Origin of the sequence: Pseudomonas sp. 22082, assembly GCF_052046055.1 — a bacterium.
Taxonomy (GTDB): Bacteria; Pseudomonadota; Gammaproteobacteria; order Pseudomonadales; family Pseudomonadaceae; genus Aquipseudomonas; species Aquipseudomonas pharyngis.
In genome coordinates this window covers 1-48876 of record NZ_JBQEQB010000037.1, presented here as the reverse complement: position 1 = coordinate 48876, position 48876 = coordinate 1, and the positions used below count along the sequence as shown (strand labels likewise).

Sequence of the window (48876 nt, the reverse complement as noted above, 5' to 3'; positions counted from 1 at the left end):
GGAGCGGGCTTGCTCGCGAAGAGGCCGATCAGGACGCTAGAGAATTCTCTTGGGCAGATACGGCGGCAGATACAGCCCGATATAGGCATCGAACACTCGCATGCCTTCCTCGGCCATGCGCGGGGTGATCTGCCCGTGCTGCTGCACCGAGCGGGCGTAGACGCGGTCGCCCAGTTCCATGGCCAGTGCGAACACATCGACGTCATCCGGCAGTCGCGGCAGTTCGAAGTGATGATCGAACAGCTTGTGCATCAGGTCGCCGAGTTCGAGGTCGTGCTGGCGGTCGGCCTGGGTGACTTCGGTGAGGCCGTGCTGCGCGAGGATCAGTTGGCGGGCGGCGGCATCCTCGCCATAGATCTCCAGCATCCTCTCTTCGACCAGCCGCGACAGGTCGCGCCAGTCGCGCAGGGCATCGTGATCGATTGGCGCCTGCAGGCACGCGCGGAAGGCTGCGTGCACATCCGCCGTCAGCGCTTCGAGCAGCGCCGGGACGCTGGCGAAGAAGTGGTAGACCGACGAGGGCGGAATCTGCGCGCGCTCGGCTACGCTGTAGATCGACAGGCTCGCCACGCCCTCGGCGGCCAGCAGCGTGCGCGCGGCGTCGAGTATCGAATCGATCCGCGCCTGACTGCGGGCTCGGGGTTTGCGAACGGGGGCGGGACGCGTCATGAAAGTCTCCTGCGGGGCAGCGGGCATTGTACGAGCCGGCTCTTGTGTTGTCTTGTCGGCCGCTTTCGGGAGCAGGCCCCCTCCCACGGGGTATCTCCTGTGAGATGAAATTTTCTGTTCGCAGGAGATTCATTGTGGGAGCGGGCTTGCTCGCGAACCGCCGCAGGCGGCCATAAAAAAACGCCGCTGGCTGCGATAGCCGACGGCGTTCTTTTTGGCGCTGCAATCCGCTTAAACGGTATGCAGGTACCAGTTGTACTCGAGGTCGGAGATGGAGTGTTCGAACTCCTCCAGCTCGCTCTCTTTACAGGCGACGAAGATATCGATGTATTTCGGATCGATGTACTTGGCCATCACCTCGCTGTCGTCCAGCTCGCGCAGGGCATCGCGCAAGTTGTTCGGCAGGCTCTGCTCGTTCTGCTCGTAGCTGTTGCCTTCGGTGGGAGGCGGCGGCTCGATCTTGTTGGTCAGGCCGTGATGCACGCCCGCCAGCACCGAAGCCATCAGCAGGTACGGGTTGGCGTCGGCGCCGGCCACGCGGTGTTCCAGACGGACCGCGTCGGCGGAGCCGGTCGGTACGCGCAGGGCCACGGTGCGGTTGTCCAGGCCCCAGCTCGGCGAGTTCGGCACGTAGAACTGTGCGCCGAAACGACGGTAGGAGTTGACGTTCGGGCAGAGGAAAGCCATCTGCGCGGGCAGGGTCTCGAGCACACCGCCGATCGCGTGACGCAGCGCGGCGTTCTGCTCGGGATCCTCGCTGGCAAAAATGTTTTTGCCTTCTTTGTCGAGAACCGAAATGTGGACGTGCAGACCGTTGCCTGCCTGGCCCGGATACGGCTTGGCCATGAAGGTGGTGTCCATTTCATGGTCGTAGGCGATGTTCTTGATCAGACGCTTGAGCAGGACGGCGTAGTCGCATGCCTTGATCGGGTCGGCGACGTGGTGCAGGTTCACTTCGAACTGCGCCGGGGCACTTTCCTTGACGATGGCGTCGGCCGGGATGCCTTGCTCTTTGGCGCCTTCCAGAATGTCCTGGAGGCAGTCGACGTATTCGTCGAGGTCGTCGATCAGGTAGACCTGGGTCGAATGCGGGCGTTTGCCGGAGATCGGCGAGCGTGGCGGCTGAGGGCGGCCGTTCACGTTTTCCTGGTCGATCAGGTAGAACTCGAGTTCGAACGCGGCGCAGATGGTCAGGCCGAGCTCGTCAAACTTTGCGACAACTTGACGGAGCACTTCGCGCGGGTCGGCGAAGAAAGGGTCACCTTCGAGTTCGTGCATGGTCATCAACAGTTGCGCGGTCGGGCGCTTCTGCCATGGCTCGTTGCACAGGGTATCGGGGATTGGATAGCAGATACGGTCGGCGTCGCCGATGTCCAGGCCCAGGCCGGTGCTTTCCACCGTGGAGCCATTGATATCCAGAGCAAATAGAGAGGCCGGCAGGTTGATGCCTTTCTCGTAAACCTTGTGGAGGCTGGTGCGTTCGATGCGCTTGCCGCGCACCACACCATTCATATCCGCAATCAGAAGGTCAACGTACAGAACCTCAGGATGTTCCTTAAGGAACGCGTTCGCTTCGTTAAGCTGAACGGCACGCGGGGGTACCGACATGATGCAACACCTTTGTTGTTAAAAATATCAATCATTGATCTTTTCTGGTTTCAGTCAACCCGAACGGCCTGCCGAAGTCAAGCGAGGCCTTTTGTGCCCTGAAAAAGCGCCGCGAGGGCGTTTATGGGGCACTTTGGGGCATTTTTTTATCCGTGAAGGACGCGCCACCCGCAGGCTTGAGCAGGCCGTGTTGTATTTTTTACGGGGGTGTTGTGTAAAAAAATGAACAAGGCTAAGCTCCGATCAAACCCATAACAGCAATAATACCGGGGTGCTTCATGTCTCGCCTGCCGTTAATCGGCGTCACCGACTGCTCTTTGCAGTCCGGTCTGCATGCTTATCACATCAGTGGCGACACGTCCGTCCACAGCGCGGCCAGCAAGGCCTGCAACGTGTCAGCGATCTCCAGATCCATGGCAGATCGAGCGGCAGCGTCCGATATTCTGGACGTGTGCGAGGGCATCCTCTTTAGCGGTTCTCCTTTCAATATAGATCTCTTTCCCTCTCCCGGCCTGCACCGCGTCCGTCGTCGTGCCCGTGATTCTGCACGCCCGGGATGTGCACAGGAAATGCAACGCCAGCGTAAAGGGCAGGTAAGCTCCTCCTTCATTGTCTATGCGCGGTGCCGGGCGTAAGCCGGCACTGCGCGCAAGCAAGGCCCTTTAACGCGACGCCTGGTGCGTCAAACATTGCCTGACATCTGTCAGGAGACTCAGCCCAGAGGCATTTATGAGTAACAACCTCGACCAGCTCACCGATTGGTTGAAAGACCACAAGATCACAGAAGTCGAATGCATGATCGGCGACTTGACCGGCATTACCCGGGGCAAGATCTCGCCGACCAACAAGTTCATCGCCGAAAAAGGCATGCGCCTGCCAGAGAGCGTTCTGTTGCAGACCGTGACCGGCGACTACGTCGAAGACGACATCTATTACGAACTGCTCGACCCGGCCGACATCGACATGATCTGCCGCCCCGACCAGAACGCCGTGTACCTGGTGCCGTGGGCCATCGAGCCGACCGCCCAGGTGATCCATGACACCTACGACAAGCAAGGCAACCCGATCGAGCTGTCGCCGCGCAACGTGCTCAAGAAAGTCCTGAAGCTCTACGCCGACAAGGGCTGGCAGCCGATTGTGGCGCCGGAAATGGAGTTCTACCTGACCAAGCGCAGTGACGACCCCGACTATCCGCTGCAACCGCCGGTCGGTCGCTCCGGGCGGCCGGAAATCGGTCGCCAGTCGTTCTCCATCGAAGCGGCGAACGAATTCGATCCGCTGTTCGAAGACGTCTACGACTGGTGCGAATTGCAGGAGCTGGACCTCGACACGCTGATCCACGAGGACGGCACCGCGCAGATGGAAATCAACTTCCGTCACGGCGATGCCCTGTCGCTGGCCGACCAGATTCTGGTGTTCAAGCGCACCATGCGTGAGGCCGCGCTCAAGCACAACGTGGCCGCGACCTTCATGGCCAAGCCGATGACCGGTGAGCCGGGCAGTGCGATGCACCTGCACCAGAGCATCATCGACATCGAAACCGGCAAGAACGTGTTCTCCAACGAAGACGGAACCATGAGCCAGCTGTTCCTGCACCACATCGGTGGCCTGCAGAAACTGATCCCGGAATTGCTGCCGCTGTTCGCCCCGAACGTCAACTCGTTCCGCCGCTTCCTGCCGGACACCTCGGCGCCGGTGAACGTGGAGTGGGGCGAAGAAAACCGCACCGTGGGCCTGCGTGTCCCGGATGCCGGCCCGCAGAACCGTCGGGTGGAAAACCGCCTGCCGGGCGCCGACGCCAACCCGTACCTGGCGATTGCCGCGAGCCTGCTCTGCGGCTACATCGGCATGGTCGAAGGCATCAACCCGAGCGCGCCAGTGGTGGGCCGTGGTTACGAGCGCCGCAACCTGCGACTGCCGCTGACCATCGAGGACGCCCTGGAGCGCATGGAAAACAGCGCGACCATCGAGAAATACCTGGGCAAGACCTTCATCACCGGCTACGTCGCGGTCAAGCGGGCCGAGCATGAAAACTTCAAGCGCGTGATCAGTTCCTGGGAGCGTGAATACCTGCTCTTCGCCGTCTGATACGCCGGGCGCGGTGGCCAGCCGCCGCGCCTTCACCGATAACAAGGAGAATTGGCATGACCAGCAACAACCCGCAAACCCGTGAGTGGCAAGCCCTCAGCAGCGATCACCACTTGGCCCCGTTCAGCGACTTCAAGCAGCTGAAAGAGAAAGGCCCGCGGATCATCACCAATGCCAAGGGCGTGTACCTCTGGGACAGCGAAGGCAACAAGATTCTCGACGGCATGGCCGGCCTGTGGTGCGTGGCGATCGGCTACGGTCGCGATGAACTGGCTGACGCCGCCGCCAAGCAGATGCGCGAGCTGCCTTATTACAACCTGTTCTTCCAGACCGCCCACCCGCCGGCGCTGGAACTGGCCAAGGCCATCGCCGACGTGGCGCCGGAGGGTATGAACCACGTGTTCTTCACCGGCTCCGGTTCCGAAGGCAACGACACCATGCTGCGTATGGTTCGCCACTATTGGGCGATCAAGGGCCAGCCGAACAAGAAAGTCATCATCAGCCGCAAGAACGGCTATCACGGTTCCACCGTGGCCGGCGCGAGCCTGGGTGGCATGACTTATATGCACGAACAGGGCGACTTGCCGATCCCGGGCATCGTCCACATCGCGCAGCCGTACTGGTTTGCCGAAGGCGGCGACATGACCCCGGAAGAGTTCGGGATCTGGGCGGCCAATCAGCTGGAAGAGAAGATTCTGGAAGTCGGCGTGGACAACGTCGGTGCCTTTATTGCCGAGCCGATCCAGGGCGCCGGCGGCGTGATCATTCCGCCCGACACCTACTGGCCGCGCATCAAGGAAATCCTCGCCAAGTACGACATCCTGTTCGTGGCCGACGAAGTGATCTGCGGTTTCGGCCGTACCGGCCAATGGTTCGGCAGCGATTTCTACGACCTCAAGCCACACATGATGACCATCGCCAAAGGCCTGACGTCCGGCTACATCCCGATGGGTGGCCTGATCGTGCGTGACGAAGTGGTGGCGGTGCTCAACGAGGGTGGCGATTTCAACCACGGCTTCACCTACTCCGGTCACCCGGTGGCGGCGGCGGTGGGTCTGGAAAACATCCGGATTCTGCGCGAAGAGAAAATCATCGAACGCGCCCATGAAGAAACGGCACCGTATTTGCAGAAACGTCTGCGCGAACTGAACGATCACCCGTTGGTGGGTGAAGTGCGCGGAGTCGGTCTGCTGGGGGCCATCGAGCTGGTGCAGGACAAGGCCACTCGCAAGCGTTACGAAGGCAAGGGTGTGGGCATGATCTGCCGCCAGTTCTGCTTCGACAACGGGCTGATCATGCGTGCCGTGGGCGACACCATGATCATCGCGCCGCCGCTGGTGATCAGCAAGGCGGAGATCGACGAGCTGGTGACAAAGGCACGCAAGTGCCTGGACCTGACCCTGAGTGCGTTGCAGGGCTAAGTGCTAGGCTCTGAGCGATGGAGCTGTTGCGCTGTCGCTCGGAGCTGTCAGAAAGGCTGGTCTTTTCTTGAAAGACCGCCTCGGATCTTGCCAGACTAGCCGCGGTTCCAGTTGTCCGGGTTCGGCCGCTGAACAAAGTGGTTCAAAAAAGAAAAATTTGGAGCATTAACGCATGAAGGCATTAGGCAAAAAGCTCGCTGGCAAGACTCTGCTCGCCATGTCCCTGATGGGCGTGATGGCAGGTGCGGTTCAGGCGGACGACAAGGTGTTGCACGTTTACAACTGGTCCGACTACATCGCGCCGGACACGGTTGCCAATTTCGAAAAAGAGACGGGCATCAAGGTCGTCTATGACGTTTTCGACAGCAACGAAACCCTGGAAGCCAAGCTGCTGGCCGGCAAATCCGGTTACGACATCGTGGTGCCTTCCAACAACTTCCTGGCCAAGCAGATCAAGGCCGGTGTTTATCAGGAACTGGACAAGTCCAAGCTGACGAACTGGAAGAACCTCGACGAAGACCTGCTCAAGGCCGTTGGCGACGCCAGCGACCCGGGCAACAAACACGCGTTCCCGTACATGTGGGGTTCGATCGGCATCGGCTACAACCCGGCCAAGGTCAAGGCTGCGCTGGGCATCGACAAGATCGATTCCTGGGACATCGTGTTCAAGCCTGAAAACATCGAGAAGCTGAAAAGCTGCGGCGTGAGCTTCCTCGACGCGCCGACCGAAATGATTCCGGCGGCTCTGCACTATCTGGGCAAGCCGACCAACAGCAAGGACAAGGCTGACCTGAAAGCCGCCGAAGACCTGTTCCTCAAGATCCGTCCTTCGGTGGCTTACTTCCATTCCTCGAAGTACATCTCGGACCTGGCCAACGGCAACATCTGTGTAGCGGTCGGCTACTCGGGTGACCTGGAACAATCCAAGACCCGCGCCAAGGAAGCCGGTGACAAGGTCAAACTGGCCTACACCATTCCAAAAGAAGGTGCCGGTACTTTCTACGACATGGTCGCCATTCCAAAGGATGCCGAAAACGTCGAAGCCGCCTACAAGTTCATGAACTACCTGCTCGAGCCGAAAGTGATGGCCGAAATCACCAACGCCGTGCGTTTCCCGAACGGCAACAAGGCGGCCACCGCCCTGGTGGACAAGGAAATCACCAGCGATCCGAGCATTTACCCTTCGGCTGAAGTGAAGAAGCAGCTCTATGCGATCAGCGATCTGGACGCAGCGACCCTGCGCCTGATCACTCGCAGCTGGACCAAGATCAAATCGGGTAAATAAGCCGGTTTGAAGTAGCTATCGCTGGCCGCCGCCTTCACCCGGGCGGTCAGCGGTGCAATTAAATGACAGAAAGTTTTGCTGGAACGGTTTTTCGAAGGTAAGTTGCGCGCCGGTTTTGTTGCCGGGCAACCGTGACTGTCATGCAGCACGGGGCAACTTGGGCCCAACTAAATCAGAGGACCTCCACTTGCCTATTTTTTCTTCTTTGCGCAATGCCCTGCTGGCCGCTGCCGGCCTGACGTTCGCTGTCGGTGCCCACGCCGCCGGTACTGTGCATATTTATAACTGGTCGGATTACATCGGCGAGACCACCCTGGCCGATTTCCAGAAAGAAACCGGGATCAAACCGGTCTACGACGTGTTCGACTCCAACGAAACCCTGGAAGGCAAACTGCTCGCCGGGCGTACCGGTTACGACGTGGTCGTGCCGTCGAACCACTTCCTCGGCAAGCAGATCAAGGCGGGCGCTTTCCAGAAGCTCGACAAGGCGCAGCTGCCGAACTATTCCAACCTTGATCCGGTGCTGCTCAAGCGTCTGGAGCAGAACGATCCGGGCAACCTGTACGCCGTGCCGTACCTGTGGGGCACCAATGGCATCGGCTACAACGTCGATAAAGTGAAGGCCGTGCTGGGCGTCGACAAGATCGACTCCTGGAGCGTGCTGTTCGAGCCGGAGAACATCAAGAAGCTGCACAGCTGCGGCGTGGCGTTCCTCGATTCGGCCGATGAAATGATGCCGACCGTGCTCAACTACATGGGCCTGAACGCCAACAGCACCAATCCCAAGGATTACGAGAAGGCCACGGCCAAGTTGCTGGCGGTGCGTCCTTACGTGACCTACTTCCATTCCTCGAAATACATCGGTGACCTGGCCAACGGCGACATCTGCGTGGCCATCGGTTTCTCCGGCGACATCTTCCAGGCGAAGAATCGTGCCGAAGAAGCCAAGAAAGGCGTGAACATCGCCTACTCGATCCCGAAAGAGGGCGGCGCGCTGTGGTTCGACATGCTGGCGATTCCGAAGGATTCGGCCAACGTCAAAGAGGCCCACGCCTTCATCAACTATTTGCTGAAACCTGAGGTGATCGCCCAGGTCAGTGATTACGTCGGTTACGCCAACCCCAACCCGGGTTCGGACAAGCTGATGGAGCAGTCCATCCGCACCGATGAGTCGGTTTATCCACCGCAGGCGGTGCTCGACAAGACCTACGTGTCGATCGAGCTGCCACCGAACATTCAGCGTTTGATGACCCGCAGCTGGACCAAGGTCAAGTCGGGTAAATAGCGTCAACGTACCAACTATCCTGGGTTCGTCTTGCGTGGGCGGACTGCACTCTTTTTTTCTGGGAGTTTCGTAAATGGCAGTTGCCTCCGGCGCCTATAAGAAAGCCCTCGAGGGCGACCAGACACCGAAACAGGTGCTGGTCAAAATCGACCGGGTCACGAAGAAGTTCGACGAGACGGTTGCCGTGGACGATGTGTCCCTGGAAATCAAGAAGGGCGAAATCTTTGCCCTGCTCGGCGGTTCGGGATCGGGCAAATCCACTCTGCTGCGGATGCTGGCAGGGTTCGAACGGCCCACGGAGGGGCGCATTTTCCTCGACGGCGTCGACATCACCGACATGCCGCCGTACGAGCGACCGATCAACATGATGTTCCAGTCCTACGCCCTGTTCCCGCACATGACCGTGGCGCAGAACATCGCCTTCGGCCTGCAACAGGACAAGATTCCCAAGGCCGAGATCGACGCCCGCGTGGCCGAGATGCTCAAGCTGGTGCAGATGAGCCAGTACGCCAAGCGCAAGCCGCACCAGTTGTCCGGCGGCCAGCGGCAGCGTGTGGCGCTGGCCCGTTCGCTGGCCAAGCGGCCGAAGCTGCTGCTGCTCGACGAGCCGATGGGCGCACTGGATAAAAAACTGCGTTCGCAGATGCAGCTGGAGCTGGTGGAGATCATCGAGCGCGTCGGCGTGACCTGCGTGATGGTGACCCACGACCAGGAAGAGGCCATGACCATGGCCGAGCGCATTGCGATCATGCACCTGGGCTGGATCGCCCAGATCGGCAGCCCGATCGATATCTACGAAACCCCGACCAGCCGTCTGGTCTGCGAATTCATCGGTAACGTGAACATCTTCGAAGGCGAAGTCATCGACGACGCCGAAGGCCACGCGACCATCACCTGCAAGGACCTCGACCGGCAGATCTACGTCGGCCACGGCATCAGCACCTCGGTGCAGGACAAGTCCGTGACCTACGCGATCCGTCCGGAAAAACTGCTGGTCACCGCCGATCAGCCGACCTGCGAGTACAACTGGTCGAGCGGCAAGGTGCATGACATCGCCTACCTCGGCGGTCACTCGGTGTTCTACGTCGAATTGCCGAGCGGCAAGCTGGTGCAGTCGTTCGTGGCCAACGCCGAGCGCCGTGGTGCACGTCCGACCTGGGGCGATCAGGTCTACGTGTGGTGGGAAGACGACAGCGGCGTGGTACTTCGCTCATGAACATGCGCAAATTCAAACGCCGGCTCAATCGAATAATTCCCGGTGGCCGCCAGCTGGTCATCGGGGTTCCGTTCATCTGGCTGTTCCTGTTCTTCATGCTGCCGTTCTTCATCGTCCTGAAGATCAGCTTCGCCGAAGCGGACGTGGCCATCCCGCCGTACACCGAGATCTACACCTACGCCGAGCAGAAGCTGCAACTGCTGCTGAACCTGGGCAACTACGCGATGCTCGGCGACGACGAGCTGTACATCGCCGCCTACCTCGGCTCGCTGAAGATGGCGTTTTTCAGCACGTTGTTGTGCCTGTTGATCGGCTACCCCATGGCCTACGCCATCGCCAGCGCCCGAAAAGAGCTGCAAACGGTGCTGGTGCTGCTGATCATGATGCCCACCTGGACCGCGATCCTGATCCGCGTCTATGCGTGGATGGGCATTCTCAGCAACAACGGCCTGCTCAACGGCTTCCTGATGAGCATGGGTTTGATCGACGAGCCGCTGCAGATCCTCAACACCAACCTGGCGGTGTACATCGGCGTCGTCTACTCGTATCTGCCGTTCATGATCCTGCCGCTGTACGCCAACCTGGTGAAGCACGACACCAGCCTGCTAGAGGCCGCTTCCGACCTGGGTTCTAGTACCTTCAACAGCTTCTGGAAAATCACCGTACCGCTGTCCAAGAACGGCATCATCGCCGGCTGCATGCTGGTGTTCATCCCGGTGGTGGGCGAGTTCGTGATCCCGGAACTGCTGGGCGGTCCGGAAACCCTGATGATCGGTAAAGTGCTCTGGCAAGAGTTCTTCAACAACCGTGACTGGCCGGTGGCGTCCGCCCTGGCGGTGGTGATGCTGGCGATCCTGATCGTGCCGATCATCCTGTTCAACCGCAGTCAGGCCAAGGAAATGGAGGGTAAAGAATGAAGCGCTTCCGTTTCTCCAGCCTGATGCTGGTGCTCGGCCTGTTGTTCATCTACCTGCCGATGCTGATCCTGGTGATCTACTCGTTCAACGCCTCGAAACTGGTAACGGTGTGGGGCGGCTGGTCGGTGAAGTGGTACGTCGGCCTGCTCGACAACTCGCAGCTGATGGGCTCGGTGGTGCGCTCGCTGGAAATCGCCTGCTACACCGCGATTGCCGCCGTGGCGCTGGGGACGCTGGCAGCCTTCGTGCTGACCCGTATCACCCGCTTCAAGGGCCGCACGCTGTTCGGCGGCCTGGTCACCGCGCCATTGGTTATGCCTGAAGTGATTACCGGTCTGTCGCTGTTGCTGCTGTTCGTGGCGATGGCGCAGATGATCGGCTGGCCGCAGGAGCGCGGCATCGTCACCATCTGGATTGCGCACACCACGTTCTGTGCGGCGTATGTGGCGGTGGTGGTGTCGGCGCGTCTGCGTGAGCTGGACCTGTCGATCGAAGAAGCGGCGATGGACCTCGGTGCGCGTCCGTGGAAGGTGTTCTTTCTGATCACCATCCCGATGATCGCGCCGTCGCTGGCAGCGGGCGGCATGATGTCGTTCGCCCTGTCGCTGGATGACCTGGTATTGGCGAGCTTCGTCTCCGGTCCGGGTTCGACGACCCTGCCGATGGAAGTGTTCTCGGCGGTGCGTCTGGGCGTGAAGCCTGAGATCAACGCCGTGGCCAGCCTGATTCTCCTGGCGGTGTCGCTGGTGACCTTCCTGGTCTGGTTCTTCAGCCGCCGTGCCGAAGAAGCCCGCAAGAAAGCGATTCAGCAGGCCATCGAAGAAGGCGCTGCGGATTCGTGGAAGCAACCGGACGTGCGCCGGGCGCCGACGCCGGAAGCGGCTTAAGTCTGCGGACACAAAAAACCTCGCGACCGGAAACGGTCGCGAGGTTTTTTTATGCCGGTCAGGAAACCCAGGGCGACTGGCGAATCACCTCGACGAAGTTCATCGGCTTGAACCCCGGCACCTGATCCTTCAGCACATCGGTCTTCACATTGCCGAACGTGGTCTGCGGACGATGACGCAAGCCATCGGCGAACGCGCAGATGATGCACTCCTTGAAGCCTTCGCCCCGTGGATGCGCATGCACCACTGCTTCGCGCTGCACCGTGGTGAACGCCGCGTAGTCCATGCCCAGCACGTCCATCTCGACGCCCGCCGTCACCAGCGCCACGGTCGGACGCAGATGCTTCGGCACTCCCGGCGTGGTGTGCAGGGCGATCGACAGCCACACCTGCTCGATGTCGTCATCGCTCAACCCGTACGGTTTGAGAAACGCTGCGGCTGCGTTGGCACCATCGACTTCGAAGCGCTCGTCGTCGCTGCGGTGCCCTTCGACCAGGCCCAGGTCGTGGAACATCGCGCCGACGTACAGCAACTCCGGATCGTAGGCCAGTTGCTTGCGTTCGCCGCTCAAGGCACCGAACAGAAACACCCGGCGCGAGTGGTGGTAAAGCAGATCGGATTCGATGTCGCGAATGTATTCGGTGGTGGCCCGGGCGAGGGTGCTGTCGGGGATCCGGATACCGGCAATGGTCGTGGTCATGTTGAGCTTCCTCGTCGAAAACGCCGTCACGGCGCTGATGGAGAAAGTCTGTTCCCGGGGGGCAGACCGGACAATCGATCCATGGCTGCGATCCTTGCCATTGCACCTGCAAATCGTGCCAGCTCGCTTCTGCGGCGAGGATTGGCTAGGGTTGGCGCTGATCCGCCATTCCCCGGGAGTCGAGATTGCCATGAACAGAACCGTCGCCATCGTGGTGTTTCCCGGCGTGCAGGCGCTGGACGTCAGCGGGCCGATGGATGTGTTCGCCGAGGCCAACCGCTTCCTGGCGCCGGAGGATCACTACCGGCTCGACGTGATCGGCGTCGAGCGCGGGCCGATGGCGTGTTCCAACGGGCTGACCCTGAGTGCGAATCGGCACTTCAGCGACGTGCAGGACGCTTACGACCTACTGCTGGTGGCAGGCGGGCCGCAGTTGCCGTTCCTGGATTTCGGCGAGACGTTCGATGCCTGGCTGCGCGAGGCCTGTGGGCGGGCGCGGCGTTTTGGCTCGATCTGCAACGGCGCGTTCATGCTCGCCCGTGCAGGATTGCTGGACGGGCGCACGGTCACCACTCACTGGAATGACGCCGAGGCACTGGCGCAGTTGTGCCCGTCGAGCCGGGTCGAGGCTGATCGGTTGTACGTCGAGGACGGTCAGCTCTACACCTCGGCGGGGGTGACGGCGGGGATCGATCTGTCGCTGTACCTGCTGGCGCGTGATCACGGGGCCGAGGTGGCGCTGAGCGTGGCCAAGCGGCTGGTGGTGTTCACCCAGCGCTCCGGCGGGCAGTCGCAATTCAGTCCGTTCCTCACGCCCCATGCCGAGCCGACGTCGGCGGTGGCGATGGTGCAGCTGTATGTGCTGGCCAATCTCACCGGCGACCTGACCATCGCCGACCTGGCGAATGCCGCGAACATGAGTGCGCGGAATTTCTCTCGGGTGTTTGCCAGGGAGGCGAAAGTCACCCCGGCGGAGTTCGTCGAACGGGCGCGGGTGGATGCGGCGCGGGTGATGCTCGAAAGCACCACGGCGCCGCTGAAGACGGTGGCGTATCAGTGCGGGTTTCGCGATGCGCAACATATGCGCAGCGTGTTCAACCGGCGGCTGGGGGTGACGCCGCAGCAGTTTCGGCTGAATTTTGCGGCGATGGTTTGAGCGACACCTATTGCGCCGCTCGCGCCGGCAACAGCTTCAAGGTACTGCGCGTATTCGCCGTCACCTCTTCATCACTGAAGTGCGCCTGCACATACATCCCGTCCACATACGCCTCTGCCTGATCGTCATAGTGGCTGTCGAACGGCACGCCACTCTGGCCGACCGGGTTGATCGTCAGGCTGTGAGCGGGATCTGCGAAGTCCACCAGCCGCCGAGTCGACGGGCCGTAGGTCACCGGCCACGGCGCCGGGCCGATCTTCGCCGAGAGGTTGTTCGGCACTTCATGGGAGCCCGGTGCGGCGAACGGGCCGACGTTGAAAATGCGGTCCAGCGGCTTCTGCTGGCCCAGCGGATGACCATGGGTCAGGGTGTGGGCCTTGCCCCATTGCCAGCCGGAAGCGTTGTCGCCGAGGGTCGACTTCAGGTGCGCCATGCTCGCCTGCCACGCGGCGCGTACGGTGTCGACGCGGGTCTCCTTGTTCGGTGTGCTGCGGTTGTCCCACCACGGTGAATCGGCATTCGCCGCGAGCCGGGGCAGGGCTGCATCGATCACTCGGGTCGACAGCAGGGTTTCGAAGAAATCATTGCCCAACTCATCGCGCATTGCCGCGTCGGCGAGGTTGAACAGGAACTGGTTGAACACCGTCGCACTGACCGAATCCAGCGGATAGTCGCCTTGCCACTGGGCCAGTTGTTCGATCAGCTTCTGCTCGGCGGGATTGCCCGCTATCTCGCGCAGCACCGGCAGCAACGGCGCCAGCAGACGCGGGCCGTAACCGGTGGTGGTGCCCAGTTGCAGCTTCTGGTTGGCCTCGTTGTCCCACTTCACGTTCTTGTCGGCGAGCTGGCGGTTGAGCTGCTGGCCACGGTCGGCGAGGTTGTAGTAACCGGGGATCTCCATGCCGGTCGGCGACAGGGGCTGGAAGTTGGCCGAGACGATATAGCCCCGCGCCGGGTTCTCTTCCTGCGGGTTGGCGCTGAACGGGAAGTAGCCGTCCTTGTCCGCCTGATTGCTGCTGCCGTCGAGAATGAAGCCTGGTTTCACCCCGGCCGGACGCTTGGGCAGCAGCGCCGAGGCCCACCACGCGATATCGCCCTTGGCGTTGGCGTAGACGATGTTCAGTCCCGGTGCCTGCACCTTGGCCGCTGCGGCGCGGGCCTTGGCCAGAGTGTCGGCGCGGTTGAGCTGGTAGAAACCTTCAAGGATCGGATTCGGTGTTTCGAGAAACGCCCACCACATCGCAATCGGGGTTTTTCCGGCGGCGCTGCCGAGGGCGTCGTTGACGATCGGCCCGTGGGGCGACTGGCGCAGGGTGATGGTCGCCGGGGCCTGGCCTTTCACCGCGATCTGCTGCTCGGTCTTGACCATGTCGGTCCACTGGCCGCGATACCAGACCTGATCCGGGTTGTCCGGATTGACCTTCTCGGCGATCAGATCGAGGTCATCGTTCTGGAACATGGTCAGGCTCCAGCCGAAATCCAGGTTATGGCCGAGAAACGCGAACGGCACCAGCGCCTGATGATGGCCGTACAGTTCAAACCCCGGCGCCGATAACTGCGCTTCGTACCATACCGACGGCACCGAGAAGCGGATGTGCGGATCGCCCGCCAGTAAAGGCTTGGCGCTCTTGCTGTGACTGCCGGCGATCACCCAGGCGTTGCTGCCTTCGAATTGCGGCAGGCCGTTGTCGATCAGCGCCTGTTGGCTGACGCGGGCGAGGGTGTTCAGGTCTTTCCAGTCTTCGGCGGCGAGGGCCGGTGCGCTGCTGGCGTGGCCCTTGGCGAGCACGCCCTTGGGCTGCCAGTCGAGGTCGAAGACGTTGAGGTAATCGGCGCCCAGTTGATCGCGCACGTAGGTCAGCAGCGGTTCGGTGCGAAACGCGGCGGCAAAGCTGTAGGCCATGTAGCCGGCGACGCTGATGCTGTCCTCGGCGGTGAACGGCCGCTTGGGGATGCCCAGCACGTCGAACTCGATCGGCGTGGCATGCGAGTCCTGATATTGATTGATGCCGTCCAGATAGGCTTGCAGGGCCTTCCACGCCGGGGACTGCTTGTCGAGGCCGGCCACGTAACTGGCGGCGCGCTCGCGGATGCGCAGGCTGCGGAACAGCTTGTCGGTGTCGAGCAGTTTCGGCCCGAGCACTTCGGCCAGTTCGCCCCGGGCGAGACGGCGCATGGCTTCCATCTGAAACAGGCGATCCTGGGCGTGCACATAACCGAGGGCGCGATAGAGGTCGGTTTCGTTTTCAGCGCGGATGTGCGGCACACCGCGCTCGTCGTAACGCACAGTCACCGAACCTTGCAGGTTGCGCAATTCCACCTGGCCCTGACGCGTCGGTTGCTTGCTGTAGAGGTAGCCGCCGACCCCGATGGCGGGAATGACGATCAGCAACGCAAGTACGGTCAGGCCTTTTTTCATGAAAAATCTGCTCCCTGTCGTTCTATTTATATGAAGGCATTGATGGTGCTGATCTAGTTGAAGATCGCAACCGGGATTTCATAACACAGTATTTCTTGAATAGGAAGTTTCCTTCAGGTTTTCGGGAAGTGCACTACAAGTTTGTTGTTGCGGCGTTTAACAGGGCGGGCCTATAAAAGACCTCGAGAAAAAGCAGAGGGCAAAAACGAAGTTCGCGAATTCAATACATGGAATAACTGACATGGAGAAGTCGTATGAGTGATATTGAAAATTATCTTGGACCTCACAGGCAGACCGGGCCGGGCAGATATGAACTGGCTCCCATACCGGTTCGGGACAGGGCTCCGTCTCGATTGGGGCAGGGTGGGTTTTTCTCGGGAAGTTGGGGGTTGAATGAAGCACCGCATAGAGGGACGGGTCAAGGGTCTGGGAAACTTGATCCGTTAACTCCCTTTATCTGGAATGATTTGATGCAGGAGCAGCAGAATGCTCAGGCATATATTGATTTTGAGTATGCTGGAGTATTCAGCAATATTCTGGCGGCTTCAAATAATGAAGTGGAACAGGCCAGGCAAACAGCCAGTGCAGGACTTTCTCCGGCGCAAAAGGTCAAGGCCGATCAGGAAGTAACCATTCAGGTTATTCATTCAAAGTTGTCGGAGTATCGGGCTCATACCGAGACCGCTTACTCGTTGTATGGACATAATCCATTTTTCCTGATGAAGGATTTATCCTTCAAAAAGATACGCGACAGTCTGGCATCGCCCAATCCGGATGTGTCCGTCGCCTACGCCGCGATTGACAGGGCATACCGTTCGGCAATGGAGCTCCGGCGCCTTTCATGGGTGATGGCCATTATCGCCAATCAACTTCCGGAACTGGCCGCAAGAAGAAGCCAGGTTGAGGCGGCGACGCCAACCAAGAGGGACGCCCAGCAGATTCTTTCTGCCGAAAGGCTATCCGTGGTGAATCTGGAAACGAATATCCGCCTGCATTTTCTGCCGGTTTTTCTGGTTGAAAGAATCGCCGCTGCAGCGGGCTCAACCGGAGGCAGTCTCTCTCAAACACTCACAAATTATAAAATCGCAGCGGACAACATCCGTGCTGTCGAGCAGGCAGCCGTCCGGCCTTATGCAATCGCCAATCCGGCGATCAACGCCCCGTTGAGCAAACCTGAGCTCGAAGCGCTGAAGAACCTGGTGGACTTGCAGGCCACGACCGAACTGGGCAAGCGCTGGCAGGACTATCACGCGTCACTCCTGCACTCGGAAAGTGCCCGGCATATGGCAGCGGCGGCGGACGCATTTGCCGGTCTGATCGCCCGCGCCCAAGAGGCGGAGCGTCTGCAGGAGCAGATACGCATTGTCCGTGAGCAGGAAGCCCGGCATTTGCTGGAACAGGCACGTATTGCCGCCGAAGCAGAGGCAAGGCGCCTTGCCGAGGAACAAGCGCGCATAGCGGCAGAGGCCATTCGCAACGCCCATACCTTCCGCGCGCCAGGTGCCGCTTCGGCGACAGGGCCGTTGTTCATGACGTCAGCTGGAGTCGTGGCAGTTGCCGAGGCCGCTGCGGCCAGTCTGCAAGCTACCGTTCGCGGCGCCATCGCGGGCTTGGGCAGTCTTGCTGCGAGTGTCGGGGCTGGCGCGGTCGTCGGTGTTTCAGCGTTGGTCTACTCGTCGAAACTGGGCAACGGCGAATTGCCGGACCGTTACGCCTTCAGCACGCCGCTGTCGGACCTTGCGCCAGATTTCGCACCCGATCTGCACGCCATCGCGGCGGCTGGCGGTACGGTTGACGTGCCTTTCCGCGTCAGTTCAAAGACCGACGCGAACGGGCAGTCAGAGGTTTTTGTCGTCAAGACTGATGGGCGGAATATTCCGTCGGCGGTCAGGGTGGTGGCAGCCTCCTACGACGCCGAACGCAACGTCTACAGCGCGACCACCTCCGATGTTCCACCACGCACCCTGACGTGGACCCCGATCGTCAATCCGGGAAACAACTCCACTACCTCACCGGCCGGGCAGCCGGATGTGCCTGCCTATACTGGGGCGACGGTGGTCCCGGTAGAGGGACGCCTCGATTCGTTCCCGGGCGTTTTCGAAGCCGGATTCGATGACTATGTGCTGGTGTTCCCGCAGGACTCCGGGCTGCCACCGAACTACACGATGTTTCGGGATCGGCGGGAGGATCCGGGCGTCGCGTCAGGTGTGGGCCAGGCGGTATCGGGCAACTGGCTCGGGAGCGCATCGCAGGGCGAAGGCGCGCCGGTGCCGGCGCAGATTGCCGATCAGTTGCGAGGGCGGGAGTTCAGGAATTTTCGGGCGTTTCGGGAGGCGTTTTGGAAGGCGGTGGCTGGGGATCCGGAGTTGGCGGCTCAGTTTCAAAAACAGAGCCGTTCTACGATGGAGAAAGGAAAATCACCCTACGTTTCAAAAGTGGAGCGGGCAGGAGAAACAGTGAAATTTGAGTTGCATCACAAGATAAGAATCTCAAAAGGCGGTAGTGTTTATGGTCTTGAAAACATTCGGATAGTTACTCCTCGGCGTCATAAGGAAATTCATAAGACGGAGAGTCGGTATGAGTGATAAGTTGATTTCTGAGTATACGGAAAAAGAGTTTTTGGATTTCGTGGTTGAGATTTGTGATAGTGGGGCTAGAACGGAAGAGGAAGATGTTAAGTTGATTTTTGAGTTCGAGCGATTGACTGAACATCCAGATGGTTCGGATTTGATCTACTATCCACGGAACGATAGAGAGGATAGCCCGGAAGGTATTGTGAAAGAAGTCAAAGAGTGGCGGGTTGCCAATGGAAAGCCAGGGTTTAAAAATTGATTTATTAAATTAGTACGGTGCTCCTGGCATCATTTTGTCAGGAGTGCCATTTCTGAGGGCGAGGAAGTGTTAGATATTTCAGACTATACGGAAGCGGAGTTTTGAATTTTGTAATTTCAATTTGTGATGCTAGTGCTCGAACAGAGGAGGAAGATGTAAAGCTGGTATTGGAATTCAGGCGGTTAACAGAGCATCCGGACGGCTCGGATCTGATCTACTACCCCAGAGATGATAGGGATGACAGTCCTGAAGGGATTGTAAAGGAGGTTAAAGAATGGCGCGCTGCTAATAACAAGCCCGGATTCAGGACGGTTTAGTTTTCAACTCTCAATATGTCTCCGGCGTCTTTGGTTGATGCAGTTTCTATTGTCTGCCCGAAGCCGTTCACTCCCCACTAACCCACGGGCAGTAGCAACCAACCGCCAACGTATGAGTCGCATTGACCGGGCGATCATCACTCAACGCTTGCAGGATCGGTTCGATAAAACTGTTGCTGGAGTTGCACGTCAGGCCTTCGCTGTACGGGCCGAAGTACGCCAGTCTGCCGCTGCGGTCCCAGATCGCCACGGCCGGGCTGGCGGGAATCTGTTCGGAGCCGGGCAGCACCGCGATGGTTTTAAGATTGCTCAGGGTGGCGGGCAACTGGCCGTGGCTGCCGGCCTTCTGCACCGCAAAGAATTCCACGCCCCTGGGGCCGAACTGTTCGACCATCTCGGTCAGGTGCTGTTGGTTGCCGACGTTGCATGGGCAGGCGGGATCCCAGAAGTGCACCAGACGGATATTGCCGGGGCCGGCGAGGTCGTCGGGCAAGCGCAGCGGGTCACCGGAAAATACCGCAGTGTGTTCGCTGAACGCCCGCAGGTAGCGGCCCTGAAACCAGTCGTATGCGGCCCACAGCACGCCGGCACACACGATGGCGAGCAGGCTGGCAAACAGTGCGGTGCGGTAGGGCGAACGCATGGTTTTGATTCCTCGAAGGCCGGCTAGCTTGCCATGCTTGCCGCGACAGATGAATATCGCAGGCCGATAAAGTCCGTTTACCGTTCTGGAATTGCCCATGTCTGTTGCTTTCGATCCCGATCATCTGCGTGCGAGCCTCAAGCCTCTGGCCGAGTGGCAGCCGTTGTCCGAGGAGGCGAAGGCGTATCAGCGGTTCTACAAGACAGACTTCCCCGAGCGTGATGTCTGGCGTGGCATGGGCCGGTTCGACATCGATGGCTATCAACTGGTCAGCCATTGCTGGTGGCCGGCGGAAACGGCCAGGGCCACGCTGTTTCTGGTGCACGGTTTTTATGATCACACTGGTCTTTACCGGCATGTGATCGAGTGGGCACTGGATCAGGGCTTCGCCGTGATTGCCTGTGATCTGCCGGGGCATGGTCTGTCCAGCGGCGAGCGGGCTAGCATCCGTGACTTCTCGGAATATCAGGATGCGCTGCAAGGCCTGTTCGCCGAGGCGCGCTCGATGGCTCTGCCGCAGCCTTGGCACCTGTGCGGGCAAAGCACCGGCGGGGCGATCATTGTCGATCACGTGCTCAATCATGGTGAAAACAGCCCGGCGCAGGGGCAGTTGATTCTGCTGGCGCCGCTGGTGCGTCCGCGTGCCTGGGGCTGGTCGCAGTTCAGTTATTACCTGCTCAGGCCTTTTGTCAGGGGTATCGCCCGGCGTTTCAGCGAGAACTCCAATGACCCGGATTTCCTGCCGTTTCTGCAGGCCGATCCGTTGCAGCCAAAACGCTTGCCGACCGCATGGGTCGGGGCGTTGTCACGCTGGATCAACCGGGTTGAATACGCGAAGAAAAGTCCGCGCCGGCCGCTGATTGTTCAAGGCCAGGCGGACATGACCGTGGACTGGCAGCACAACCTGCAGGTGTTGAAGTGGAAGTTCGACCGGCCACAGATTCTGTTGCTGGCCGAGGCGCGGCATCACCTGGCCAATGAGACGGCGGAAATGCGCGAGGAGTATTTCGAGTTCTTGCGCAAGCGGATCAATGGGCGGAATCACTCGTGATCCTGAGTGCCCTTTCGCGAGCAAGCCCGCTCCCACATTTAACCGTGCTTATCCAGCATCAACTCGGTCGAATGTGGGAGCGGGCTTGCTCGCGAAGGCGGTCTGTCAGGTCGTAAAGATCACTGGGTGAGATTCGAGGTGCTCTGGCCGACGGCCAGCCCGGCGCGGATCGCGGCCAGCGCGGCCTGATAGTAAGCCTTGCCTTCGGTGGATTCGGCAAAGGTCGCGAACTCTTCCAGCTCTTCATCCGACAGGTCGCGATAGACGTAGAGCAGCGTGTTGTTCAGGTCGGCGCCGATTTGATCCATCAGGCGCTGGCGTTGACCGTTCAACATGCCCTGGGCCTGACCGCCGCCGAGCAGGCCGGGGATCATCGAGCTCAGGCTGTCCGCCGCCACGCCGGCAATCGCCAGGCTGACTTCGGCACCGGCTTCACGGGCGGGCAGGGCCTGGGCGAGGTGGCCGATGATCAGCAAGCGGCTGTCGCTGGCCGGCATCTTCGGCAGGCCCTTGGCGTTCTTTGCCAATTGATCGCGACGGGTCGCCAGCAGTTCGGCGGCGACGATCTTCTTGCCCAGCGGTGACTGAAAGAACGAGAGGGCCGGTTTCGGATCGGCGAGGTTCTTGCGCAGTTGCGCTTCGGCGCGTTGATCCACGGCCTGGGGGGCGAAGCGCTGGTTGCTGTTGTTCACCAGCGCCTGAAACACCGCCGGCGGCAGGCTGTTCTGGTAACGCTGCTGCGCGGCACTCAGGGCGTCGTTGAAATGCGCGCGTTGTTCTGGCCAGCCGGCGACCTTGTACAACTGGTCGTGGCCGTCCGCCCAGGCGGGCAAAACGCAGAACATCAACAGTGAAAAAAGCAAACGGCGCATAAGGACTCCTGTCGGCAGCCGACTATTCTCCGTGCGGTGCCAGTACTTGTCGAGAATTCGTATCAAGCCGCCGCGTGGCTCTGTCGGATTTCTTGCCGCAGGCATACTATGCGCGCCATGCAAATATCCTCTGATCACCCGCTGCTGTTACGTATCGTCGACGACCTGGCCGAGCGCGGCTGGTCGCAGCAGAACATTTTCCTGCCTGCGGATTTGACCCGCGCACTGGCGGCCGAGTGCCGCAAACGTGACGCCGAAGGTGAACTGGCGCCGGCGGGGGTCGGACGTGGCCCGTTTTCGGAGATCCGCGAGGGGATTCGTGGCGACCATATCCAATGGATCGACCCCGGTCAGGCCGAGGCCAGTGACCGTTACCTGAACCTGATGGACAGCTTGCGTGAAGCGCTCAACCGGGGCCTGTTCCTCGGGCTTGAAGACTTCGAGTGCCACTTCGCCCTGTACCCGCCGGGTGCTTTCTATCGCAAGCATGTCGACCGTTTCCGCGACGATGACCGGCGCATGGTCTCGGCGGTGATCTACCTCAATGACGGCTGGCTGCCGGAGGATGGCGGGCAACTGCGCATGTACCTGGAGCATGATCGCGTTCATGACGTGCAGCCTACGGGCGGTTGTCTGGTGGTGTTTCTCTCCGGCGAAGTCCCTCACGAAGTATTGCCAGCCAGCCGCGAGCGGCTGTCGCTGACAGGCTGGTTCCGCCGCCGTGGCAACGAGCCGTTCTGAGATGCACAGGATTCTTGTGAGTCGCTGCCTGCTGGGCCATCGCGTGCGTTATGACGGCGGGGCCAGCGGGCCGTTCGATTTGCTGGAACAATGGATTGCCGAAGGGCGCGTAGTGCCGCTGTGTCCGGAAGTCGCCGGTGGTTTGCCGACGCCACGCGCGGCGGCGGAGATTCCGGGCGGGCAGGGCCGCGAAGTGCTGGACGGACTCGCTTCGGTGATCACTACCGAGGGCGAAGACGTCAGTGCGCAGTTTCTGGATGGCGCGCGGCAGGCGCTGGCGCTGGTGCAGAAGCACGGGATTCGGGTGGCGGTGCTCAAGGCCAACAGTCCTTCGTGCGGGAATCTGTTGACCTATGACGGGACGTTCAGTGGGGTGAAGGTGAGTGGCGAGGGGGTGACCGCTGCGTTGCTGAAGCGCCATGGGGTGCAGGTCTTCAGCGAACTCGAACTGCCGCAAGCCGCACAGGCCCTCAGCTTGCTCGACTAGTCACGCTCACTTCAGTTTTCCGTAGCCTGCACACTCAACCACTTCTGCCTCAACGCCTCCAACCGCCCATTCGCCCTGATCCGCTGCAAGGCATTCTCCAGGCTCGCGTGAAACGCCGGGTTGCCCTTCTGAAACGGAATCGCCAGATCTACTGGCGGCCCAACCTTCGGCTTTTCCTCAGTCAACGTCTGCACCAGCACCAACGGCCGGGGCTGCTCGTCCTTTTTCGCCAACAACTGCGCATTGACCTGCGTGTAAGGCTCGCTCACGTCGAAACGATCCTTGAGTTCCGGGGTCAGTGCTATGTGGTTGAGCGCGACGTCGTACTTGCCGCTTTCGACGCCCTGGAGCAGATCGGCTTCGTCGGTGACGATGAAGTCGGCGCGCACATCCAGCTCGTTGGCCAGCAGTTGCCCAAGCTCGACCTCGAACCCCGTGAGCGTGTCGCCGTCCTTGAAATTGAAGGGCGGTGTATTAGCCTCAAGGGCTATGCGCAACTCGCCACGGTCGTAGACGTCATCAATCAGTTCGGCGTGAGCCAGAGGGCTCAGAAGGGGAAGCAGGCAGATCAGGCCAGGCAGAAAACGCATGGTCACTCCTTTGAAATCGATATCGGCCTGTTTTCCAGGCTCGCTTTGCTATGGTTGTCGAGTGCCTTCGACAACGAATGGTCATGAAGTTGTCATGACCGTGCGGATTTTACGGAAAAACTGGAGAAGAAAATGAAAAGCTTTATGTCACGTGCAGCGTTGGCCGGTGTGCTGATGGGTGTTTCGGTACTGGCCAGTGCGGCCACACCGGCACCGAAAGGCGCCGAAGTGTTCATCGTTTCTCCCGAGGACGGAGCCACGGTTCCGCAGACCTTCACGGTCAAGTTCGGTGTAAAGGACATCGCGCTGGCACCGGCCGGTGACGTCACCAAGAACACCGGTCATCACCATCTGCTGATCGATGCCAAGGAAATCGTTCCGGCCGGCTCCGTCGTGCCGACCGACGCCAACCACATGCACTTCGGCAAGGCGCAGACCCAGGCCGACATCAAACTCGCGCCGGGCAAGCACACCCTGCAGCTGGAGCTGGGTGACAGCGGCCACATGGCGTTCGATCCGCCGATCGTGTCGAAAAAGATCACCGTCAACGTCGAATGACGTTGTCGCGAGCATGAAAAAGGGAGCCCGAAGGCTCCCTTTTTTGTCGCTCAACGCTTGATCAGAACAACACACGGCTACGGATGGTGCCGTTGATGTGCTGCAGCTTCTCTTGCGCCAGGTCCGAGTACTCGGCGTCGACGTCGATCACCACGTAGCCGACCTTCTCGTTGGTCTGCAGGAACTGACCGGAGATGTTGATGCCGTTTTCGGCGAAGACCTTGTTGATCTCGCTCATCACACCCGGGATGTTCTCGTGGATGTGCAGCAGGCGGTGCTTGCCAGGGTGAGCCGGCAGGGCCACTTCCGGGAAGTTCACGGACGATACCGAAGTACCGTTGTCGCTGTACTTGACCAGTTTTTCTGCCACTTCCAGACCGATGTTGGCCTGTGCTTCAGCGGTGGAACCGCCGATGTGCGGGGTCAGGATCACGTTGTCCAGGCCACGCAGCGGGCTTTCGAACTCTTCGTCGTTGGAACGCGGCTCGACCGGGAACACGTCGATGGCGGCGCCGATCAGGTGCTTGTCCTTGATCGCAGCGGCCAGGTGATCCAGCTCGACCACGGTGCCGCGTGCAGCGTTGATCAGGATGCCGCCCTTCTTGATGGCGCGGATTTCCTTCTCGCCGATCATCCACTGGGTCGCAGCGGTTTCCGGAACGTGCAGGGTGACGATGTCGGACATGCCCAGCAGCTCGTGCAGGTTGCCGACCTGGGTCGCGTTGCCCAGTGGCAGCTTGGTCACGGTGTCGTAGAAGAACACCTGCATGCCCAGACCTTCAGCCAGGACCGACAGCTGAGTACCGATCGAGCCGTAGCCGACGATGCCCAGTTTCTTGCCACGGATCTCGAAGGAGTTGGCTGCGGACTTGATCCAGCCGCCACGGTGGCAGGACGCGTTTTTCTCAGGGATGCCGCGCAGCAGCAGGATCGCTTCGGCCAGCACCAGCTCGGCAACGGAGCGGGTGTTGGAGTACGGCGCGTTGAACACGGCGATGCCGCGCTCGCGGGCCGCTTCCAGGTCAACCTGGTTGGTGCCGATGCAGAAACAGCCGACCGCGACCAGTTTCTTCGCGTGATCGAAGATCTCTTCGGTCAGTTGGGTGCGCGAACGAATGCCGATGAAGTGAGCGTCAGCGATCTTTTCCTTGAGCTGGGCTTCCGGCAGGGAGCCTGTCAGGTATTCGATGCTGGTGTAGCCCGCCGCCTTGAGGACGTCGACAGCCGATTGGTGGACGCCTTCGAGAAGAAGGAACTTGATCTTGCTCTTATCGAGAGAAGTCTTGCTCATCTGCGTAAACCTGTATCCCGGAGAAAAATGGCAGGAAATGGTCAACAGACATTGACCTGGACGACAAGAAAGCCGTCACCGCAGAACCGGCCTTGGGCACTGGCCTGCGGGGTCGGTATGCTAGCATAGCCACCCCGCTAAACACTCATTCCTGCGACGTGAAGCGTTCTCAGGATGACCATGAATTGTTCGAGAGTTCCGTCGATGACCAATCCTGCCCTGATTGATGAACTGAAGACCCTGGTCGAGCCTGGCAAAGTCCTGACCGATGCCGACTCCTTGAACGCTTACGGCAAGGACTGGACCAAACACTTCGCCCCGGCGCCCAGCGCCATCGTGTTTCCCAAGACCATCGAGCAGGTGCAGGCCGTCGTCCGCTGGGCCAACGAACACAAAGTGGCGCTGGTGCCGTCGGGCGGGCGCACGGGGCTCTCCGCCGCAGCCGTGGCGGCCAATGGCGAAGTGGTCGTGTCGTTCGACTACATGAATCAGATTCTCGACATCAACCTGACCGACCGCACCGCCGTCTGTCAGCCGGGCGTGGTCACCGAGCAATTGCAGAACGTCGCGGAAGAACATGATTTGTACTACCCGGTGGACTTCGCGTCGGCCGGTTCCAGCCAGATTGGCGGCAATATCGGCACCAATGCCGGCGGGATCAAGGTCATTCGCTACGGCATGACCCGCAACTGGGTGGCGGGCATGAAAGTCGTGACCGGCAAGGGCGATGTGCTGGAGCTGAACAAGGATCTGATCAAGAACGCCACCGGTTATGACCTGCGGCAGCTGTTCATCGGCGCCGAAGGTACTCTCGGTTTTGTGGTCGAGGCCACCATGCGCCTGGATCGTTCGCCGAAAAACCTGACCGCGATGGTCCTCGGCACCACCGATTTCGATTCGATTATGCCGGTGCTGCACGCCTTCCAGGGCCGGCTCGACCTGACCGCGTTCGAATTCTTCTCTGACAAGGCCCTGGCCAAGGTCATGGGCCGTGGCGATGTCCCGGCGCCGTTCGAAACCGCTTGCCCGTTCTATGCGTTGCTGGAATTCGAGGCGACCACCGAAGAAGTGGCCAACACCGCCCTGGAAACATTCGAGCATTGCGTGGAGCAGGGCTGGGTGCTGGACGGCGTGATGAGCCAAAGCGAAACCCAGTTGCAGAACCTGTGGAAGCTGCGCGAGTACATCTCCGAAACCATCTCCCACTGGACCCCGTACAAGAACGACATCTCGGTCACCGTCTCGAAAGTCCCGGCGTTCCTGCAGGAAATCGACGCGATCGTCGGCGAACACTATCCGGATTTCGAAATCGTCTGGTTCGGTCACATCGGCGACGGCAACCTGCACCTGAACATCCTCAAACCGGACAACCTGAGCAAGGACGAGTTTTTCGCCAAGTGCGCCACCGTCAACAAGTGGGTGTTCGAAACCGTCGAGAAGTACAACGGTTCGATTTCTGCCGAACACGGGGTGGGCATGACCAAGCGCGATTACTTGACCTACAGCCGCTCGCCGGTGGAAATCGAATACATGAAAGCGGTCAAGGCGGTGTTCGACCCTAACGGCATCATGAACCCGGGCAAGATTTTCGCGGTTTGATTGGCAATCCCTGATGAATCAATGAAGGCAGGAGTCGGTAATGAGCTATCAGCACCAGTATGTCGACGGTACGCGGATTCATTTTCCGCTGGGGAAAGTGGTGTGCATCGGCCGTAACTACGCCGAACACGCCAAGGAACTGGACAACCCGGTGCCTACCGAGCCGTTGCTGTTCATCAAGCCGGGCAGTTGCGTGGTGCCGCTGGAAGGCGGTTTCAGCATTCCGACCGAGCGTGGCTCGGTGCATTACGAGGCGGAAATCGCCGTGTTGATCGGCAAACCGCTGTCGACCAAACCGAGCCGTGAAGAAGTGCTGGACGCGATCTCCGGTTTCGCCCCGGCGCTGGACCTGACCCTGCGCGACAAGCAGGCCGAGCTCAAATCCAAGGGCCTGCCGTGGGAAATCGCCAAGTCGTTCGACGGCGCGGCGGTGATTGCACCGTTCGTGGTCGGCAGCACTTTCGCCGACCTGACCGACATCGGCATTCGCCTGACCATCAATGGCGAAGTGCGCCAGGACGGTAACAGCAGCGCCATGCTCAACCCGATCGTGCCGATGATCCAGCACATGGCCGGCTGCTTCTCGCTGCAGGCCGGTGACGTGATCCTGACCGGCACGCCAGTGGGCGTCGGCCCGCTGAACGTTGGCGATGAGATCGTGCTGGAACTGCCGGGCGCCAGTCGTTTTACCAGCAGCGTTCGCTGATCCGTACATCGCGTTGCCGAGCGGGAGATGGCAGGTTTGAGCTCAGCCCTCAGTCTGCAATCTCCCGTTTTCGTTTTGTGATGCGGCCTGCAAAGACGCAGGGCATTCCGGCCATTTGCCGTTTTTTTCACATTCTGTCCGGATAATTCCGGTCATTCTGGCGTCTGAGCCGGCCTCTTTGTGCTATTACCCGTAGCCTGAATTTTCGGAACGCGTCCTTTGATGTCATCTCAAACTCAGCTCAAACCCGCCCGCCGTTCACGCTTCGCCCTGCGCTGGTATTCCTGGCTATTGCTGGCAGCCGCCGCTGCGTACGGGCTGGCGTTTGCCATGCATTGGGATGACCGTGGCCTGTTGTGGGTGCTGGAACGCTTCGAAAGCACGTCCGAGAAACAGGAAAGCGTCTGGCTCCCGGACTACCGGGTGGTCATCGACGCCAAGCTGCTGCCGGGGATGGAAAAGGACGAAGCTTCGGACCTGTCCTATAACCCCCAGACCAAAACCCTGTTTTCGGTGATGGGCAAGAATCCGTTTCTGGTCGAGCTGACCCTGCAGGGCGACGTGTTGCGCAAGATGCCCCTGGTGGGCTGGAGCAATCCGGAAGGCCTGACGGTGATGGAAAACGGCTTGATGGCGATTGTCGATGAGCGCGAGCACCTGCTCTCCATCGTCAAGGTCGATGCCCAGACTCGCGAACTGAAGCGTGACGATTTCCCGAAATACGACCTGGGCCCGTCGAAGGACCAGAACAAGGCCTTCGAAGCCATCACCTGGGACGCCCGCAACCAGCAACTGCTGCTGGGCGAAGAGCGTCCGCCTGCGCTGTTCACCTGGAAAAGTGACGGCAGCCAGACGCTCAAGGGCGACAAGCAGAAACTCGACAGCGACGAACTCGATATTCGTAACCTGTCGGCCCTGGCGATCGATCCTCGCACCGGTCATACCCTCGTTCTGTCCGCTGATTCGCACCTGTTGCTGGAGTTGGACGAGAAGGGCGAACAAGTCAGCTTCATGACCCTGCTCGGCGGTTTCAACGGTTTGAAGAAAACCATTCCCCGCGCCGAGGGCGTGACCATGGACGAGGCGGGCTCGCTGTACATGGTCAGCGAGCCGAACCTGTTCTACCGCTTCGAAAAACAGAAGTAATTACTTCTACAGGGATTGCAGACCTGTGCAGTTGTGGCCAGAGGCAAGTGGCCATTAAGCTTCAGTTCAGACAGGCGTGATATTTCATCCGCCTGTTTTGACTCCGAGCCTGCCCGAATGCGTCGACTTGCCCGTCCCAAGCCTCTGTTCATCATCCTGTCGATGATTGCCCTGATCGCATTGATTGCGATCGGCCAATACATGCGCCTGTTCGAGCGTGCCTGGTTCAACCTGCATACGCTCTGGCAGCCGATGAGCAGCCAGTCCATCGGGCTGGATCAATATCGGGCAGAGATTGAAGCGAAAGTCATCGATGGGCTGAACGACGACGTGTCCGCGCTGACCTACGATCCGGTGCGCAAGAGCCTGTTCACCGTGACCAACAAGAATGCCGAACTGATCGAGCTGTCGCTGGACGGCACGATCCTGCGCCGTGTTGCCTTGATCGGCTTCGGCGATCCGGAGGCGGTGGAGTTCATCAGCGCCGACACCTATGTGATCACCGACGAGCGCCAGCAGCGCCTGATCAAGATCCATCTGGAGCACGACACCACGTTCCTTGATGCGGCGGACGCCGAGCAAATGACCCTCGGTGTGCACATGAGCGGCAACAAGGGGTTTGAAGGCCTGGCGTACGACTCGGTGGGCAAGCGCCTGTTCGTGGCCAAGGAGCGGGACCCGATGCTGATCTATGAAGTGCACGGTTTTCCGCACTTCAATCCGGAAAAGTCCTACGCGGTACACGTGATCAACAATCCCAAGCGCGATGCCGGGATGTTCGTGCGCGATCTGTCGAGCCTGCAATACGACGAGCGCAGCGGTCATTTACTGGCGCTGTCCGACGAGTCACGGCTGATTCTTGAACTGGATGTGGACGGGCGCCCGTTGAGCACCATGTCGTTGAGCGGTGGCCGGCAGGGCCTGAAGAAAACCGTGCCGCAGGCGGAAGGTATCGCGATGGACGACGACGGGACGTTGTATCTGGTGAGCGAACCGAACCTGTTTTATGTCTTCAGGAAGCCTGCGCAGAACTAACCAGCACCATCTAACAATGTGGGAGCTAGCAAACTGGCTCCCACAGTTTTTTCATCTGCCCACCAAAATACGGGCAGTTTCGGCTTACTCAGCCTTCAGTGTTTTCACACCTTCGGAAGTACCCAGCAACAGCAGGTCCGCCGGACGCGCCGCGAACAGGCCGTTGGTGACCACGCCGACGATCGCATTGATCTGCGCTTCCAGCTCCACCGGATTGGTGATCTGCAGGTTGTGCACGTCGAGGATGATGTTGCCGTTGTCGGTCAGCACGCCTTCGCGGTAGACCGGGTCGCCGCCCAGCTTCACCAGCTGGCGGGCCACGTGGCTGCGGGCCATCGGGATCACTTCCACCGGCAGCGGGAACGCACCCAGCACCGGCACCAGTTTGCTGGCGTCGGCGATGCAGATGAAGGTCTGGGCCACGGCCGCGACGATCTTCTCGCGGGTCAGGGCTGCGCCGCCGCCCTTGATCAGGTTCAGGTGTTCGTCGCTTTCATCGGCGCCGTCGACGTAGAACTCCAGGTTGCTCACGGTGTTCAGCTCGTACACCGGAATCCCGTGGCCCTTGAGGCGCGCGGCGGTGGCTTCGGAGCTCGCGACCGCGCCATCGAACGCGCCCTTGTGCTGGGCCAGGGCGTCGATGAAGCAGTTGGCGGTGGAGCCGGTGCCGACACCGACGATGCTCTTGTCGTCGAGTTTCGGAAGGATGAAGTCGACGGCGGCCTGGGCCACGGCCTGTTTGAGTTGATCCTGGGTCATGCGGGCTCCGGAAGCGGGCAAGGTAAGAACGGAAAGGCCGGCATTATAGCCTCAAGCCGGGCTAAAACCTCGGGATTCGTGTGGTCGTGCGCCCGAAAGCCGGGTTAGACTCGTTGGCCCTGCCCAACCCGCTCAGTGATGCTTTCCGATGCTCGAACAGTACGTCAAGAAGATCCTCACCTCGCGCGTTTATGACGTTGCCGTAGAAACCCCGTTGCAGAACGCCCGCCAGCTCTCCGAGCGGCTGGGCAACGACATCTGGCTCAAGCGCGAAGACTTGCAGCCGGTGTTCTCGTTCAAGATTCGCGGTGCCTACAACAAGCTGACCCAGTTGAGCGACGAAGAGCGCGCTCGCGGCGTGGTCACCGCGTCGGCGGGCAACCATGCGCAGGGCCTGGCCCTGGCGGCGAAAGTGTTGGGCGTGAAAGCGACCATCGTGATGCCCAAGACCACCCCGGAGATCAAGGTCGAAGGCGTGCGCTCGCGCGGTGGCAAAGTGGTGCTGCACGGCGATTCCTTCCCGGAAGCGCTGGCCTACTCGCTGAAGCTGGTCGACGAAAAAGGCTACGTCTACATCCACCCGTACGACGATCCGCACACCATTGCCGGGCAGGGCACCGTGGCGATGGAAATTCTGCGCCAGCACCCGCAGCCGCTGGACGCGATCTTCGTTCCGGTGGGCGGCGGCGGTCTGATCGCCGGCATCGCGGCCTACGTGAAATACCTGCGTCCGGACATCAAGGTCATCGGCGTCGAGCCCGACGACTCCAACTGCCTGCAAGCGGCGATGGCGGCAGGCGAACGCGTGGTGCTGCCGACTGTAGGCATCTTCGCCGACGGCGTGGCGGTGGCGCAGATCGGCCAGCACACCTTCGATATCTGCAAGGATTACGTCGACGAGGTGATCACCGTCAGCACCGACGAGATTTGCGCGGCGATCAAGGACATCTACGACGACACCCGTTCGATCACCGAACCGGCCGGCGCCCTGGGCGTGGCCGGGATCAAGAAGTATGTCGAGCAGCGCGGCGTCAGCGGCCAGACCTTCGTCGCCATCGACTCCGGGGCCAACGTCAACTTCGACCGCTTGCGCCACGTCGCCGAGCGCGCCGAACTGGGTGAAGGCCGCGAAGCGATCATCGCCGTGACCATCCCGGAGAAGGCCGGCAGCTTCAAGGCCTTCTGCGAGGCCATCGGCAAGCGCCAGATCACCGAATTCAACTACCGCTATAACAATGGCAGCGAAGCGCACATCTTCGTTGGCGTGCAGACCCACCCGGACAACGACCCGCGCAGTGCACTGCTGGCGAGCCTGACCGAGCAGGGTTTCCCGGTGCTCGACCTGACCGACAACGAACTGGCCAAACTGCACATCCGCCACATGGTCGGCGGTCGCGCGGCGCACGTGGTCGATGAAGTGGTGCTGCGCTTCGAGTTCCCGGAGCGTCCGGGCGCGCTGTTCAACTTCCTCAACAAGCTAGGTGGTCGCTGGAACATCTCGATGTTCCACTACCGCAACCACGGCGCAGCAGACGGACGAGTAGTGGCGGGCCTGCAAGTGCCCCACGACGAACGTCATCTGGTGCCCGCAGCCCTTGAGGAAATCGGCTACCCGTACTGGGACGAAAGCGACAATCCGGCCTATCAGCTGTTTCTTGGCTGAACGGCTACGCTGATGGGTATGGCCCAAGGAAAGAGAAATACATGGAAACCCTGACCACCCTGAAAGTCCTTCACGTCGCGGCGACCGTGGTAATCCTGGCGAGCGGGCTGGGGCTCGCCGCTGCTTCCTGGCGTAATCGCAGCGAAGGGCCGGCCAGCACGATGCAGCGACCCTGGCTGTTCGTCTGGTGCTTGATGCTGATCGGCGTGCTCAGCATGCCTTTCACCGGCTGGTGGCTGGTGCACCTGGTTGGCTGGCCACTGGGGCAGTTCTGGATTCTGGGGTCCAGCGTGATCTATGCCGTGGCCACTTTTAGTGCGGTCTGGCTGCTTGTTCGGCTTAATCGGCTGTGGACAAGCGGGGTCGGCAACCGGAAATTCAATCTGGCGCTGGCGGTTGTCAGCGGCGTCGGATTTCTGGCCATTGCGGCGTTGATGGGGGCCAAGCCGGTTTGAGGCTTGGCACCGTGTCGACCCGTTCGCGAGCAGGCTCGCTCCCACATTGATCTGATGCGTTCACAAATCCCTTGTGGGAGCTGCGGTGCGACGATTCGACTTGCCTGCGATGCGATATCAGCCGCGCAGACTGATGACGGGCCAGCCACGTCTCTCGGCTTCGGCCAGCAGGTTCGGATCCGGGTCGACTGCCACCGGATTCGTCACCTGCTCCAGCAGCGGCAAGTCGTTCATCGAGTCGCTGTAGAAGTAGCTGCCTTCCAGCGAATATCCGGTTTCTTCCAGCCAGCGGTTCAGGCGCGTCACCTTGCCTTCGCGGAAGCACGGCACGTCGGTGCTGCGTCCGGTGTAGCGACCGTCCTGCATCTCGCACTCGGTGGCGATCAGGGTTTCGACGCCCAGGCGCACGGCGATCGGCGCGGTGACGAAGCGGTTGGTGGCGGTGATGATCACCAGTTTGTCGCCGGCATCGCGGTGCTTTTTCAGCAGATCGAGCGCCTTGGGCAGGACGATCGGCTCGATGCAGTCGCGCATGTAATCGCTGTGCCACTGCTCAAGCACGGCCATCTCGGTGCGGCCGAGGATTTCCAGGCAGAAGTTCAGGTAAGCGGCGTTATCCAGTTTGCCGGCCAGGTAATCCTGATAGAACTCATCGTTGCGCGCTTTGTAGGCGATCGGGTCGAGGAAGCCGCGTTCGCACAGATAATCGCCCCAGGCGTGATCGCTGTCGCCGCCCAGAAGGGTGTTGTCCAAATCGAATAAAGCCAGGCGCATTGCAGTTACCCGCTGAAAAGTCAGTAAAAAGGCCACAAGAATACGGTCTTTTCACAAGAGTGCACATAAGCTCGGAACCTTCGTTGCCGCCTTCACAACCTTTGTGGAACAATGCGGCGACATGCGTTTGCGAGGTTGTTGCCGTGATCGACCCCGATGGTTTCCGCCCTAATGTCGGGATCATTCTGACGAATGACGCCGGCCAGGTGCTATGGGCTCGCCGTATCAATCAGGATGCCTGGCAGTTTCCGCAAGGGGGAATCAACCCCGAGGAGACGCCCGAAGACGCCTTGTACCGCGAGCTGAACGAAGAAGTTGGCCTGGAACGCGAAGATGTTGAAATTCTCGCCTGTACCCGGGGCTGGTTGCGCTATCGTTTGCCGCAACGTCTGGTGCGAACCCACAGCCAACCGCTGTGCATCGGCCAGAAACAGAAATGGTTTCTCCTGCGCCTGATCTCCAACGAGCAGCGGGTGCGGATGGATTTGACCGGTAAACCGGAGTTCGATGGCTGGCGCTGGGTCAGTTATTGGTATCCGTTGGGCCAGGTGGTGACATTCAAGCGCGAAGTGTATCGCCGCGCTCTCAAAGAGCTTGCCCCGCGCCTTTTAGCGCGCGACTGACGACGGAGTTCGACCCCGAGCCATGCTCAATACGCTGCGCAAGATCGTCCAGGAAGTTAACTCCGCCAAGGATCTCAAGGCGGCGTTGGGGATTATTGTGTTGCGCGTCAAAGAGGCCATGGGCAGCCAGGTCTGCTCGGTCTACCTGCTTGATCCAGAGACCAACCGCTTCGTGCTGATGGCCACCGAGGGCTTGAACAAGCGCTCGATCGGCAAGGTCAGCATGGCACCCAACGAAGGTCTGGTCGGCCTGGTCGGCACGCGTGAAGAACCCCTGAACCTCGAAAACGCCGCGGATCACCCGCGCTACCGCTACTTCGCCGAGACCGGCGAGGAGCGCTACGCCTCGTTCCTCGGGGCGCCGATCATTCACCACCGCCGCGTCGTCGGCGTGTTGGTCATCCAGCAGAAAGAACGCCGCCAGTTCGATGAGGGTGAAGAAGCCTTCCTCGTGACCATGAGCGCGCAGCTCGCGGGCGTAATCGCCCACGCCGAGGCCACCGGCTCGATCCGTGGTCTGGGCCGTCAGGGCAAGGGCATCCAGGAAGCCAAGTTCGTCGGCGTGCCGGGTTCGCCGGGTGCGGCGGTCGGTACCGCGGTGGTCATGCTGCCACCGGCGGATCTGGACGTGGTGCCGGACAAGACCATCACCGACATCGACGCGGAACTGGCGCTGTTCAAGACCGCCATCGAAGGCGTGCGCGCCGACATGCGTGCGTTGTCGGCCAAACTGGCGACCCAGCTGCGGCCGGAAGAGCGCGCGCTGTTCGACGTCTACCTGATGATGCTCGACGATGCCTCGCTGGGCAGCGAAATCACCAACGTGATCAAGACCGGTCAATGGGCCCAAGGCGCGCTGCGCCAGGTCGTGACCGACCACGTCAACCGTTTCGATCTGATGGACGACGAGTACCTGCGGGAGCGGGCGTCGGACGTCAAGGACCTCGGCCGCCGGCTGCTCGCCTATTTGCAGGAGGAGCGTCAGCAGAATCTGGTCTACCCGGAAAAAACCATTCTGGTCAGCGAAGAACTGACGCCGGCGATGCTCGGCGAGGTGCCGGAAGGCACACTGGTCGGTCTGGTGTCGGTACTCGGTTCGGGCAACTCCCACGTCGCGATCCTTGCCCGGGCCATGGGCATCCCGACAGTAATGGGTCTGGTCGATCTGCCGTACGCCAAGGTCGACGGCATCGAAATGATCGTCGACGGCACACGGGGCGAGGTCTACACCAACCCCAGCGAAGTGCTGCGCAAGCAGTTCACCGAGGTGGTGGAGGAAGAGAAGCAACTGGCGCTGGGGCTCGATACCCTGCGCGACCTGCCGTGCGTGACCCTCGACGGTCACCGCATGCCGCTGTGGGTCAACACCGGCCTGCTGGCGGACGTGGCGCGGGCGCAGAAGCGTGGCGCCGAAGGCGTTGGTCTGTACCGCACCGAAGTGCCGTTCATGATCAACCAGCGCTTCCCGAGCGAGAAGGAACAACTGGCGATCTACCGCGAGCAGCTTGCCGCGTTCCATCCGCAACCGGTGACCATGCGCAGCCTGGACATCGGCGGCGACAAGTCGCTGTCGTACTTCCCGATCAAGGAAGACAACCCGTTCCTCGGCTGGCGCGGGATCCGCGTCACCCTCGACCACCCGGAAATCTTCCTGGTGCAGACCCGCGCGATGCTCAAGGCCAGCGAAGGCCTGAACAACCTGCGGATCCTGCTGCCGATGATCTCCGGCATCCACGAGCTCGAAGAGGCGCTGCACCTGATCCACCGGGCGTGGGGTGAAGTGCGCGACGAAGGCACCGACGTGCCGATGCCGCCGGTGGGCGTGATGATCGAAATTCCTGCGGCGGTTTACCAGACCAAAGAGCTGGCGCGGATGGTGGACTTCCTGTCGGTCGGCTCCAACGACCTGACCCAATACCTGCTGGCGGTGGACCGCAACAACCCGCGGGTGGCCGATCTCTACGACTACCTGCACCCGGCGGTGCTGCAAGCCCTGCAAACCGTGGTGCGCGACGCCCATGCCGAAGGCAAACCGGTGAGCATCTGCGGCGAGATGGCCGGTGATCCGGCGGCGGCGGTGCTGTTGATGGCGATGGGTTTCGACAGCCTGTCGATGAACGCCACCAACCTGCCGAAGGTGAAGTGGATGCTGCGCCAGATCAACCTGAGCAAGGCCAAGGATCTGCTGGCGGAACTGATGACCATCGACAACCCGCAGGTGATCCACAGCTCGCTGCAACTGGCGCTGAAGAACCTCGGGTTGGCGAAGATGGTCAATCCGGCGGCGGTCAAACCTCTCTAGACCGAGTCGCGCCTATCGCGAGCAGGCTCGCTCCTACAAGGAAATGCATTCCAGTGTGGGAGCGAGTCTGCTCGCGATGGCGTCAGTTCGGGCGCCACTAAATCAGAATCTCCACTTCCCCCAGGCGCCCGCCATACGGCCCGAAACTGCGCTCCACCATCCGCCGCGTCCCGTCCGCCTGCACGATCAACGCCGTACTTGCGCGTGTCCCGTAGCTCTGGCTGGCAATAAACACACTCGACAACAACGACTCGGTCGCCAATCCCACACCGGTATCCGGTAGATCAGCAAACGGTGCCGTTTGCGCATCACTCAATAAAGCCAACAACCGCTCGGGCTGCGGATCATCCAGCACCGCACTCAATGCCGCCTTCGCCTTGAGCAGTTTCGGCCACGGCGTATCCAGCCCGGCGTTGGACAGACCATAGACGCCGGGCTGCAACATCACCGGTTCCGAAGACCGCGCATTGAAGTGCCACAGCTCGTTGGCATTGCCCAGCAGCAGGTTGAAGCCGGCATAGTCCGGCGAACGGGCGACAACGTCGGACAAATAGTCATCGATCGACAGGTTTCCGGTCAGAAACCCCGCCACCAGCTCGCCCCGAGAACGTCGCGCCGGCGGCTGATGCGGATCGCGAATGTTGGTCAGCGCTGCGAAGCGACCGTTGGCGCCCAGGCCGAGCCAGGTTCCCCCAGCCTCGAGATCGCGACCGGCGTGAACCTGCGGCGACTCGGGCCACTGGGCCAGCGGCAGGCTGGGCCGGGCGTAGAACTCGTCACGGTTGGCCGCGACGATCAGCGGCTGGGCATGCCCCGGCCGCCAGGCGAAAACGATCAGGCACATAAGGTGGTCCTTGTGTGTTTTTTGCCCACTCTACGCAGACATCGTCCGTGCATCCATCGCCAGTGGAGCCGAAGGGTATCCATCCGTTACCATGCCGCTCCGGTTTTGGGGACGCGCCTTGGGAGGCAGCCATGGAATTTCTGCTCTATCTGGCGCTGGGCGCCTGTGCGGGCGTACTGGCCGGGCTGTTCGGGGTGGGCGGCGGGATCATCATCGTCCCGGTGCTGGTGTTCAGTTTCACCTTGCAGGGCTTCGATCCGTCGATCCTGACCCATCTGGCGGTCGGCACGTCCCTGGCGACGATCATCTTCACCTCGGTCAACGCCGTGCGTGAGCATCACCGGCGCGGTGCGGTGCGCTGGCCGATCTTCCGCTGGATGACCGTGGGCATTCTGCTCGGCGCCGGTTTCGGTGCATTGACCGCCGAAGCGATCTCCGGCCCGAACCTGCAAAAGATCATCGGTGTGTTCGCCCTGATAATCGCCGCGCAGCTGGCGCTGGACGTCAAACCCAAGGCCAGCCGAACGGTGCCGGGCAAACTCGGTCTGACCGTGGCCGGCAGTGTGATCGGCTGGGCGTCGGCGATTTTCGGGATTGGCGGCGGCTCGCTGACCGTGCCATTCCTGACATGGCGCAGCGTGCCGATGCAGCAGGCGGTGGCGACCTCGTCGGCCTGTGGCCTGCCGATCGCCGTCGCCAGTGCCATAAGTTTCATGATTCTGGGCTGGCATGATCCGTTGCTGCCGGCCCATAGTCTCGGTTTTGTGTATTTGCCGGCGCTTTTGGGCATTGCCCTGACCAGCATGGTGTTCGCCCGTCTCGGCGCGCGGCTGGCGCACAGGTTGTCGCCGAAGTTGCTGAAACGGCTGTTCGCGGCTTTGCTGTTTTGCGTGGGCCTGAGCTTTCTGTTCTGAGCCGTGTGTTTTGGCAGGTCGCAATCCTGGCTTAATCCTGAGGTGACAGCGTCGCCCGGGAATTTTTGAAGATTTGAATGCTAACGAGGAGTCGCAATGCTGCCTTACCCGCAGATCGATCCGGTGGCTTTGGCCATCGGTCCGCTGAAAATCCACTGGTACGGCCTGATGTACCTGGTCGGCATCGGCGGCGCGTGGCTGCTGGCATCGCGCCGGCTCAACCGTTTCGACCCGACCTGGACCAAGGAAAAGCTGTCCGACCTGGTGTTCTGGCTGTCGATGGGGGTGATTGTCGGCGGGCGCCTGGGTTATGTGCTGTTCTATGACCTGAGCGCTTACCTGGCCAACCCGACGCTGATTTTCGAAGTGTGGAAGGGCGGCATGTCGTTCCACGGCGGTTTCATCGGCGTGATGCTGGCCGCGTTGTGGTTCGGCAAGCGTAACGGCAAGTCGTTCTTCCAGCTGATGGACTTCGTCGCGCCGATGGTGCCGATCGGTCTGGGCGCCGGGCGTATCGGCAACTTCATCAACGCCGAGCTGTGGGGCAAGGCCACCGACGTGCCGTGGGCCATGGTGTTCCCGCCGTTCAGCGACCCGGCGCAACTGCCGCGTCACCCGTCGCAGCTGTATCAGTTCGCACTGGAAGGCGTGGCGCTGTTCCTGATCCTCTGGCTGTTCTCGCGTAAACCGCGACCAACCATGGCGGTCTCGGGCATGTTCGCACTGTTCTATGGCATCTTCCGTTTCATCGTCGAATTCGTCCGCGTGCCGGACGCGCAACTGGGCTATCTGGCCTGGAACTGGCTGACCATGGGTCAGGTACTCTGCGTACCGATGATCATCGGCGGGCTGTTCCTGATCTGGCTGGCCTACCACCGCGCCCCGGCGGCGCCGGTTGCACCGACAGCTTAAATATTCGAACCCCGGCGACGTTTGCCGGGGCTCAAGGACACAGGTAACTCATGAAGCAATATCTCGATCTGGTGTCGCACGTCATCAACAACGGCACCAAACAGGCCAACCGTACCGGCGTGAACACCATCAGCTTTCCGGGCGCCATGCTGCGCTTCGATCTGCAGGAAGGTTTCCCGGCGATCACCACCCGCAAGATGGCCTTCAAATCGGCCATCGGCGAGATGTGCGGCTTTCTGCGTGGTGTGAACAACGCTGCGGAATTCCGTGCGCTGGGCTGCAAGGTCTGGGATCAGAACGCCAACGAAAACGCTCAGTGGCTGGCCAACCCGTTCCGTCAGGGCGAAGACGACCTCGGCGAAATCTACGGCGTGCAATGGCGCAAATGGCCGGCGTACAAGCAGATACCGCTGAGCAACGCCGCCGCCATCGAACAGACCCTGAGCAACGGCTACAAGCAGATTGCCCAGGGTGAAGAAGACGGCCAGGCCTACGTGGTGCTTTACAAGGCCATCGATCAGGTGCGCCAGTGCGTCGACACGATCATCAAGGACCCGGGCAGCCGCCGTATCCTGTTCCACGGCTGGAACTGCGCCCAGCTCGATGAAATGGCCTTGCCACCATGTCATCTGCTGTACCAGTTCCACCCGAATGTCGAGACCAAAGAGATCTCGCTGACCCTCTACATTCGCTCCAACGATTTGGGCCTGGGCACACCGTTCAACCTCACCGAAGGTGCCGCGCTGCTGAGCCTGATCGGTCGCCTGACCGGCTACACCCCGCGCTGGTTCACCTATTTCATTGGTGACGCCCACGTCTACGAAAACCACCTGGACATGCTCAACGAACAGCTCAAGCGCGAGCCGTTCGCCATGCCGAAACTGAAGATTTCGGATCGCGTGCCGGAGTTTGCCAAGACCGGTGTGTACCAGCCGGAGTGGCTGGAGCTGGTAGAGCCGAGCGACTTCTCGCTGGAAGGCTACGAGCACCATGCGCCGATGACTGCGCCGATGGCGGTCTGACAGTCTTCACGCAAAACCCTTGTGGGAGCGGGCTTGTTCCCACATTTGGTTATGCGTGAGTCTTAATGGCCGTGACTGCGACCCACATGCGAATGCTCAACCTCCGCCGCCACAACCCCGCCACTCACCTCCAGCCGCTGCAGGATACCGCACTGATCCGCCTCCGGCCCTTCGCCACAGCGCTGGCGCAGGTCGAGCAATTGCGTCTGCAATGCCAGTAACCCATCGATCCGCGCCTTGACGTGCTGGATGTGCTCGTCGATCAGCGCATTCACGCTTTCGCACTGATCCTGCGGACTGTCGCGCAAGGCGAGCAGGCTGCGGATTTCTTCGAGGGTCATGTCGAGGGTGCGGCAGTTGCGGATGAAGGTCAGGCGCTCGGCGTGGGCCTGGGTGTAGACGCGGTAGTTGCCGTCGCTGCGGGCCGGTTCCGGCAGCAGGTTTTCACGCTCGTAGTAGCGGATGGTTTCCACGGCGCAATCGGTCTGTTTCGCCAGTTCTCCGATCTTCATGGCGGCAATCTCCAAAAGGGTGCTTGACCCTATAGTGGCTACAGGGTCTTTACTTGGCAACAGGCACCTTCATGGACGCGACCAATGAGCGATTCCCTGCACACCCACAAGCCCGGCGACGGGCACGATCACAGTCACAAACTGCAGCCTGTGCATAAACATGCCCACGGCGGCGATTCCTGCTGCGGGTCGAAAACCGTTACGCCTGCGCCGGCTCATTCGAGTGAAGACTCGTGCTGTTCGTCGAAAGTCGCCGCACCTTCGCTTGTTCAACTGAGCGAGGCAAAAAGCGCCGACGCCCGGCTGAGCAGCTTCCGCATCGAGGCGATGGACTGCCCGACCGAACAGACCCTGATCCAGAACAAGCTCGGCAAACTGGCCGGGATCCAGCAGCTGGAATTCAACCTGATCAACCGCGTGCTTGGCGTGACCCACAATCTGCCGGACACCGCGCCGATCATCGACGCGATCAAATCCCTGGGCATGCAGGCCGAGCCACTGGAGGCGGGCGTCGAAGCGCCAACGCCGGCGCCGGTGAAAAAACACTGGTGGCCACTGGCGCTGTCCGGCGTCGGTGCGCTGGCTGCCGAAGTGATCCACTTCACCAACGCCGCCCCGAGCTGGGTGGTGGCGATCATCGCGCTGATCTCGATCCTCAGCGGCGGCCTGACCACCTACAAGAAGGGCTGGATCGCCCTGAAGAACCGCAACCTCAACATCAATGCACTGATGAGCATCGCCGTGACCGGCGCCGTGTTGATCGGCCAATGGCCGGAAGCGGCGATGGTGATGTTTCTGTTCACCGTGGCCGAGCTGATCGAAGCGCGCTCGCTGGATCGTGCGCGCAACGCCATCAGCGGCCTGATGCAGATGACGCCGGAGCAAGCCACTGTGTTGCAGGCGGACGGCAACTGGGTCGAACTGGATGTCAAAAGCATCGATCTCGGCGCCCGCGTGCGGGTGAAACCCGGCGAGCGCATCGCGCTGGACGGTGAAGTCGTGAGTGGCAGTTCGACCATCGATCAGGCGCCCATTACTGGAGAAAGCCTGCCGGTGGAGAAAAACGTCGGCGACAAAGTCTTTGCGGGCACCATCAACCAGGCCGGTTCGCTGGAATACGCAGTGACAGCCGCAGCCAACAATTCCACTCTGGCGCGGATCATCCACGCCGTGGAACAGGCGCAAGGCGCGCGGGCGCCGACCCAGCGCTTCGTCGATCAATTCTCGAAAATCTACACACCGGTGGTCTTCGTCCTGGCCCTGGCCGTGGCGATCACCCCGCCGCTGTTCATGGGCGCCGCGTGGTTCGACTGGATCTACCGCGCGCTGGTGCTGCTGGTGGTCGCTTGCCCGTGTGCGCTGGTGATTTCCACCCCGGTGACCATCGTCAGTGGCCTCGCCGCAGCGGCGCGCAAAGGCATTCTGGTCAAGGGCGGCGTGTACCTGGAGGGCGGTTTCAAGCTTGACTATCTGGCCCTCGACAAGACCGGCACCCTCACCCACGGCAAACCGGTGCAGACCGATTACCTGTCCCTCGACCCGACTGCCGACGCCACGGCCCCGGCGATCGCCGCCGCGCTGGCCGGTCGCTCCGATCACCCGGTATCGCTGGCCATCGCCAATGCGGCTGTGGATAAAGGTTTGGCGGTTCTGGCTGTGGATAACTTCGAAGCGCTGGCCGGCCGTGGGGTAAAAGGCGAGGTCAACGGTCAGGTCTACCATTTGGGCAACCACCGTCTGGTCGAAGAGCTAAGCCTGTGCTCGCCGCAACTGGAAGAAAAACTGTTCGCGCTGGAGAAACAGGGCAAGTCCGTGGTGCTGCTGCTCGACCGCTCCGGCCCGCTGGCGCTGTTCGCCGTGGCGGATACGGTCAAGGAAACCAGCCGCGAGGCGATCCGCCAACTGCACGAACTGGGCGTGAAAACCCTGATGCTCACCGGCGACAACGTCCACACCGCCCAGGCGATTGCGGCGCAGGTCGGGATCGGTCAAGCCAAGGGCGACTTGCTGCCCACCGATAAACTGCAAGCCATCGAAGACCTGTACGCGCAGGGCCATCGGGTCGGCATGGTCGGCGACGGTATCAACGACGCGCCTGCACTGGCGCGGGCGGAGATCGGTTTTGCGATGGCGGCGGCAGGCACCGACACGGCGATCGAAACCGCCGATGTCGCCCTGATGGACGATGATCTGCGCAAGATTCCGGCGTTCATCAGCCTGTCGCGCCATACCGCCGCTATCCTCAAACAGAACATCGCGCTGGCGCTGGTGATCAAAGCGATCTTTCTTGGGGTAACCTTCGCCGGATTCGCCACCATGTGGATGGCGGTGTTTGCCGACATGGGCGTGAGCCTGCTGGTGGTGTTCAACGGTTTGCGCCTGTTGCGCAAATAGAGGAAGAGGGGCGGTTGTGCTGAGTGCCGAGCTGAAAGCGTTTTACATGGTGGCCCGCCTGGGCAGCATCACGCTGGCGGCGAAAAAGCTCGGCCTCAGTCAACCGACCGTGACCACCCAGATCCGCAATCTGGAAAGCCAGTATTCGGTTGAGCTGTTCTACCGTGGCGGCCGGCGTCTGAGCGTCAGCGACGAAGGCGCGCGCCTGTTGCCGATGGTCAAAGCCTTGTTGCAGCAGGAAGCCGATATCGAGTTCTTCCTGCGCAACAGTGGTCAGGTGCAGGGCACGCTGCGCATTGCCGCCACCGCGCCGTATTACATCCTCGATCTGGTGAAGACCTTCCGCGAGCGCCTGCCGCAGGTGGAGGTGTCGGTGGAAATCGGCAACTCGCAGCAGGTGCTCGAAGCGCTGGAGGATTACCGGGTGGATGTCGCGGCGTCGTCGCAATTGCTCGACGATGCGCGGCTGATCCGCCGGGTGTTGGGCAGCGATCCGCTGGTGCTGGCGGTGCATCGCAATCATCCGCTGGCGGCACACGACCATGTGACGCTGAGTGCGCTGGCCGGGCATACCTTGCTGATGCGTGAATCCGGCTCGACCACCCGGCGGCTCACCGAAGAATTGCTGGCCAGTGCCGGCGTCAGTTTCGGCCCGTTGCTGGAGATCGGCAGCCGCGAGTCGATCCGCGAAGCGGTGCTGCGCAACATCGGCATCAGCATCATCGCCCGCCAGGAAGTGCCGCACGATCCGCAGTTAAGGGTGCTTACCCTCGAAAACGCGCCGCAGATTCCCGAATACCTTTACTGCCTCAAGGAACGCAAGAACGCTCGCTTGCCGGCCGCGTTTCTCGGCCTGGCGCAGGAAATGTCCCCGGCCTGAGATGTTTCAGTGCCTGTGCCGGCCTCTTCGCGAGNAACACTATCCCCTGTGGGAGCGGGCTTGCTCGCGAAGGCGTCGGACCAGGTAACGCAGGACTTGAGAACTGAACCAAAATCCCTGAATACCACTATCGGTCGATTTTGCCTTGTTGCCATATGACCGACGCATTACAACTCTAGGATTCGTCTCATCTGCTTGATGAGGCCTGTCCATGAACCCTGCAATCGCAACTGCCCTGACCAACCCCGGCGCACCGATGAAAGTGCGCGGCGTGCAGAAGCGCTTCGGCGCTTTCACGGCGCTGGATAACGTCTCCCTCGATGTCGCGGCCGGTGAGCTGGTGTGCCTGCTCGGCCCGTCGGGCTGTGGCAAGACCACGTTGTTGCGCTGCATCGCCGGTCTGGAGAAACAGGACAGCGGCGAGTTGTACCTCGGCGAGCGCGACGTTTCCCACCTCGCGCCCCAGGCTCGGGATTACGGCATCCTGTTCCAGTCCTACGCGTTGTTCCCCAATCTGACCGTCGAAGCGAACATTGCCTACGGCCTCGCCGGCAGCGGTCGCGATGAAGTGCGCCGTCGCGTCGGTCAGATGCTGGAACTGGTCGGCCTCAGCGGCAGTGAGAAAAAGTACCCGGGCCAGTTGTCCGGCGGCCAGCAGCAACGGGTGGCGTTGGCCCGCGCCCTGGCCCCCGCACCGTCGCTGTTGTTGCTCGACGAACCGATGTCGGCCCTCGACGCCCGGGTGCGCGAGCATCTGTGCACCGAGCTGCGCCAACTGCAACGCAACCTCGGCATCACCACCCTGATGGTCACCCACAATCAGGACGAAGCCATGCTGATGGCCGACCGCATCGCCGTGATGAACAACGGCAAGGTCGAGCAGTACGCCACCCCGCAGGAAATCTACAACCGCCCGGCCACGCCGTTCGTGGCCGAGTTTGTCGGCCAGGGTAACTGGCTGCCGTTCCAGCGCAGCAGCGACAGCCACGCCAATGTCGGCGGGATGAACCTGCGCCTGGCCGACGGCAGCGTCCACAGCCCATCGGGCCGGCTGTTCTGCCGTCCGGAAGCGATCAACGTCAATCCGCTGGTGCACGAAGAAAACCTGTTCCCGGCCAAGGTCCGCGAGATCACCTTCCTCGGCAACCGCTGCCGCATGAGCTTCGAGCTTGATCAACTGCCCGGTCACGCCTTGCTCGCCGAACTGGCACCGGAAGCCATGCCGCGCCTCGGCGCCCAGCAGATCATGGTTGCCTTGCCGCCACGCAGCCTGCAGGTGTTTGCCTGATGAACAGCAACCTCGCACTGCCGCTGCCGCAAAAGCAGGCGCGGCAGATGTCCGGGGCCGAGGTCGGCGACCGGATCTTCGTCCTTGGCGGCAAACTCCTGCTGCTGGTGCTGCTCGGTGTGGCGGTGCTGCTGCCACTGCTGGCGATCTTCTGGCGCGGCTTCAGCAGCGAAGCCGGGCAGGGCGGTGGCTGGCTCGCCGCCAAGGAGCTGGTGACCAGTGACAATTTCCACTGGCTGCTCGGTAACAGCCTGAAAGTTTCCCTCAGCGTTGCGGCCATTGTCGTACCGCTGGCCTACCTGTTTGCCTACGCCTTGCAGCGCACGTTGATTCCGGCAAAAGGCATCTGGCGCGGGATCTCCCTGCTGCCGCTGATGGCGCCGTCGATGTTGCCGGGGATCGCGCTGGTTTATCTGTTCGGCAATCAGGGCCTGTTGCGCGGGCTGCTGTCGGACAACATCTACGGTTTCTGGGGGATTGTTCTGGGTGAGGTGATCTACACCTTCCCACACGCCTTGATGATTTTGCTGTCAGCCCTGTCGCTGGCGGATGCGCGATTGTTCGACGCTGCGTCGAGCATGGGCGCGAGCCCGGCGAAAGCCTTCCGCAGCATCACCTGGCCGGCGACTCGCCAGGCTGTGTTTGCCGCGTTCTGTCTGGTGTTCACCCTGACCATCACCGATTTCGGTGTGCCGGTGGTGGTCGGTGGCGACTATCAGGTGCTGGCGCTGGAAGCCTACAAAGCGGTGGTCGGCCAGCAGCAATTCGGTCGCGGCGCGTTGATCGGCATGGTTCTGCTGCTGCCGGCGCTGTTCAGCTTCGGGGTCGATGCCTGGCTGCGTCGGCGTCACGGCGACGCCATGAGCGGCCGCGCCCAGGTGTTCAAACCGGCACCGTCGAAGAAGCGCGATGCCTTTTATCTCAGCGTTGTGCTGCTGATCAGCGCTGCGTTGCTGCTGGTGTTCGGCATGGCGGTGTTCTCGTCGCTGGTGAAGTTCTGGCCGTACAACCTGTCGCTGTCGCTCAATCACTACCAGTTCAACGAGACCGCCGGCGGTGGCTGGCTGGCCTACGGCAACAGCCTGAAGATGGCGCTGGGCACGGCTCTGATCGGCAGCGTGCTGATTTTCACCGGCGCCTACCTGATGGAAAAGACCCGCAGCCAGCGCGGACTCAATCTGACACTGCGCATGCTCAGTTTCGTACCGATGGCGGTGCCGGGGCTGGTGCTCGGTCTGGGTTACGTCTTCTTCTTCAACCTGACCGGCAACCCGTTGCACGTGCTGTACGGGAGCATGACCCTGCTGATCGTCTGCACTATTGCTCACTATTTGACCACCGCGCAGATGACCGCCACCACCGCGCTGCGTCAGCTCGACGCGGAATTCGAAGCCGCCGCGCTGTCGCTCAAGGCGCCGCTGTACCGGCATTACCTGCGGGTCACCGTGCCGATCTGTCTGCCGGCACTGCTGGACATCGTGCGCTACCTGTTCGTCTCGGCCATGACCACCGTGTCCGCCGCGATCTTCCTCTACAGCCCCGACACCCTCCTCGCGGCGGTGGCGGTGCTGAACATGGATGACGCCGGCAACGTCGGCGGCGCGGCGGCGATGTCGACCCTGATTCTGTTCACCTCGGCGGGCGTGTCCTTGCTGCTGGCGTGGGCTTCGCGCGGCTTGCTGCGCCGTTCCCAGGCCTGGCGGCAAACGGCGCCCGGTCACTGATCCACGACTTGTCCCTATCGCCTCAACTCACCTACAGGAAAACGATCATGTTCAAGCCTATGGCCCTGGCCGCTGCTGTGCTCGCGACTTTCAGCCTGAATGCCTTCGCGGCAAAAACCGAGTTGACGGTGTACACCGCCCTCGAAGCCGAGCAGTTGAAGTCCTACAAAGAGGCCTTCGAAAAGGCCAACCCGGACGTCGAGATCAAGTGGGTGCGCGATTCCACCGGGATCATCACCGCCAAACTGCTGGCCGAAAAGGATCGCCCGCAGGCTGACGCGGTGTGGGGCCTGGCGGCGTCCAGCCTGGCGATCCTCGATCAGCAAGGCATGCTGCAAAGCTATGCGCCGAAGGATCTGGGCAAGATCGGCGCGAACTACCGCGACGCCGCCAATCCGCCAGCCTGGGTCGGCATGGACGTGTGGGCCGCGACGATTTGCTTCAACACCGTTGAAGCCGAGAAGCAGGGCCTGACCAAACCGGTGAGCTGGCAGGACCTGACCAAGCCTGAGTACAAGGGCAAGATCGTGATGCCGAACCCGGCCTCGTCCGGCACCGGTTTCCTCGACGTCAGCGCCTGGCTGCAAACCTTCGGCGAGAAGCAGGGCTGGGCCTACATGGACGGCCTGCACCAGAACATCGGCCAGTACGTTCACTCCGGTTCCAAGCCTTGCAAACTGGCGGCGGCGGGCGAATTCCCGATCGGCATTTCCTTCGAATACCCGGCCGTTCAGCTCAAGCGCCAGGGTGCACCGCTGGACATCATCCTGCCGAAGGAAGGCCTCGGCTGGGAGATCGAAGCGACTGCCGTGATCAAAGGCACGCCGCACGAAGAGGCCGCGAAAAAACTGGCCGACTTCTCCGCCAGCGCTCCGGCGATGGACCTGTACAAGGAAAACTTCGCTGTCCTTGCCCAGCCGGGCATCGCCAAGCCGCAGACCGAGCTGCCGGCCGACTACGAGCAGCGCCTGATCAAGAACGACTTCGCCTGGGCCTCGAAGAACCGCGACGAGATCCTGACCGAATGGCGCAAGCGCTATGACGGCAAGTCCGAGAAAGTCGCTGCCAAGTAAGGTCTTCATCGACTGACAGGGCCTCTTCGCGAGCAAGCCCGCTTGTATGTTTAGACTTGAAGGGGTGGGCGGGACTAAAAGCTCGATTCCGACTCTAGCCAGTACGGACCGTGGGAGACTTCTCGTCCCGCCCTTTCTACCTAAAGCGCCGATAAGGAATTCATCGGTAAAACCGACGATAGAGGCAAGCCAGCGCTACGGTAGACCCCGACAAGCTCTTAAACCCTAGCTCCGAGGATTCGTCATGACAATCCTTACCTCGCCAACGGTGATTGGTGTCGATGTGGCCAAGGCCGAAATCGTCGTTTATCGCGAAGATCTGAAAATCATCCAGGCCATCAACAACGACCGCACATCTGTAGGTCATTGGCTGAAGACCCTGCCCGCCCAAAGCTCAATCGCCCTGGAAGCCACTAATCTCTACCACCTGGACACGGCCGAACTGGCCCATGGTATGGGGCATCGGGTTTACATCGTGGACCCTTACCGGGTGAGCCATTACCGCGAAAGCATCGGTCAGCGTGCAAAAACCGACCCTTGTGATGCACGTCTTCTGGCGCGTTATCTAACCAGTGAACAGCATCGGCTGCGGGTCTGGAACCCACCACCGCGGCACTACACAGTGTTGAAAAGTCTGCTTAACAAGCGTGCACAGCTGATGAAGGTCCGAGTCAGTATCAAGCTGAGCTGGTCAACCGAACCTCTTCTTGAAGATCTTTTGGCCGATGGGTTGAAGCATTTCAAACAGCTGGATCAGGCCATTCAGGAGTTGCTTCGTAAAGTCAGCCAAGAAGCCGGAATTAGTGAAAACATCAGACGCTGCAAAGCGATTGAAGGAGTTGGTGAACTCACGGCAACGGGCCTGGCAACTACATACATGCGAGGTGAGTTCGCCAGCGCCGATGCGTTCATCGCCTTTCTGGGAATGGACTTGAAGGCAAAAGACTCAGGTAAGAAACACAGTCCTCGCCACTTGAGCAAAAAAGGTGACGGGGAATTACGGCGTCTTGCACACAATGCAGCTATGGCAGCTTGTCGGTCCCCTGTCTGGAAACCGTTCTATGAGTCCTATCTGGCAAGAGGTCTAGCCAGAACCCAAGCCTTGGTCATCCTCGCCCGCAAGCTTTGCCGGGTGGCATTCGCCCTCATGAAAAACCAGAGCGAATACCAACCGAATTTAAGGTTGCAGGGTTCCCCTGCAACATAGAATCTCCCACA

44 protein-coding genes and 1 pseudogene are annotated in these 48876 nt (G+C 60.9%); 33 read left to right on the top strand and 12 right to left on the bottom strand.

Features of this window, described 5'->3' with window-relative positions; translation table 11 throughout:
• Positions 1–36: 36 nt before the first annotated feature.
• Both ACTJK9_RS28685 and ACTJK9_RS28680 read right to left on the bottom strand, forming a co-directional pair.
• Positions 37–669: a TetR/AcrR family transcriptional regulator gene (locus ACTJK9_RS28685; protein ID WP_039765384.1), complete on the bottom strand. Its 633-nt coding sequence runs from the start codon at positions 667–669 to the stop codon at positions 37–39.
• Positions 670–900: 231 nt separating this feature from the next.
• Positions 901–2277, bottom strand: coding sequence for a glutamine synthetase family protein (locus ACTJK9_RS28680; protein ID WP_039765386.1), 1377 nt, complete (start codon positions 2275–2277; stop codon positions 901–903).
• A 278-nt stretch (positions 2278–2555) separates the two neighbouring features.
• Here ACTJK9_RS28680 and ACTJK9_RS28675 point away from each other — a divergent pair.
• The 8 genes and pseudogenes from ACTJK9_RS28675 to ACTJK9_RS28640 all read left to right on the top strand — a co-directional run.
• A pseudogene (locus tag ACTJK9_RS28675) lies at positions 2556–2634 on the top strand (gamma-glutamyl-gamma-aminobutyrate hydrolase family protein); the annotation flags it as partial.
• A gap of 372 nt (positions 2635–3006) precedes the next feature.
• Entirely contained in the window at positions 3007–4365 is a 1359-nt protein-coding gene (locus ACTJK9_RS28670; RefSeq protein ID WP_007953514.1) for a glutamine synthetase family protein, read from the top strand.
• A 56-nt stretch (positions 4366–4421) separates the two neighbouring features.
• Positions 4422–5786, top strand: coding sequence for an aspartate aminotransferase family protein (locus ACTJK9_RS28665; RefSeq protein ID WP_011336447.1), 1365 nt, complete (start codon positions 4422–4424; stop codon positions 5784–5786).
• Positions 5787–5958: 172 nt separating this feature from the next.
• Entirely contained in the window at positions 5959–7071 is a 1113-nt protein-coding gene (locus ACTJK9_RS28660; protein ID WP_011336446.1) for a polyamine ABC transporter substrate-binding protein, read from the top strand.
• A 187-nt stretch (positions 7072–7258) separates the two neighbouring features.
• On the top strand, positions 7259–8356 hold the full coding sequence (locus ACTJK9_RS28655; protein WP_064600232.1) for a polyamine ABC transporter substrate-binding protein: 1098 nt from the start codon (positions 7259–7261) through the stop codon (positions 8354–8356).
• Positions 8357–8429: 73 nt separating this feature from the next.
• The gene (locus ACTJK9_RS28650; RefSeq protein ID WP_007953506.1) at positions 8430–9572 is read left to right on the top strand and encodes an ABC transporter ATP-binding protein; all 1143 of its coding nucleotides are present in this window, start codon (positions 8430–8432) and stop codon (positions 9570–9572) included.
• Between the two features lie 35 nt (positions 9573–9607).
• Positions 9608–10489: an ABC transporter permease subunit gene (locus tag ACTJK9_RS28645; protein WP_170844921.1), complete on the top strand. Its 882-nt coding sequence runs from the start codon at positions 9608–9610 to the stop codon at positions 10487–10489.
• Positions 10486–11376: an ABC transporter permease subunit gene (locus tag ACTJK9_RS28640; protein ID WP_007953503.1), complete on the top strand. Its 891-nt coding sequence runs from the start codon at positions 10486–10488 to the stop codon at positions 11374–11376. Before ACTJK9_RS28645 ends, ACTJK9_RS28640 begins: the two co-directional genes overlap by 4 nt.
• Before the next feature lie 58 nt (positions 11377–11434).
• On the opposite strand, the gene ACTJK9_RS28635 is transcribed toward ACTJK9_RS28640, so the two are convergent.
• On the bottom strand, positions 11435–12076 hold the full coding sequence (locus ACTJK9_RS28635; RefSeq protein WP_221398299.1) for an HD domain-containing protein: 642 nt from the start codon (positions 12074–12076) through the stop codon (positions 11435–11437).
• A 190-nt stretch (positions 12077–12266) separates the two neighbouring features.
• On the opposite strand from ACTJK9_RS28635, the gene ACTJK9_RS28630 reads away from it, so the two are divergent.
• Complete coding sequence (locus ACTJK9_RS28630; protein WP_221398298.1) at positions 12267–13232, top strand: GlxA family transcriptional regulator; 966 nt, start codon at positions 12267–12269, stop codon at positions 13230–13232.
• A gap of 7 nt (positions 13233–13239) precedes the next feature.
• Here ACTJK9_RS28630 and ACTJK9_RS28625 read toward each other — a convergent pair whose 3' ends face one another.
• A complete protein-coding gene (locus ACTJK9_RS28625) occupies positions 13240–15651 on the bottom strand; it encodes a penicillin acylase family protein (protein ID WP_440817696.1) in 2412 nt (803 codons plus the stop codon).
• Positions 15652–16121: 470 nt separating this feature from the next.
• Between ACTJK9_RS28625 and ACTJK9_RS28620 the strand changes: the two genes are divergently transcribed.
• The 3 genes from ACTJK9_RS28620 to ACTJK9_RS28610 all read left to right on the top strand — a co-directional run bounded on the left by ACTJK9_RS28620 (position 16122) and on the right by ACTJK9_RS28610 (position 18800).
• Entirely contained in the window at positions 16122–18236 is a 2115-nt protein-coding gene (locus ACTJK9_RS28620; RefSeq protein ID WP_440817694.1) for an S-type pyocin domain-containing protein, read from the top strand.
• Complete coding sequence (locus ACTJK9_RS28615) at positions 18229–18483, top strand: bacteriocin immunity protein (RefSeq protein WP_440817692.1); 255 nt, start codon at positions 18229–18231, stop codon at positions 18481–18483. The genes ACTJK9_RS28620 and ACTJK9_RS28615 overlap by 8 nt, the downstream gene beginning before the upstream one ends.
• Positions 18484–18584: 101 nt before the next feature.
• Complete coding sequence (locus ACTJK9_RS28610) at positions 18585–18800, top strand: bacteriocin immunity protein (RefSeq protein ID WP_409348313.1); 216 nt, start codon at positions 18585–18587, stop codon at positions 18798–18800.
• A 67-nt stretch (positions 18801–18867) separates the two neighbouring features.
• On the opposite strand, the gene ACTJK9_RS28605 is transcribed toward ACTJK9_RS28610, so the two are convergent.
• A complete protein-coding gene (locus tag ACTJK9_RS28605) occupies positions 18868–19443 on the bottom strand; it encodes a DUF6436 domain-containing protein (RefSeq protein WP_085612018.1) in 576 nt (191 codons plus the stop codon).
• Between the two features lie 97 nt (positions 19444–19540).
• Between ACTJK9_RS28605 and ACTJK9_RS28600 the strand changes: the two genes are divergently transcribed.
• Entirely contained in the window at positions 19541–20494 is a 954-nt protein-coding gene (locus ACTJK9_RS28600) for an alpha/beta hydrolase (protein ID WP_440817689.1), read from the top strand.
• Between the two features lie 119 nt (positions 20495–20613).
• Here the strand turns inward: ACTJK9_RS28600 and ACTJK9_RS28595 are convergent, their stop codons facing one another.
• Complete coding sequence (locus ACTJK9_RS28595; protein ID WP_085612016.1) at positions 20614–21366, bottom strand: DUF2059 domain-containing protein; 753 nt, start codon at positions 21364–21366, stop codon at positions 20614–20616.
• Between the two features lie 108 nt (positions 21367–21474).
• On the opposite strand from ACTJK9_RS28595, the gene ACTJK9_RS28590 reads away from it, so the two are divergent.
• Positions 21475–22107, top strand: coding sequence for a 2OG-Fe(II) oxygenase (locus tag ACTJK9_RS28590; RefSeq protein ID WP_085612015.1), 633 nt, complete (start codon positions 21475–21477; stop codon positions 22105–22107).
• A gap of 1 nt (position 22108) precedes the next feature.
• Positions 22109–22594 carry a DUF523 domain-containing protein gene (locus tag ACTJK9_RS28585; RefSeq protein WP_221398294.1) on the top strand — a complete coding sequence of 162 codons (486 nt, stop codon included), beginning with the start codon at positions 22109–22111 and terminating at the stop codon, positions 22592–22594.
• An 11-nt stretch (positions 22595–22605) separates the two neighbouring features.
• On the opposite strand, the gene ACTJK9_RS28580 is transcribed toward ACTJK9_RS28585, so the two are convergent.
• Positions 22606–23184, bottom strand: coding sequence for a transporter substrate-binding domain-containing protein (locus tag ACTJK9_RS28580; RefSeq protein WP_440817683.1), 579 nt, complete (start codon positions 23182–23184; stop codon positions 22606–22608).
• A gap of 132 nt (positions 23185–23316) precedes the next feature.
• On the opposite strand from ACTJK9_RS28580, the gene ACTJK9_RS28575 reads away from it, so the two are divergent.
• Positions 23317–23742 (top strand): DUF4399 domain-containing protein, encoded by a 426-nt coding sequence (locus ACTJK9_RS28575; protein WP_007953489.1) that lies wholly within the window; start codon positions 23317–23319, stop codon positions 23740–23742.
• Between the two features lie 61 nt (positions 23743–23803).
• On the opposite strand, the gene serA is transcribed toward ACTJK9_RS28575, so the two are convergent.
• Positions 23804–25033 (bottom strand): phosphoglycerate dehydrogenase, encoded by a 1230-nt coding sequence (gene serA / locus ACTJK9_RS28570; RefSeq protein WP_085612011.1) that lies wholly within the window; start codon positions 25031–25033, stop codon positions 23804–23806.
• Between the two features lie 204 nt (positions 25034–25237).
• Here serA and ACTJK9_RS28565 point away from each other — a divergent pair, with 204 nt between their 5' ends.
• The 4 genes from ACTJK9_RS28565 to ACTJK9_RS28550 all read left to right on the top strand — a co-directional run bounded on the left by ACTJK9_RS28565 (position 25238) and on the right by ACTJK9_RS28550 (position 29519).
• Positions 25238–26632, top strand: coding sequence for an FAD-binding oxidoreductase (locus ACTJK9_RS28565; protein WP_440817680.1), 1395 nt, complete (start codon positions 25238–25240; stop codon positions 26630–26632).
• 40 nt (positions 26633–26672) lie between these two features.
• The gene (locus ACTJK9_RS28560; RefSeq protein WP_007953483.1) at positions 26673–27338 is read left to right on the top strand and encodes a fumarylacetoacetate hydrolase family protein; all 666 of its coding nucleotides are present in this window, start codon (positions 26673–26675) and stop codon (positions 27336–27338) included.
• Positions 27339–27560: 222 nt separating this feature from the next.
• Positions 27561–28484, top strand: a complete 924-nt coding sequence (locus ACTJK9_RS28555) for an SdiA-regulated domain-containing protein (RefSeq protein WP_011336428.1) — start codon at positions 27561–27563, stop codon at positions 28482–28484.
• 117 nt (positions 28485–28601) lie between these two features.
• Entirely contained in the window at positions 28602–29519 is a 918-nt protein-coding gene (locus ACTJK9_RS28550) for an SdiA-regulated domain-containing protein (protein WP_085612010.1), read from the top strand.
• 84 nt (positions 29520–29603) lie between these two features.
• On the opposite strand, the gene rpiA is transcribed toward ACTJK9_RS28550, so the two are convergent.
• Positions 29604–30278, bottom strand: a complete 675-nt coding sequence (gene rpiA, locus ACTJK9_RS28545; RefSeq protein ID WP_007953476.1) for a ribose-5-phosphate isomerase RpiA — start codon at positions 30276–30278, stop codon at positions 29604–29606.
• 148 nt (positions 30279–30426) lie between these two features.
• Here rpiA and ilvA point away from each other — a divergent pair, with 148 nt between their 5' ends.
• The gene (gene ilvA / locus ACTJK9_RS28540) at positions 30427–31941 is read left to right on the top strand and encodes a threonine ammonia-lyase, biosynthetic (protein WP_011336426.1); all 1515 of its coding nucleotides are present in this window, start codon (positions 30427–30429) and stop codon (positions 31939–31941) included.
• A gap of 41 nt (positions 31942–31982) precedes the next feature.
• Complete coding sequence (locus ACTJK9_RS28535) at positions 31983–32396, top strand: DUF2269 family protein (protein WP_085612009.1); 414 nt, start codon at positions 31983–31985, stop codon at positions 32394–32396.
• A gap of 117 nt (positions 32397–32513) precedes the next feature.
• On the opposite strand, the gene ACTJK9_RS28530 is transcribed toward ACTJK9_RS28535, so the two are convergent.
• A complete protein-coding gene (locus ACTJK9_RS28530; protein ID WP_440817675.1) occupies positions 32514–33170 on the bottom strand; it encodes an HAD family hydrolase in 657 nt (218 codons plus the stop codon).
• A 143-nt stretch (positions 33171–33313) separates the two neighbouring features.
• On the opposite strand from ACTJK9_RS28530, the gene ACTJK9_RS28525 reads away from it, so the two are divergent.
• Positions 33314–33793: an RNA pyrophosphohydrolase gene (locus ACTJK9_RS28525; RefSeq protein ID WP_003229203.1), complete on the top strand. Its 480-nt coding sequence runs from the start codon at positions 33314–33316 to the stop codon at positions 33791–33793.
• 22 nt (positions 33794–33815) lie between these two features.
• The gene (gene ptsP, locus ACTJK9_RS28520; RefSeq protein ID WP_064600191.1) at positions 33816–36095 is read left to right on the top strand and encodes a phosphoenolpyruvate--protein phosphotransferase; all 2280 of its coding nucleotides are present in this window, start codon (positions 33816–33818) and stop codon (positions 36093–36095) included.
• Between the two features lie 97 nt (positions 36096–36192).
• On the opposite strand, the gene ACTJK9_RS28515 is transcribed toward ptsP, so the two are convergent.
• Positions 36193–36939 carry an NRDE family protein gene (locus tag ACTJK9_RS28515; protein WP_085612007.1) on the bottom strand — a complete coding sequence of 249 codons (747 nt, stop codon included), beginning with the start codon at positions 36937–36939 and terminating at the stop codon, positions 36193–36195.
• 131 nt (positions 36940–37070) lie between these two features.
• Here ACTJK9_RS28515 and ACTJK9_RS28510 point away from each other — a divergent pair, with 131 nt between their 5' ends.
• The 3 genes from ACTJK9_RS28510 to ACTJK9_RS28500 all read left to right on the top strand — a co-directional run bounded on the left by ACTJK9_RS28510 (position 37071) and on the right by ACTJK9_RS28500 (position 39787).
• The gene (locus ACTJK9_RS28510; protein ID WP_085612006.1) at positions 37071–37853 is read left to right on the top strand and encodes a sulfite exporter TauE/SafE family protein; all 783 of its coding nucleotides are present in this window, start codon (positions 37071–37073) and stop codon (positions 37851–37853) included.
• A 96-nt stretch (positions 37854–37949) separates the two neighbouring features.
• A complete protein-coding gene (gene lgt, locus ACTJK9_RS28505; protein WP_039767887.1) occupies positions 37950–38765 on the top strand; it encodes a prolipoprotein diacylglyceryl transferase in 816 nt (271 codons plus the stop codon).
• 50 nt (positions 38766–38815) lie between these two features.
• Entirely contained in the window at positions 38816–39787 is a 972-nt protein-coding gene (locus ACTJK9_RS28500; RefSeq protein ID WP_064600185.1) for a thymidylate synthase, read from the top strand.
• Between the two features lie 62 nt (positions 39788–39849).
• On the opposite strand, the gene cadR is transcribed toward ACTJK9_RS28500, so the two are convergent.
• Positions 39850–40299: a Cd(II)/Pb(II)-responsive transcriptional regulator gene (gene cadR, locus ACTJK9_RS28495; protein ID WP_007953454.1), complete on the bottom strand. Its 450-nt coding sequence runs from the start codon at positions 40297–40299 to the stop codon at positions 39850–39852.
• An 84-nt stretch (positions 40300–40383) separates the two neighbouring features.
• Here cadR and ACTJK9_RS28490 point away from each other — a divergent pair, with 84 nt between their 5' ends.
• The 6 genes from ACTJK9_RS28490 (at position 40384) to ACTJK9_RS28465 (ending at position 48865) form a co-directional block, all read left to right on the top strand.
• Positions 40384–42693: a heavy metal translocating P-type ATPase gene (locus tag ACTJK9_RS28490; protein ID WP_440817668.1), complete on the top strand. Its 2310-nt coding sequence runs from the start codon at positions 40384–40386 to the stop codon at positions 42691–42693.
• Positions 42694–42709: 16 nt separating this feature from the next.
• Positions 42710–43573, top strand: coding sequence for a LysR family transcriptional regulator (locus ACTJK9_RS28485; RefSeq protein WP_007953452.1), 864 nt, complete (start codon positions 42710–42712; stop codon positions 43571–43573).
• 211 nt (positions 43574–43784) lie between these two features.
• Entirely contained in the window at positions 43785–44861 is a 1077-nt protein-coding gene (locus ACTJK9_RS28480; RefSeq protein WP_440817666.1) for a putative 2-aminoethylphosphonate ABC transporter ATP-binding protein, read from the top strand.
• The gene (locus ACTJK9_RS28475; protein WP_440817663.1) at positions 44861–46585 is read left to right on the top strand and encodes a putative 2-aminoethylphosphonate ABC transporter permease subunit; all 1725 of its coding nucleotides are present in this window, start codon (positions 44861–44863) and stop codon (positions 46583–46585) included. Before ACTJK9_RS28480 ends, ACTJK9_RS28475 begins: the two co-directional genes overlap by 1 nt.
• 47 nt (positions 46586–46632) lie before the next feature.
• Complete coding sequence (locus tag ACTJK9_RS28470) at positions 46633–47658, top strand: putative 2-aminoethylphosphonate ABC transporter substrate-binding protein (protein ID WP_064600170.1); 1026 nt, start codon at positions 46633–46635, stop codon at positions 47656–47658.
• Positions 47659–47902: 244 nt separating this feature from the next.
• Positions 47903–48865 (top strand): IS110 family transposase, encoded by a 963-nt coding sequence (locus tag ACTJK9_RS28465; RefSeq protein WP_221397423.1) that lies wholly within the window; start codon positions 47903–47905, stop codon positions 48863–48865.
• The last annotated feature ends 11 nt before the right edge of the window (positions 48866–48876 follow it).

Coding starts and splice junctions, on each gene's coding strand:
- ACTJK9_RS28585 (WP_221398294.1), top strand. CDS start 22,109: ATGCACAGGATTCTTGTGAGTCGCTGCCTGCTGGGCCATCGCGTGCGT.
- ACTJK9_RS28565 (WP_440817680.1), top strand. CDS start 25,238: ATGACCAATCCTGCCCTGATTGATGAACTGAAGACCCTGGTCGAGCCT.
- ACTJK9_RS28475 (WP_440817663.1), top strand. CDS start 44,861: ATGAACAGCAACCTCGCACTGCCGCTGCCGCAAAAGCAGGCGCGGCAG.
- cadR (WP_007953454.1), bottom strand. CDS start 40,299: ATGAAGATCGGAGAACTGGCGAAACAGACCGATTGCGCCGTGGAAACC.
- ACTJK9_RS28550 (WP_085612010.1), top strand. CDS start 28,602: ATGCGTCGACTTGCCCGTCCCAAGCCTCTGTTCATCATCCTGTCGATG.
- ACTJK9_RS28535 (WP_085612009.1), top strand. CDS start 31,983: ATGGAAACCCTGACCACCCTGAAAGTCCTTCACGTCGCGGCGACCGTG.
- ACTJK9_RS28615 (WP_440817692.1), top strand. CDS start 18,229: ATGAGTGATAAGTTGATTTCTGAGTATACGGAAAAAGAGTTTTTGGAT.
- ACTJK9_RS28590 (WP_085612015.1), top strand. CDS start 21,475: ATGCGCGCCATGCAAATATCCTCTGATCACCCGCTGCTGTTACGTATC.
- ACTJK9_RS28515 (WP_085612007.1), bottom strand. CDS start 36,939: ATGTGCCTGATCGTTTTCGCCTGGCGGCCGGGGCATGCCCAGCCGCTG.
- ACTJK9_RS28600 (WP_440817689.1), top strand. CDS start 19,541: ATGTCTGTTGCTTTCGATCCCGATCATCTGCGTGCGAGCCTCAAGCCT.
- rpiA (WP_007953476.1), bottom strand. CDS start 30,278: ATGACCCAGGATCAACTCAAACAGGCCGTGGCCCAGGCCGCCGTCGAC.
- ACTJK9_RS28680 (WP_039765386.1), bottom strand. CDS start 2,277: ATGTCGGTACCCCCGCGTGCCGTTCAGCTTAACGAAGCGAACGCGTTC.
- ACTJK9_RS28560 (WP_007953483.1), top strand. CDS start 26,673: ATGAGCTATCAGCACCAGTATGTCGACGGTACGCGGATTCATTTTCCG.
- ACTJK9_RS28465 (WP_221397423.1), top strand. CDS start 47,903: ATGACAATCCTTACCTCGCCAACGGTGATTGGTGTCGATGTGGCCAAG.
- ptsP (WP_064600191.1), top strand. CDS start 33,816: ATGCTCAATACGCTGCGCAAGATCGTCCAGGAAGTTAACTCCGCCAAG.
- ACTJK9_RS28620 (WP_440817694.1), top strand. CDS start 16,122: ATGCAGGAGCAGCAGAATGCTCAGGCATATATTGATTTTGAGTATGCT.
- ACTJK9_RS28555 (WP_011336428.1), top strand. CDS start 27,561: ATGTCATCTCAAACTCAGCTCAAACCCGCCCGCCGTTCACGCTTCGCC.
- ACTJK9_RS28575 (WP_007953489.1), top strand. CDS start 23,317: ATGAAAAGCTTTATGTCACGTGCAGCGTTGGCCGGTGTGCTGATGGGT.
- ACTJK9_RS28660 (WP_011336446.1), top strand. CDS start 5,959: ATGAAGGCATTAGGCAAAAAGCTCGCTGGCAAGACTCTGCTCGCCATG.
- ACTJK9_RS28640 (WP_007953503.1), top strand. CDS start 10,486: ATGAAGCGCTTCCGTTTCTCCAGCCTGATGCTGGTGCTCGGCCTGTTG.
- ACTJK9_RS28625 (WP_440817696.1), bottom strand. CDS start 15,651: ATGAAAAAAGGCCTGACCGTACTTGCGTTGCTGATCGTCATTCCCGCC.
- serA (WP_085612011.1), bottom strand. CDS start 25,033: ATGAGCAAGACTTCTCTCGATAAGAGCAAGATCAAGTTCCTTCTTCTC.
- ACTJK9_RS28635 (WP_221398299.1), bottom strand. CDS start 12,076: ATGACCACGACCATTGCCGGTATCCGGATCCCCGACAGCACCCTCGCC.
- lgt (WP_039767887.1), top strand. CDS start 37,950: ATGCTGCCTTACCCGCAGATCGATCCGGTGGCTTTGGCCATCGGTCCG.
- ACTJK9_RS28685 (WP_039765384.1), bottom strand. CDS start 669: ATGACGCGTCCCGCCCCCGTTCGCAAACCCCGAGCCCGCAGTCAGGCG.
- ACTJK9_RS28470 (WP_064600170.1), top strand. CDS start 46,633: ATGTTCAAGCCTATGGCCCTGGCCGCTGCTGTGCTCGCGACTTTCAGC.
- ACTJK9_RS28480 (WP_440817666.1), top strand. CDS start 43,785: ATGAACCCTGCAATCGCAACTGCCCTGACCAACCCCGGCGCACCGATG.
- ACTJK9_RS28650 (WP_007953506.1), top strand. CDS start 8,430: ATGGCAGTTGCCTCCGGCGCCTATAAGAAAGCCCTCGAGGGCGACCAG.
- ACTJK9_RS28630 (WP_221398298.1), top strand. CDS start 12,267: ATGAACAGAACCGTCGCCATCGTGGTGTTTCCCGGCGTGCAGGCGCTG.
- ACTJK9_RS28580 (WP_440817683.1), bottom strand. CDS start 23,184: ATGCGTTTTCTGCCTGGCCTGATCTGCCTGCTTCCCCTTCTGAGCCCT.
- ACTJK9_RS28500 (WP_064600185.1), top strand. CDS start 38,816: ATGAAGCAATATCTCGATCTGGTGTCGCACGTCATCAACAACGGCACC.
- ACTJK9_RS28665 (WP_011336447.1), top strand. CDS start 4,422: ATGACCAGCAACAACCCGCAAACCCGTGAGTGGCAAGCCCTCAGCAGC.
- ilvA (WP_011336426.1), top strand. CDS start 30,427: ATGCTCGAACAGTACGTCAAGAAGATCCTCACCTCGCGCGTTTATGAC.
- ACTJK9_RS28510 (WP_085612006.1), top strand. CDS start 37,071: ATGGAATTTCTGCTCTATCTGGCGCTGGGCGCCTGTGCGGGCGTACTG.
- ACTJK9_RS28530 (WP_440817675.1), bottom strand. CDS start 33,170: ATGCGCCTGGCTTTATTCGATTTGGACAACACCCTTCTGGGCGGCGAC.
- ACTJK9_RS28605 (WP_085612018.1), bottom strand. CDS start 19,443: ATGCGTTCGCCCTACCGCACCGCACTGTTTGCCAGCCTGCTCGCCATC.
- ACTJK9_RS28595 (WP_085612016.1), bottom strand. CDS start 21,366: ATGCGCCGTTTGCTTTTTTCACTGTTGATGTTCTGCGTTTTGCCCGCC.
- ACTJK9_RS28670 (WP_007953514.1), top strand. CDS start 3,007: ATGAGTAACAACCTCGACCAGCTCACCGATTGGTTGAAAGACCACAAG.
- ACTJK9_RS28490 (WP_440817668.1), top strand. CDS start 40,384: ATGAGCGATTCCCTGCACACCCACAAGCCCGGCGACGGGCACGATCAC.